Genomic DNA, 57218 nt, shown 5'->3' with positions numbered 1-57218 from the left:
AAGGCTGAACGCGGTGGCAAGGTCTTCCTCGACTGGAGTCAGAACAGCGGGTCGAAGACGACTATCTCGCCGTACTCGCTGCGCGGTCGCACAAGGCCGACCGCGGCGGCGCCACGTACGTGGGAAGAGCTTGAGGAGCCGGGGCTCCGGCAATTGACATTCGATGAGATCACCGCCCGTCTCGACGCGGGGATCGACCCTTACGCTGCCATGTTCCCGTCGCAGCAGAACACCGCACTCGAGCCGTATCTCGCCAAGCGAAGTGCCGAGAAGACGCCGGAGCCCATGCCACAGCAAGCCTCCGCGCTCCAACCGAAAGCGGCTCCCCGTTTCGTCATCCAAGAGCACCACGCCAGGCGCCTGCACTTCGACCTGCGCATCGAGCGCGACGGGGTGCTCGTGAGCTGGGCTGTGCCCAAAGGTGTGCCCGAGCGCAGTGATCGCAACCACCTCGCGGTGATGACCGAGCCGCACCCGCTGGAGTATCTGACGTTCCACGGCGAGATCCCGAAGGGCGAATATGGCGCTGGTGCCATGACGATCTGGGACACCGGCACAGTCGAGATCGAGAAATGGCGCGAGGACGAGGTCATCGGAACCTTCCTCGGCACCGGACCGCTCGGAAGCGCGCGACTCGCGTTGATCCGCACCGGCGGATCCGGCGAGAAGTCATCGTGGCTGCTGCACCGGATGACAGAGAGGTCACACACAGCACCGCGCCCGATGCTCGCCGAATCAGGAACACCGGGCCTCGCGCGATCGCTGCGTGCGCCGTGGAGCGAGATCAAATGGGACGGGATCCGCGCGATCGGTGTGTGGCGAGAAGGGCGCATGCGCCTGTACGCCCGAAGCGGCACAGACATCACGGCTCGCTATCCGGAGATCACCGCTGACGGCGCACCGCATCTCGCCTCACCAGAGGCGATCGTCGACGGCGAGATCGTCGCATTCGACTCCTCCGGACTCCCGAGCTTCAGCAGGCTGCAGAGTCGGATGCACCTGACCAATGCGAGGGAGATCGAACGCGAGGTGGTGCGCACTCCGGTCGCGTACCACCTGTTCGATCTTCTCAGCCTCGACGGTCAGGATCTCGCAGTGCTCCCGCTGCGTGATCGTCGAGAGTTGCTGGAGAGTCTCGCGGAAACAGCGGACGTACCGGTTGTCGTGCCGCCGGTGTTCGACGATCTGGATGCTGCGATGCAGCTCAGCTGCGACTTCGGGCTCGAAGGCGTCGTCGTCAAGGAATCGGGCTCTCGTTATCGGCCGGGTACGCGTTCCGGCTCCTGGTTGAAGATCAAACACACCCGCATGCAAGAGGTCGTGATCGCGGGCATCCGTCTCGGCAAGGGCAGCAGATCCGGTGGCATCGGCTCGCTTCTGCTCGCGATACCCGACGATGATGGCCTGCGCTATATCGGGCGCGTGGGCAGCGGCTTCGACGATCGGATGCTTCACGATCTTGATGAACGCTTGACACCACTGCGCATCCAGAAGAGTTCGATTCACGGTGTCCCTCGCGCGGATGCGAGCGATGCGCTGTGGGTCCAGCCGGTCATCGTCGGCGAGGTGGAGTTTGCGAACTGGACTCCGGACGGCGTCCTGCGCCATGCCCGTTGGCGGGGTCTCAGGCCAGACAAGAAGGTCGAGGAGATCACGCTCGAGCAGTGAGATCAGGCGTGAGCCTCCTCGCAGTCCGCTGCCGCGTCAGACTCGATCTGGAATGTCGAGTGCGCGACGTCGAAGTGGTCGATGAGGCAGCTCTGCAGGTGCTCGAGAAGCTCGTCGGTGCGCCCTTCGGCCAGGAGTTGCTGCGAGACCTTGACGTGTGCGGTAAAGACTGGAGCTCCTCGGGTCAGCTGCCATACGTGCACATCATGCACGCTGGTGACGCCGTCGAGGGCGAGCAGATGATCGCGGATCTCGCTGACGTGCGTATTCGCTGGCGCTGATTCGGCCAGCACCGAGAACACTTCCCGCAGCAGCACGATCGCTCGCGGAATGATCATGACCGCGATGAACAGGGAGGCGATGGCATCGGCTGGCATCCAGCCGGTCGTCACGATGATGATGGCTGCAACGATCACCGCGGCAGAGCCGATCATGTCGCCGAGCACTTCGAGGTAAGCGCCGCGGACGTTGATGCTGGTCTTCTGAGCGGAGCTGAGCAACCACATCGCAATCGCGTTGGCGATCAGGCCGATGACGGCCACGACGAGCATGAGCGGCCCGGCAACCTCGGTCTCGGTGGGCTCCAGCAGCCGTTTGACACCCTCGACCCCGACCGTCGTTGCCAAGACGATGAGGATGATCGCGTTGATCAGCGCGCCGAACACCTCGGCACGCTGATAACCGAACGTGCGGCGATCGTCCGCGGGGCGGGCAGCGACCGTGCTCGCGATCAGCGCGATCACCAGCGCCGAGGCATCGGTGAACATGTGCGCCGCGTCGGCCAGCAGCGCAAGCGAGCCGGTCAGAATTGCGCCGATGACCTGCACGATCATCACCGTGGCAGTCAGGCAGAGCGAGATGGTCAGCAACCGGCGGTTGCTGAAGGCGCGAATCCCTCCTCGCGGTGCGTGATCGTGCATGCCACCAGGCTAGCCCGGGCCAGCACGCGGAGAGGCCCCTTATGACTAGTCGGGAAGGGTAACGATTCTCAGTAGGGCCAGCGCGGTTCAGATGGCCTGCAGCAGCGGAACGAACGCTTCGAAAGCGCGCGCCCGGTGTGACTGCGATTGTTTCTCTTCACTGCTGAAGTCTGCCGTGGTGCGCTCGGCGCCAGCAGGCTGACCGTCAGGGATGAAGATCGGGTCGTATCCGAAGCCGTTCGCGCCGGAGGGTTCGTGCGCGAGACGCCCCGGCCACACTCCTGCCACCGTATGTTCGGTGCCATCGGGCGTCACGAGTGCGATCGTGGAGATGAACTGCGCGGTGCGGTGCGGATCGGCGATGTCGGCGAGTTGGTCGAGCAGCAGCTCGAGGTTCGCCGTGGCATCCTTCTTCTGCCCGGCCCAGTACGCGGAGAATATGCCCGGCGATCCGCCCAGCACATCCACGCAGATACCGGAGTCGTCAGCGAACGCGGTGAGTCCCGTGAGCTCTGCCGCGGCGCGCGCTTTGAGCAGCGCGTTCTCGGCAAACGTCACACCGTCTTCAACCGGTTCCGGACCGTCATAGCCGATGACTTCGAGGTCGGGCCTCGTCATCGCGATGATCTGTTGAAACTCGGCGATCTTATGCGGGTTGTGCGTAGCGAGAACGACTTTGGTCATGCCGTCACTCCCCCGCGAGGGCAGCGAGCTGCCGTTCCTTCAGATCGGCACAGCCGTTGACACCGAGCTCGAGCAGCGCATCGAGTTCGCGCTTGTCGAACGGCGCGCCCTCGGCAGTTCCCTGCACCTCGACGAACAGACCGCGACCGGTGACGACGATGTTCATATCGGTCTCTGCGCGAACATCCTCGACATATGCCAGATCGAGCATGGGCTCACCGTCGATGATGCCGACCGAGACAGCTGCGACCGAGTCCAGCAGCGGAGTGGCGTTCTTGCCGATGAACTTCTTCGTGCGGCCCCACTCGATCGCGTCCGCGAGCGCCACGTACGCGCCGGTGATCGCCGCGGTGCGCGTGCCGCCATCTGCCTGCAGCACATCGCAATCGATGACGATCGTGTTCTCGCCCAGCGCCTTGGTGTCGACGACGGCGCGCAGCGCCCGACCGATCAGGCGCGAGATCTCGTGGGTGCGACCGCCGACCTTGCCCTTGATGCTCTCGCGGTCGTTGCGGCTGTTGGTCGCCCGGGGCAGCATCGCATACTCGGCGGTGACCCAGCCCTTGCCTTTACCGGTAAGCCAGCGCGGAACGCCGTTGGTGAACGACGCCGTGCACAACACCTTGGTGCCGCCGAAGCTGATAAGCGCCGAACCTTCAGCGTGCGAGCTCCAACCCCGTTCGATCGTGATCTCGCGGAGCTGGTCAACGGAGCGGCCGTCCGCACGAACGATGTCAGTCATGAAGTTCCTTTGAATTGGAGATGCCGGCCTCGGCCAGCGCGGAAAGATCGGGAAGAGTGATGACGCCGGTCTGCACATGCTGGACATCGCGCACCTCGGCGCCCATGAGCCGGTTGGCCAGAGCGGTGAACTCCTCAGTGGATTCGCCGGTGGCTTCGTACTTGTACCGTGCCACAGCATCCGGAGGCGCGAGCAGATCACCGCGCATGAGCTGCCGGTACACGTCACCGGCGGTCTCATCGTCGCTGGAAACGAGCGAGACGCCCTCACCCATGACGTAGCTGATCGCGCCGCGCAAGAACGGGTAGTGCGTGCATCCGAGCACGAGGGTGTCGACGTCGGCTTCGCGCAGCGGCGCGAGGTAGTTCTCCGCGGCGGCGATCACCTCAGGGGTGCCGGTGATGCCCGCCTCGACGAACTCGACGAAGCGCGGGCAGGCGGCGGTGAACACGTCGAAACGCTCATCCACCTCGAGCATGTCCTGATAGGCGCGGGAACCGATCGTGCCGACCGTGCCGATGACGCCGATGCGGTTGTTGCGAGTCGTTGAAATGGCCCGGCGCACAGCCGGACCGATGACCTCGACGACGGGGACGTCGTAACGCTCACGCGCATCGCGCAACATCGCTGAGGACGCCGTGTTGCACGCGATCACGAGCATCTTCACGCCCTGGTCGACCAGCGTGTCGAGCACCTCGAGCGCATAGCGGCGGACGTCGGCGATGGGCTTCGGCCCGTAGGGCGAGTTCTGAGTGTCACCGATATAGATGAAGGATTCTCGGGGCAGTTGAGCCCGGATCGCGCGAGCCACCGTGAGCCCGCCGACACCGGAGTCGAAAATTCCGATCGGCGCATCGTTCATGACTCACCAGCCTACCCGCGCACAGAAGTCATGGCGGCGTCGCCACGCTCACTAAACTGGGCGCATGAACTCGTCGACGGCTCTCCTGACGGACCGATACGAACTCACCATGCTCGGTGCCGCACTTCGCGATGGCACCGCAGCGCGCCCCAGCGTGTTCGAGCTGTTCTCCAGACGGCTCTCCGGTGGTCGGCGCTTCGGTGTGGTCGCTGGCACCGGGCGGCTGCTGTCGCTGCTGCGAGAATTCCGGTTCAGTGACGATGAGCTGCGCTTCCTCCGCGATAGCGACGTGGTGGATGCTGAGACGTTGAAGTATCTGGAGAACTACCGCTTCACCGGGTCGATCCACGGATACCGCGAAGGTGAGCTGTACTTCCCTGGTTCGCCCATCCTTACTGTGGAGGGCAGCTTCGCCGACGCCGTTGTGCTCGAAACGCTCGCGCTGAGCGTGCTCAACCATGATTCCGCAGTCGCGACAGCTGCCTCACGCATGAGTATCGCCGCCGGCGAGCGTCCCCTGGCGGAGATGGGCTCGCGCCGTGCGGCCGAGATGTCAGCGGTGGCTGCGGCCCGCGCCGCCTATATCGCCGGTTTCAGTGCGACCAGCAATCTAGAAGCAGGTCGCCAGTGGGGCATCCCCACGATGGGCACGGCAGCACACTCCTGGACGCTGTTGCACGACACCGAAGAAGACGCATTCCGCGCGCAGGTCGAAAGCCTCGGCACCGACACCACGCTGCTGGTCGACACCTACGACATCCGCACCGGCGTCGAGACCGCGATCCGCGTCGCCGGCACCGGCCTCGGCGGTGTTCGCCTCGATTCCGGCGACCTGCCTACAGTCGCCGCCGCGGTGCGCACACAACTGGACGAGCTGGGAGCGGTCAACACGAAGATCACCGTCACCAGCGACCTCGATGAGTACGCGATCGCAGCGCTGGCAGCATCCCCTGTCGACTTCTACGGTGTCGGCACGTCGGTCGTGACCGGATCGGGGTATCCGACCGCGGGTATGGTCTACAAGCTCGTCGCACGGCAGGATCCGAGCGGCGGCTGGGTCGCCGTGGCGAAGGCGTCGACTGACAAAGGGTCCAAGGGCGGACGCAAGGCAGCGTTCCGCACGCTCAGCGGCGGTACGGCCACCGCGGAGACGGTTGTCGTATCCGACGGCTTCGAGGCGCTCGGAAGCGCCGCAGAGTACCCGGATTCGCGGCCGCTGCAGGTCAATCTCGTCGATGGCGGCGAGATCGACAGTTCCTACGAGGGTGCTGCGGGTGCGGCATCCGCTCGTGAGCACCATATGAGCGTTCGCGAGGAGCTGCCCGTGCGGGCACTTGCGCTCAGCAAGTCGGATCCGGCGATCCCGACACGGTTCGTCGACGCCGGGTAATCGGCCTCAGCCGACCATCGACTCGTAGATCTCCTTGCAGGTCGGGCAGATCGGGAACTTCTCCGGATCGCGTCCCGGTGTCCACTTCTTGCCGCACAGCGCGCGCACCGGCCGGCCGGAGATCGCGGATTCGAGGATCTTGTCCTTCTTCACGTAATGGGAGAAGCGCTCATGATCGCCCGGTTCGACGTTCTCTTCCTTGAGAAGTTCTTCCAGTTCGCGATCAAGTGTTGCAATGCCGCCTTGATCGGGGCTGTCCAGCGGAGTACTCATAGCGCCGATTCTAACTGGCATCGCGACGTCGCGGGTCGCGGATGCCGTCTCTCACGCTGTCTCGACGAACTCCATGAGCCGTTCACCGCTGCGGTCGTAGATCCGTCCGCCGATGACCGCTCCGACTCCGAGAATGACGATGCCGGTGCCGATGCCGACCCAGAAGGTGAGCGGGTTGTACACCCCATCGGCTATTACCGTCATGATGAACAGCCACAGGGTGGGTGCGCTGACCACGATTGCGCCCATGAAGGCGGCTGCAGGTCCGAAACCGCCACGGGATGCTGATCGCTGCGGTTGCTCGAACGGGCTGTCCCCGGGACGTGAAACCGCGTACGGCGAGACGACAGAGGAGATGCTGGACAGTCCCAGGCCCGAGAGGAAGAGGCTGGCGGCCAGTCCGATCATCGGCAGCAGCAGGTACCAGCTTTCGACCGTGGCCAGCGTCAGGGGGATGGCGATCGCCAGCACCGGAAGCGCGACCAGAAGGATCGGAGCGAGTCGGCCGAGTCGATCGGACAGTCCGCGCACACCGCTGGCCACATGCGTCCACAGTGCGGTGGAGTCATAGGCGACGTCGTTGTGTGGCAACCAGCCGAAGAACAGCGCCATGAGCGGAACGGGGACGAGCGCTGCCAGGTACAGCGGCACCCCGGCGACCAGCAACGGGAACACCGTCAGTACACCGGCTATCGGCACGATGACGAAGTTGACGATGTAGCGGCGATCGCGCAGCCAGTAGATGAGGCTCCGCGCGGCGACTGCGCCGAGGGCGTTTGCAGGCAGCAGAGCGAACCAGCCGAGGCCGGAGCGCTCACGAGACGTTACCGGGCGGTCGGTGGTGGTCAGCAGGCGTCGAACCAGCCAGGACCACAGCATCCACAACCCGACGAGTGTCACGACGGAGAGGATAGCGGTGATCCAGATTCCGAGGGCGTCGCCGCTTGCGACTGCCAGCGGGAAGGCTACGAGCGCACCGAGCGGGGTGAAGCCGACGACGTCTGCGATAGCGGAGAGTGCTTCAGGTGCCTGCTGGTCCCATTCCAGCGAGGCGAAGAAGACCGCGGCGGGAAAGGCGACGACGACGAGAATCAGAACGAACAGCGCCGTCAGTTCACGCGAGCGGCGTTCAGGAAGAAGCAGTGCGCACACTGCCATTCCGATCCGAGCGGCAACGGTCGGCGCCAACAAGCGCACGACGCCCACTGCGGCTGCCAGCGGCCACGGGATACCGAGCTGAATGGTGACGATGGTGGAGCACACGATGATCGCGAGCAGTGCGAACGAGGGCACGCTGACCAGCGAGGCAAGGGCGAGGATCCACGGCATCTGCCGCTCGCTGACGCCGAAGACACCGAAGCGCCGCGGGTCGAGCTGATCGGTGGCACCGGTCAGGATCGGTCCCAGCAGGAAGCCGAGGAAGATCGCCGCGCCCCCGAGCACGAGCACCGTACGCGCGACGGGCAGCGGGGCATCGCCCAGGCTCAGGATGGCGGTGCAGACGGCAGCCGTCGCCGATACGAGAATGATGAAACCGATGACGGTGCGCACAGTCCGCTCGCCGCGAAGCGCGCCGAGCATCAACGCGACTCTCAGTCGGAGAACGTGTGCAACCATTCCAGGCCCTCCACCTCGCCGATGCCGCCCGAGAGTTCGACGAAACGAGACTCAAGCGTCTGTCCGGCGCGCACTTCGTCGACTGTTCCTTCGGCCAGCACCTCACCGCCGACGATGATCGCGACACGCGAGCAGACCTGCTGCACGAGGTCCATACCGTGGCTGGACAGGATGACCGTGCCGCCGTGGGAGACATAGGCGCGGAGGATGTCGAGGATCACAGCAGAGGACACGGGGTCGACGGCCTCGAACGGCTCGTCGAGTACGAGAACGCGTGGTGAATGGATCATGGCCCCGGCCAGCATGATCTTCTTGGTCATACCGGCGGAGTAGTCCGAGACGACCCGGCCGACGGCGTCGACGAGATCGAAGGCGCGCACCAGGTCGGCGGCGCGCTTCTCGATCACATCGGCGGACAGTCCGCGCAGCAGACCGTAGTAATGCAGCAGCTGACGCCCGGTCAGTCGATCGAAGGTGCGCAGACGATCGGGCAACACACCCATGACGCGCTTGGCGCCCTGGGAGTCAGCGGCCTGGTCGATGCCGCACACCACGACCTCGCCCTCATCAGCACGCAGCAGTCCCGCCAAGATCGACAGCGTGGTCGTCTTACCCGCGCCGTTCGGGCCGACGATGCCGTAGAAGCATCCGGTCGGGATCGTCAGATTGATGTTGTTGACAGCGCGGTGGTCACCGAAGTCCTTGATGAGTCCGCGGATCTTGACCGCGTCAGTGGCGGATGCCGCGCCGACGGCGTCTGCGACGACCGCGGTGAGGGCCTCAACAGCGTCGGATGCTGTGTCTGCTGCGGTTGCGGTGTCTGCGGCCTGTTCCGGGGCTGGCTCGGCCGGCTCGGAGGCTGACTCGGCCGCCGGCTCGGCCGAGGGTTCCGTGGCCGGCTCTGCGGCGGGTTCGGATTCGGCGAGCTCCGCGGCAGATTCGGGTTCGGCCGGTGCTCGGACTGCGTCGGCGACGGGCGCCGCGGCATCGGCGGCCACGGCGGACTTCACACGGGGCTTCCGCTTGGCCGGCGTCTTCTCGGTGGCAACTTCGAGTGCGGCATCCTGCTCGGGAGCTTCGACGACGGCGTCGTTTGCGACGGCATCCGTCTTCTCAGCAGTCTTGGTTGCTTTCGCCTCGTCAGCGGCCTGCTCGGCTGCCTTCGCGTCCGCTGCCCTTTTCGCCGCGGCAGTCTTGGCTGCCGTCGTCTTTGCTGCTGCGCTCTTGGCCGAAGCGGTCTTGGATGCTGCTTTCTTCGCCGCCGTCTTCTTCGCCGCGGATTGCGCTGCCACAGTCTTCGCCGCGGTCGACGTCGCGGGCGAGGACTTCGCAGCGGTCGACTTCGGGGTCGACTTCGGGGTCGGGGACTTCACAGTAGAGGCGTTCGATGACGACTTTTTCGGAGCGGCAGCCTTCGCCGAGGTCGTCGTGGATGCTGGCTTCTTCGCCGCCGTCGTCGAACGCGCTTGCGCCGCCTTCACCTCGGCAGACCTTGGCGCACGGGCGGCGGTCGCCTTTTTCTGCTGATCAGCACGGTCATCGCGGGGAGAAGTCACTGTCTTACGCTATCAATCGGGATGGACTTTCTCCGGATCGAGCGAAATAATTGCCACCTGTGCATCTGGTGTGTACCTGATCACGAAATGGCAACGTCGCCGTCATACCCCGCAGGTTCCCAGGGGTCGTCGCTAGCATAAGGGCGGCACGAAGAAGTGTCTGGTCGATTAACCGACCGTGAACACAGATTCTTTTTAGGAGTATTCGTGACTCTTCAGACCGTCATTCTCGCTGCTGGCATGGGCTCGCGCCTGGGCCGTGCCCTGCCCAAGCCCCTCACTGAGCTCGGCGACGGCCGCACGATCATGCAGCAGCAGCACGAGAACATCCGCGCTGCTTTCGGAAGCGACGCCCGCATCACTGCCGTTGTCGGGTACCGCGCTGAGACCATCATCGAGGCCTTCCCCAACGTCAACTACGTTCACAACGAGCGCTACGACGAGACCAACACGTCCAAGAGCCTGCTGCGCGCTCTCAGCGCGACCGGCAAGGGCGGCGTGCTCTGGATGAACGGCGACGTGGTCTTTGACCCGCGCATCCTGGGACGTGCAATTGAGTTCATCGAGCGCGACCAGTCGTTCGTCACCGTCAACACCTCCAAGGTCAGCGACGAAGAGGTGAAGTACACGGTCACGGCCGAGGGCTTCATCAACGAGCTGTCCAAGACCGTCAAGGGCGGGCTCGGCGAGGCTGTTGGAATCAACTACATCTCCTCGACGCACAAGAAGGCGTTCATGCGTCAGTTGCAGCGCGTCGAGGACCAGGACTACTTCGAGCGCGGTCTTGAGCTCGCGATCGCAGAAGACGGTCTGCTGCTCGAGCCGATGGACGTCTCGGACCTGTACGCCGTCGAGGTCGACTTCGCCGAAGACCTGGAGCGCGCGAACCTCTTCGTTTGATCTTCATACTTCGCTGCACCACGCAGAGCCCGCCCCTTTTCGATGGGGCGGGCTCTCTGCGTTTTCCCGGACGGCGATTCTAAGATCAACATGATGGCTAAGAAGGTGCACACGATCCACTCCCTTCCCACGGATGCCCCGTGGGATACGGGAGTTCCTCCCGTCGGCTCCGACGAGCATCCGTTCACCGTGCGCGGGCTGGATCGCGTGCTGTCGATTCAGCGGCCCCTCGTGATCGCTCATATCCGCAGCATCCGCCTGCGCAATCCGGATGCCACGCCGGCTCAGCTCGTGCGTATTCTCGAACGTCGATATCTCGCCGCGGTCACCACCGGGGGCGCGGCGGTCGGCGCGACAGCGGTCGTCCCGGGAATCGGCACCGGAATCACGCTGGCGCTGTCGGGCGTGGAGACCGTCGGATTCGTGGAGTCGACGGCGCTGTTCGCGCAGTCGGTCGCCGAAGTCCACGGCATCGCCATCGAGAACCCGGATCGCGCGCGTGCGCTCGTGATGACGCTGATGCTCGGCAAAGAGGGCGTCGATCTCGTCGGCCAGCTCACCAAGCAGGCGACCGGACGAGGCGCGAGCCGCTCCGCCTACTGGGGCGAGCTCATCACGAAGTCGCTCCCGCGCGCGGCGGTCGGGCCCGTGGTCGATCAGCTCAAGACGATGTTCATGAAGCATTTTGCAGCGGCGGGTAGTGCGTCCTTCCTCGGAAAGGCACTGCCGTTCGGGCTCGGGGCGGCGGTCGGTGGAGCCGGAAACCATCTTCTTGGTCGTCGTGTGCTCACGACATCGCGGCGTGCGTTCGGCGTTGCCCCGGCCGTGCTGCCGGACGCCCTGGAACCGGTCGCAGGAGCTGAGAAGCTGGAATTACGGATGCTGCGTGGTGCGCGCTACGCCGGAGGCGCCGTTGCGGGCGCTGCCGGAAGCATCGCCCGAGGCGCCGGATGGATCGGGCACCAGGTCGGTTCCGTGGCACGGCGAAAGCCGAAGGCAACGGAGATCGAAAGCCTCGACTCCTCCTCCACGGATAGGGATTCTTAGGACTTATCCCCCGCCCGCGTAGAAGGTCCATCTCCGGGCGAACTGGCGTCGGATGCCACTCCTACCGTGGCGGGCATGCTGAGACCGCTAGATCTGACCGAGCTCCCGCCTCCACCCGCCTACCGTGTTCCGTGGCGTGTGCTGCGCAACGATCCGGAGCATCCGATCATCGTGAACGACGGACGGGATTCCGCGGATCTTGTGCGGGTATTTCACGACGATGGTGGCGCCACCGGCCCGCCCCAGCTGTGGGGGCAGGTACTGCCGGCAGAGCAGATCGAACTGTGCCTGTGCGCAGTCGACACCGACAACGCGACGGTGACTCTCGCGTGGTTCCGCCAGGCTGACGGGCTGGAGTATGTCTGGAGGTTCGTCGTCTGAGGATGCGCGGTCGCGCAGAGACTATTCGCCTTCGCGGCGGCGCAGCTCACGCCGGAAATCTGCCTCGGAGTATGGTTTCAGATCTTCAGGGAGATCTGACGCTGTGAGCCCTTTCAGGAAAACCGTCGGCTCAACCTCGAGTGCGGTCGCGAGCTGAATCAGCACGAAGAGCGTCGGGTTGCCGTTGCCACCCTCGATCCGAGCCAGGTGCGACACATCCATGTCGGCACGCTCGGCGAGCTTCGCCCGACTGATCGTCGCTTTGGAACGCAGTTCCCGAACGAGCAATCCAACATGCTCAGATGCTCGAGACCGGGGCGCTTTCATCCTTTAAGCATCCCGGCGCTAGGCGCTCCTTCCGCAGGGCTATAGGCGTGGGCTTATATGCCATCGTCTGGCGTGCCTGTTTTGATCTGGTTCTTCTCGATCTGTCGCGTCCTTACGCACGGGCATGTCGTGAACCAGGAGTCCGTCTTGTGAGCAGTCTCGGATCATTTCAATTTCTCCACGGTCGATGGACCCCGCGGGCTCCGGCCGGGACAGGGACCACGAAAGACCCACTCCTCGTGCGGCTCGCCGAGATCCTCGTACGGTTGAACGAATTGTGCGCTGACGACGACTTCACCACAGGTCAACTCGCAGAAGCAGTTCCTCGAATCACCCGATCTGACGGATGCCGTCACCGGCGCCGTGCTGAGCAATCAGGACACGAACAACCGCATCGTCGATCGCAGATTAGAACGAATGTCTGAGGTCAATGTCAGTATGAACTATGGCAGTTTTCAGCGACGTACTCGACCTGATCCCCGCGTTGCGGGGACAGTGCGCCGGTGTCGCATGCACGTTGCCCATCGAACTGAACGCCATGGATGACGCGGCGATCGTCGCCACCCTCACCGAAGCCACCGAACTCGTCAACCAGCTAGAGCAGATCCGACTCGCAGCGAGCGGCGTCGTTGCCGTCCGGTCATCACGCGGGACGGGGCATTCCGGACTCGCACAGTCGCGTGGTCATCGCAGCGCGAGCGCGCTGATCCAAGACATCACCGGCTCAACCCGTGCCGAAGCCCACCGCATGGCGCGGGTAGGCCAGACGCTCCTGTCCGACGGCCAAGCAGATGCCAAAGGCTGGGCCACCGGCACTGGCACCGGCCCTGGTGAGCCTGGCTCTTCTAGCTGGCTCGGCGGACCGGGCGAAGCACCGAACTATGGCAACGGCGACGCGGCGGCACCTGGTAACGATGCCGGGACGGGAAGCGGGAGCAGCACTGGGGCTGGCGCTAGAGATGGCGGGGATGACCCCACCATCTCGTGGGGCACCGATGACGGCAGCTCAGGCAGCGAAGACGCTCCGAGCAGCGACGGCGCGTCCCAGCCGACACCTCCCCCGCCCAATTGGCACGCACCATTGAGCCGAGCGCTGCTGAACGGCGCTATCACTGGCGCGCAACACGACGTGATCCGGCGCGGCCTGGGCGAACCACCGACGATTGATCGTGCAACGCTCAACTCACCCGAAGATGCCGCAAGACTCGAAGAGACGTGGCGCGAAGCATGGCAGCTTGCCACCGAACAGCTCATCACCGAAGCGGCGGATCGCACAGTCGAAGAACTCGGTTCCACTGCGCGGATGATCCGCGACCAACTCGACCCCGAAGGCGCAGCCGCTCGCTTCGAAGAGCGCTACGCGAGACGCTCATTCCGGCTCTGGACCGACGCCGACGGCGTGCACCACGGCAGTTTCATCTTCGACGACGAAGCAGCCGCCCTTGTCCGCACGATCCATGATGCAGCCCTTCGCCCACGCCGCGGCGGACCGCGCTTCATCGACTCCGATGAACGAGCCGCAGCAAAAGACCTCGCAGACGACCCGCGCACCAACGATCAACTCGCGCACGACCTCATGATCGACGTGCTGCGCGCTGGCGCGCTGGCCGATGCGAAAACAGTGTTCGGCGTCCGGCAGGCCGGATTGCGGCTGGTGCAGACCCTGAACTCCGACGGCACCCACGGCCCTGCCCACACCGAGGACGGCGTGACACCAATCCCCGCAGCGTTCGCTGCACAACATGCATGCAACATCGGATTCATACCGATCAGCGTAGACAGCGACGGCAATCCACTCGACGTCGGCAGAGAACAGCGCCTGTTCACGACGAAACAGCGCATTGCGCTCGCGATACGCGACGGCGGTTGCCGGTGGAAGGGATGCGATAGACCCGCCTCCTACGGCGAAGCCCACCACATCGATCATTGGTCAACTGGCGGACGCACCGACATCGACCGGGGCATCCTGCTGTGTCGATTCCATCACCTGCAACTGCACAACGGCGGCTGGTCGATCACACGAGATCCGGACGGCCACTTCGTGCTGCACGATCCATCCGGCGGCAGTCGCATACTCCATCGAAGACTCGCCCTCCGCTATGCGTTCAACGACATCGATCCACCGCCACGACGATTCCGGCGAGTCGCATGAACTGTTCGCGTGCGGCTTCCGGTGCAAATGCAGAACACTCGAACTCGACGAATCCGATGCGTACATCGTTTTGCATCGGATGGGTGGAATCCTGCAAAGGATCCGGCAACCCATTGTGCGAGGCATCCAACGCCCGGCGCCATCCCCCTACTAGTGTGGAATCCGTGACGGACACTCCTGACCTCTTTACCACCGCCGGCAAGATCGCCGACCTCCGCGCCCGCTATACCGAGGCCGTGGTCGACGCTGAAGAGGTCGCGAAGGGGAAGCAGCACGCCAAGGGCAAGATGACCGCCCGCGAACGCATCGAATGCCTGGTCGACCCGGGCAGCTTCGTCGAGTTCGACGAATACGTGCGCCACCGCACCACCGCCTTCGGCATGGATCGTTCCCGCCCCTACGGCGACTCCGTCGTCACCGGCGTCGGCACGATCCACGGCCGCACGGTCGCCGTCTACTCGCAGGACTTCTCCACCTTCGGCGGCTCGCTCGGCGAGGTCGCCGGCGACAAGATCATCAAGATCATGGAATACGCCCTCGCCGGTGGCATGCCCTGCATCGGAATCCTCGACTCGGGCGGAGCGCGCATCCAAGAGGGCGTCGTCGCCCTCGGCAAGTACGGCGAGATCTTCCGCCTGAACACTCGCGCATCCGGTGTCATCCCGCAGATCTCAATCATCATGGGGCCGGCCGCGGGCGGCGCCGTGTACTCCCCGGCTCTCACCGACTTCGTCATCATGGTCGACAAAACGAGCCAGATGTTCGTCACCGGCCCCGACGTCATCAAGACCGTCACCGGCGAAGACGTCGGCATGGAAGAGCTCGGCGGCGCATACACGCACAACACCCGCTCCGGCGTCGCGCACTACCTCGCCGAAGACGAGGACGACGCGCTCGACTACGCACGCACCCTCCTCAGCTTCCTGCCCGACAACAACATGGCGGAACTCCCCTCCTACGAGGGCGTTTTCGAGTTCGAAACCACGGATGCTGATCGCACGCTGAACACGATCATCCCGGACTCCGCGAACCAGCCCTACGACATGCACACGGTCATCGAGCACGTCGTCGACGACGGCGACTTCCTCGAAGTTCAGCCCCTGTTCGCGCCGAATATCCTCATCGGCTTCGGTCGCGTCGAAGGACGCACCGTCGGCATCATCGCCAACCAGCCCTCGCAGATGGCGGGAACCCTGAACATCGAAGCCGGCGAGAAGGCCAGCCGCTTCGTCCGCTTCTGCGACGCGTTCTCCGTCCCGATCGTCACCCTCGTCGACGTTCCCGGATATCTTCCCGGCACCGACCAGGAATGGACCGGCGTCATCCGCCGCGGCGCGAAGCTGCTCTACGCCTACTCCGAGGCGACCGTGCCGCTGGTCACCGTGATCCTCCGCAAGGCCTACGGCGGCGCATACATCGTCATGGGCTCCAAGCAGCTCGGTGCCGACGTCAACCTTGCCTGGCCGACCGCCGAGATCGCCGTCATGGGCGGCCAGGGCGCCGTCAACATCCTCTACCGCGGCGAAATCCGCAAGGCGGAGGAAGCCGGCGAAGACGTCGCAGCAGTGCGCACGCGCCTCGCCAACGAGTACACCTACAACGTCGCATCGCCCTTCCTGGCTGCGGAACGCGGAGAGCTGGACGGCATCATCGAGCCGGCCAACACCCGAGTCTCGATCGCCAAGGCGCTGCGCTCGCTGCGCGGCAAGCGCGAGGAGCTGCCTCCCAAAAAGCACGGGAACATCCCGCTGTGACCGATCCCGATCACGCACCCGACGTCCGAATCATCCGCGGCAACGCGAATGAGGAAGAACTTGCCGCCCTCATGGCGGTCGTCACTGACGCGTATGAGCGCGAAGCAGCGGATGCTGTCGCCGAAGAGCCGAGCGTGTCCGCATGGCAACGAACCCAACGCCCACTGCGCAAGCCGCTGCGGCGTGACATTCCGTGGGGACGATTCTCGGGCTGATTCCGCCCCTCGACAGGCTCAGTGATCGGTGACAGACTCAGGAATCGGCGACAAGCTCAGGAATCGGCGACAAGCTCAGGCTGATTCCGACGCACCTGGAGCTGGCCGGTTCAGCCGACGAGGCGCGGCGCGGCGAAACGCAGCGTGACGAGCTGGAACGGGCGCAGCGTGAGATCGTCGCCATCAAGCGCCACAGCATCCACTTCGCGCTCCAGCAGATCCGTCTCGCACACCCGGTCGAACTCGAACGACGTCGACAACTTGGCCGCTGCACGACCGCCGTGCGCCTCGTAGAGTCGAACGATCACATCTCCGCTGCGATCCTCGGCGAGCTTCAGCGCTTCCACCACCACCGCATCCGATGACACCGAAACCAGCGGGGCGAAGCCATCCGCCCCGACGAGCGTGCGCGTCGGCAGATTCAGCCGATACCCCTCGTGCACGGCATCCGCAATTGAAGAATCCGGGCGAATACTGACCCGGAAGGTGTGCTCACCCTGATCGGCGTCCGGATCGGGATACATCGCCGCCCGAACGAGCGAGAGTCGCAAATTCGTCATCGTGCCGCCTCCCGCACGCGGCGCGCGTGTGATGTCGTGACCGTACGTCGCGTCGTTCGCGATTGCAACGCCAAAACCTGACTCGCCGACATGCACCCACCGGTGCGCGACCGTTTCAAAGCGCGCCATGTCCCATGAGGTGTTCGCATGCGTCGGACGCCGCACATGCCCGAACTGGATCTCCGAGCTGGCGTGATCGGCATGCACATCCAGCGGAAAAGTCAGCTTGAGCAGCTTCTGCCGCTCGTGCCAGTCCACCGTCGTCTCAATATCAAGCGCCTGCGCGTCTGCGGCCAGGGTCAGGGTCTGCGTGATTCGCGTGGCCCCCCGGCCGCGAACCACGCAGACGACTGCCGCAGTGGGATGCGCGCTGTGCTCGATCGAGACCACATCGGTCAGGTCGATGACATGACGGCGATAGTGCTCATCGATGTCCCAGGCGTCCCATTGCGTTGGCGTGTCACGGTGCAGTTGCAGGAGGTTGCCCTTCTCCCCCGGTGCGATCGCGTCACGTCCGGTCGCACGGACGATGAGCGAACCGAGCAGCCCCTCCCCGTCGATGTAAACCGTCAGGTGTTCATTCGACAGCTCGAATCCGCCATCTCTGCGCACGACTGTCGCGGGCTCTGCCTCGCGCCGCACGGCGGCGGCGATCCCCATCGCGGACGCGCCGTCCTGCGCGTAGGGCCCGGCGTTCACAACCAACGCGGTCTCACCCTGACCGACGACTTTCTCCAGCGCCGTTGCGATGATCCGCTCTGTCGCCGCCAGCACTTCGGCGTAACGGCGCTCGGCCTCCCGATGCACCCACCCGATCGATGTGCCCGGCAGAATGTCGTGAAACTGCTGCAGCAGCACGGTCTCCCAGATCCCATCCAGCTCGTCATAGGGATACGTCCCACCGCGCAATGCCGCTGCCGTCGCCCACAGCTCCGCCTCGCGCAGCGCATGTTCGCTGCGCCGATTGCCACGCTTCGTGCGCGCTTGCGAGGTGTAGGTGCCGCGGTGGAATTCGAGGTACATCTCCCCCGACCACACCGGCGGATTCGGATACTCCGCCTCCGCCGCGGTGAAGAACTCCGCGGGACTGGACAGCGTAACCGTCGGCGATCCCTCCAGATCACGCAGGCGCGTCGCCGCGGCCAGCATCTCACGGTTGGGGCCGCCACCGCCGTCGCCGTATCCGAACGGCACGAGCGACGTGTTCGCCATGCCCTTCTCGGCATATTGACGCTCGGCCCTGGCAAGCTCCGCCGCTGTCAGCTGCGCGCTGTAAGTGTCGACGGGCGGGAAGTGCGTGAAGATACGTGATCCATCGATGCCCTCCCAGAAGAAAGTGTGGTGCGGCATCGTGTTCGTTTCGTTCCACGACATCTTCTGCGTCAGCATCCACCGCGAACCCGCCGCGCGCGCGATCTGCGGCAGCGCCGCCGAGTAACCGAAGGAATCGGGCAACCAGACATCCAACGGCTCGACACCGAACTCCTCGATGAAGAATCGCTTGCCGCGCACGAATTGACGCGCCAGCGCCTCGCCACCCGGGAGATTCGTGTCGGACTCGACCCACATTCCGCCGGTCGGCACGAAACGGCCGGATGCCACCGCCTCGCGCACCCGCGAGAACAGCTCCGGCTGATACCGCTTCAGCCAGGCGTACTGCTGCGCCGACGAAGCCGCGAACACGAAGTCCGTCTCCCGCTGCAACGACAGCACGTTCGAGAAGGTCCGCGCGATCTTCCGCTGCGTCTCGCGCACCGGCCACAGCCAGGCCGAGTCGATATGCGCGTGCCCGACCGCATGTATGCGATGCGCAGAAGCGGATGCCGGCGATGAGAGCACGCCGACGAGCTCTGCCCGTGCATCCGCAGCCGAACCCGAGACATCGTCGGGGTCAGCGGTGTCGACCATCCGCTCCAGCGCGCGCAGGATCTCAGCGCGCCGCGGCGATCCCGTGGGCAGCTCAGCCATCAGCTGCACCAGCACCCGCGCATCCTGCAACAGCTCCCACACGGCGATGTCGCGCACGGCGATGTCTGCGCAGGCGAAGGTGTACAGCGGGTCGGTGCCGGCCGTCTCCAACTCTCCCAGCGGCGTCGGGAGGAAGTCGCGGAAGCCGTCGGCGACATCCGGGTTGGCGGCCGCCTCGAGATACAGCTCGAAGGACTCCCCCGGAGCCGCGTCCAGCGGTACGTGGGCGTTGCGCGGCTCCACCGCCTTGACGATCGTGCCGTCCAGCCGGTAGACAGTGCCCTCTGCTTGAAATCCGGGCTCGGCCGCGTTGAAGCCGAGGTCGAAGAGCAACTCGGCACCGGGTGCCTCCGGTACCGTTCCTGTCACTCGTAGCCACGTCGTCCCCCACGGACGGCCCCAGCGCATCCCTACGACGAACGGTTCAAAAACCTGACCTACAGCATCAGCGAACGGTACCGGCTCCCCCGGCACATCCCAGCTCGCTAAAGTCAGCGGCATCCGATCCAGGTACACATTCGGTAACAGACGCTCTTTGATGAAACGACGTACACGAGCTTCGATCAACACGGATGTGTCATGCATTCGGCAGCGAACTCCAAAGCGAAGGGATACCTAATAGTAAATCGATTAGATTTACTCCTGTCAAGAGCTTCGCAATACTCTGTCGTGCAGCTCGGCTCAGTGATCGAGAAAAAGAGCGGATGCCCGAGGCGACAGCACCTCGTCAAGCACCACACACCCTGCCCCCACCGCCGCCACATCGTCGCCGACGACAGTGCCGAACACCGGGAGATCACGGACCGCGCTCGTGGCGCTCTGCCGTTCCAACAGCTTCGGCAACTCGTTCAGGTACTGCGCCTCAACGCGCGCCCAGAAAGGTCCGCCCAGCACGACGCGATCGACATCCAGCATGTTCGTCAGGCTCGAGATGAGCACCGACAGGTGCCCGACTGCTTCAAGGAGCACGGCCATGGCATCGGCATCCTTCGCCGCTGCGCGCGCACACAACTCCGTGAATCGGTCATCGACAAAGCCCGCATCGCTGCTGAAACGATCATCGGCGAAGACACCGGCCCGCTCGGCACGTTCGACGATCGCCTGCGGGGTGCAGACGACCTCGACGCATCCTCGCCTGCCGCATCCGCACTCCGGACCATCGGCATCGACCATGATGTGGCCGACCTCGCCGACGTTGCGGGATGCACCGTGAACGACCTCGCCGTCCAGCACGAGTCCGGTGCCGATGCCGGTGCCCAGATATACGAACAGGAACGAGGCGTCAGCGGGACCTGCCCCGGTCCACAGCTCGGCAACCGACGCTGCGGTGGTGTCCTTCTCCAGAGTGACGCGGAATCCCGTCGCCTCGGCCAGGGCATCCCGCAGCGGCACTCGATGCCAGTCTCGAAGCTTCGGCGGGTCAATGACTGTGCCTCGAGCGGCATCCAGCGGTCCCGGCGTCGCAACGCCGATCCCGGAGATCCGCTCCCTCTCCACCCCGGAGCGCTTGATGAGGTCGTCGACCGATGCCGCCATCGTCTTGATGATCTGGCGCGGATCATTGGTCGGAGTGCGCCGCGTACTGCGCTGGATCACTGCGCCGGCAAGGTCCAGTAGCACGAACGTCATGACGGCCGGATCCAGATGCACACCGATCGACATCCGACTCGATGCGTTCAAACGCAACGTCGTGCGCGGCTTGCCCGGCCCCGCGATGACGCGACCGGCCTCTTCGATCAGGCCGTCATCCAGCAGCCGGCGGGTGATGTTCGTCACCGTCTGCGCGGAGAGCCCCGTCGCATCCGCCAGTTCGGTCCGGCTCAACCCCTCGACGGATCGACGGATCACCTCCAAGATCACGGACTGATTGAAGTCGCCCATCTTGGGAAGATTCGTTCCACGGCGCCGCACACTCACCGCTCCATCATGACGCATGACCCGGAATTCTTGTCCCCCAAAATACCTACAGACAATTTGCTTGCGCTTCGACAGACTTGATTCAACGCTTCGCGTTCGGTCGGTCTCTCTGCCCCAGGGTAGGCAGACGCGGATCGACCATCCGCGGTCAGTTTTCGGGTAACTGCACCGCACACGGCGAGGGGCAGGCTGAACAGCCGCCCCTCGCCCATCTTTTTGCCTCAGCCGCGCTGCAGCTCAGTCGCGCTCGCGAGGAATCTCATGCCAAAGCCCGACGGTGTCCTCGTCGGAGGAATCGCCGGCACCCGATCGCCCCACTACGGTGACTGCGGTGCGCGCATCCTGCGCGGCACGAATGATCACGCGTCCGGCGTCGGCGCGCGAAATTACCTCCGCGAGTTCATCGCGGATCTCGGCGCGACGCAGCTCATCGAGTTCGTTCAGCCCGCCCTCGTCGAACACGGTCACTGCCGAACCCCGAAGTCGAGCCTGTTGAATCGCGGTACGAACGGCGTCGTTGAGCAGACTCGCACCGCGAAGCTCGTCGCGCAGACGCCCCTCGGCAAGGCGGGCCGCAAGCTGTTCCTCCGGGGTGAGTCGGCCGTGCGAAGCCACCGTGCGCGCCAGGACCGGACCCGCTGTCGCCAGTGCGTACTGCACCCGAACGCGACGCTCCCGCTGGCGCACCAGCTGAGTTGCATGCCAGGCCGACACCGCCTGCTGAATATCTGCCAGGCGTTCGGTGTCACGCACCGCACGGTCCCAGAACAGCACCAGAAGCTGCGCGACCAGCGTCCACATGATCGAGCCGACCAGACCCAACTCCAGCGCGACGACGAATCCGAGATGCACTGCGGACGCCACCGTCAGCACCAGCAGTACCAGCCAGCCGGCAATCGGACGCCGCCGGACGATGCACACCACGGCCAACAGCCCCAGCGCACCGATGTACCAGGTTGCGAAGGGTTCGGTGCGATGCGTCGGCTGCAGCGAAGCACTCACCATCGTCGGAATCACGCTGCTGGCGACCACGGCGACCACGCCCCACCACAGCGGCATCCGGATCCCGCCCGAAGTCTCCATCAGCACGGTGGCCAGCATCACGATCAGGTAGAGCAGAATTGCTGCGACCATGACCAGCGGGGCCGTCGGCTGCACGATCCACCACACGGCACGAGCAGCGAAATAGACGGCGAATCCGACCGCGAGCGCGGTGGCGATGCTGCGCACAGAGCGATTCATGGGCGCTCCCATCCGAGCGTGACGGTGGTTCCCACCGAGCTTGAGACGATGGTCGCGGTGCCGGCGACACCCGCCATCCGCGCGATGATGGACCCTCGAATGCCGAGGCGGTCCTCGCCGATGTCATCCACATCGAAACCAGGCCCCGTGTCGGACACCGTCACTGAGAGCCCCCGCGCTCCGTAACCATTGACGATCAGATGCAGCCCGCGCCCCCGCGCGTGATCGACGGAGTTTCCGATGGCCTGACGTGCAGCCAGCACGACCGCTCGTGCGACCCGCCCCGGAATGGGACCGGCGGTCCCCTGCTCTTCGACGATCGCGTCGGCGCCGCGCTCGGACAGGGCCCGGCGCAGCTCGATGACGACCTGCGCGGTTCCGACCGGTTCGTCACTGCCTTCCTGGGCGACGCCGGCATCCGTGTTCGCGAGCCTCGTCAGCGCTTCTCTGGCCATCGAGACGGCGAGATCCCGACCCCGATCGGTGGCAGCGCGTTCGGCGGCGATGAGCGCGGCCAGCACGCTGTCGTGCATGAGCGCGGCGATCGCGACCCGCTCTTCTTCTGCCGCGGCAGCGGCCGCCGCCGCAGCGTATGAGGCCACGGCGCGGCCACGAGCATCATCGACGCCGGCTGCGACCGAGCGGAACATCCACCCGAGCGACAGTATGACGATGCCGAGGATGATCGTGAACGATACGTCGAACGCGGTCATCGTCCAGAACCGGCTCGTGAATTCGCCCTCGACCAGCCGCACATAGCCGTAGACCAGTGGCACCCCGAACGCCCAGACCAGCTGCAGCTTCATCGGAAAGGCGAGCATCGCCGCAGCGACCCCGACGTTGACCAGGAAGAAGATCCACGGCTGTCCGTCGCCGGCGCCAGCATCGATCACCAATGGCCACGCGGCAAGTGCGATCACGTAGACGATCGCAAACACCCCGGCCGAGACTCTGACCGCACGCCCCAGCACGCAGGCGGTGAGCATCGCGATCAGCGGCACGTAGACGATCGCGACGAGCGTCGTGTACCCGGGCGTCGCCCCCCGCGAAATACCCGCGGCGGCGGCAACCAGCGCTTGAACGCCGAGCAGAGCCGAACCGATCGCGACGACCGTGGCCAGGATGCGCTCCATCCGCTTACCGGTGAAACGCTCGAACTCCGTCTCGGCCGTGCCCGGTGAAGGGATGCGGCTCCACGCATCGCTGAGGGCGGTGTCAGCCGACACCCGTGAGCCCCTCGCCGGTGACGATGCCGTCTTCCATCGCGCGATGCAGCAGATCGATCTTGGTCCGCGCGGGGCGCCCGACCTCGACGTACTTCACACGCACCCGGTTGATGTTCTCCTTCGCCGTGGAGTATGCGACCCCGAGCCGCTCGGCGACGACCTTCAGCGGCAACCCGGTGGCGTACAGCCGGAGCACCTCGCGCTCACGGGCGGCCAGCTGCGCATCCGCGAACTCGCGGTCACCCTCAACAGCGCTCGCCCACTCGACATTGTTCAGTGCGTCGCCTCGGGCGACCGTGCTGATCGCGTCGAGGACGTCGTCCAGCGACGAAGATTTGCTCACGATACCGGCGGCACCGGCGGCCAGCGCCTCGCGCACAGCTGCCGGTCGATCGGCCACGCTGTGGATCACGACACTCGCCCCGTCCGAGACCAGCGCGGTCACGTTCTCGGTAACCGTCGTGCCATCGCCGAGAGTCAGATCGAGCACGACGACATCGGCCGATGCCGCGCGCGCGGACTTTCGCCATTCGAGATACGACCCGACCGTGCTGCCGGAGAAGACCACGGATTGCGCCCCGCCCCGCTCGCACGCAAGCTCGAGTCCGAGGCGGACGGACTCGTGATCATCGATGAGTGCGACCCTGCTCATGAGTCCAGCCTATCGATCTGCTGAGTATTCATCGGGTGAGCAGTGCGACGACCTCGAAATGATGCGAGTGCGGGAACAGGTCGAAGGCCTCCAGAGAACCGGTCTGCCAGCCGAGTGCACGGAAGGTGCCGAGATCACGAGCGAGCGCGACCGGATCGCAGGCGACATAGACGATCGCTTCGGGACTCAGCGCATGGATGCCCTCGACAACGGCGCGACCGGCACCGGCGCGCGGCGGATCGAGCACCACGGTGCCGATCTGCGCTCCGCCTGCCGCACCGGCGAGGTACTGATCGACCCGTGCCGTGACGGCGCTGACGCCGAAGTCTTCGAGATTTCGGGCAGCATGCTGGGTTGCCCGGCTGCTGGATTCCACGGTGACGATCTCCGTCGCGCCGAGATCGGCGAGCGAGGCGGAGAACAGACCGACACCGCCATACAGGTCAAGATGCGCCGAGCCGGCTTCAACGCGTCCGGTGAGGGCGCGCTTCACGGCGGAATCCAACGTGGCTGCCGCTGCCGGATGCACCTGCCAGAAGCCATCGGCATCCACCTGGAATGTGCGCTCGCCGACCTTCTCCCGAATGACGGGAGCGACCGGCCGCTTGCCCTTCTGCGGGCGGCGAAGCACGTGCACGCTGCCATCGGCCGATTCGACGAGATCGATGCGCCCGGGCTTGGCGTTCTTGATCGACAGCGCTTCGGCGCGCACACGGCGCCGCGCCAGTGGGTAGGAGGAGACCGGAATGACCCGGTGACTGCGAGCGGCGTACGGACCGACCACACCGTCATCGTCGACGTGCAGCGAAATGCGCGTACGCCAGCCGGTGCCGTCGCCATCGTCTACCGGCGTCACGGCCGGTGCCTCAAGGCCGGGGCCGGCGAACTTGTCCAGCGCCTCCTGCAGCACCTGACGCTTCAGCGTGCGCTGGTGATCGAGATCAATATGGCCGAGATCGGCGCCGCCGGCGCGGTCGGCAGGGTCACGAGTCATGTCGGCCTCAGCCCACACGTGCGAACGTCGGTGCGGCGACGCGTCCAGCACCTCGACGGTCTCGCCGCGCCAGAACTTCCGCGTGTCGGCCGCCGATCCACCCGCCGGGTCAGTGATGCGCACGCGCACCCGCTCTCCCGGAATCGCATCGGAGACGAATACCACTCGACCCTCGTGACGGGCTATGAAAGTGCCACCGTGCGCAATGCCGGTGATATCGAGGTCGAGGTCGCGTGCAGAAGAGGGCATCCTACGAGGATACGGTGGTGAACATGCAGGTTTGCCTCGCTTCGACCTCCCCCGCCCGCCTCATGCTGCTGCGCCAGGCAGGCATCGAGCCGATCACCCGCTCTCCGAAGACGGACGAGGATGCCGTGGCCGCCGCTGCGGCGGCCGAACGCGGGCGCGATCTGGCGCCGGACGAGCTCGTGCTGCTGCTGGCTCGAGCGAAGGCTGCTGATGTTGCACACCGGCTCGCAGCCCAGGACGCTTCCTTCGACGGCCTGGTGATCGGCGGCGACTCGATGTTCGCCCTGGACGGGCGGGTCTACGGCAAGCCGTACACCGCGCAGGAGGCGACCCGGCGGTGGAAGCTGATGCGCGGCAGCACCGGCGTGCTGCACTCCGGACATTCGGTATTCCGGGTCCGGCCCGGCGCTGAGCCGCAGGAGGCGACCGCTGTCGCCGAGGCCGCCGTATCGTTCGCGGCCGACATCACTGACGAGGAGATCGCGGCATACGTCGCCACCGGAGAGCCGCTGCACGTCGCAGGCGCTTTCACCGTCGACAGCCTCGGCGGGGCGTTCATCACCCGTGTCGATGGGGACCCATCGACGGTCGTCGGCATGTCGCTATCGACGATCCGTCGGTTGTGCGCAGAACTCGGCATCACGTGGACGGATCTGTGGTCGTAGACATCGCGCTACGTTTTCGACAATTTCTTGTGGGGGGTCGTCAAAAGTATCGGGCGTGATCTCGCTAGGCTGACATTCATGCCCGCTATCGCCAAGGTCCTCATCGCTAACCGCGGCGAGATTGCCGTACGCATCATCCGCGCCGCTCGTGATTCCGGGATCTCCTCGGTAGCCATCTACGCAGACCAGGACCGAGACGCGATGCACTCGCGTCTGGCGGACGAGGCTTACGCCCTCGACGGGGAGACGAGCGCAGACACGTACCTGCAGGTCGACAAGATCCTCTCGATCGCCCGCCGTTCGGGAGCGGATGCTGTGCACCCGGGCTACGGGTTCCTCGCTGAGAACGCCGACTTCGCCCGCGCCGTCATCGGCGCCGGCATGATCTGGATCGGCCCGTCACCGGAAGCCATCGAGTCGCTCGGCGACAAGGTGACCGCACGTCACGTCGCCGAGAGGGTGGGCGCTCCCCTGGCCCCCGGAACCCCTGGCCCGGTCGAAACCGCAGACGAGGTCATCGCCTTCGCGAAAGAGTTCGGACTGCCGATCGCGATCAAAGCCGCTTATGGCGGAGGCGGACGCGGACTCAAGGTTGCCCGTGAACTGGACGAGATCGCCGAGCTGTTCGAGTCCGCGACCCGCGAGGCCGTTGCCGCGTTCGGACGCGGCGAATGCTTCGTGGAGAAGTATCTCGACAAGCCCCGCCACGTCGAGACCCAGTGCCTGGCGGATGCCGCGGGAAACGTCGTCGTCATCTCCACGCGCGATTGCTCACTGCAGCGCCGTCACCAGAAGCTGGTCGAAGAAGCACCCGCTCCCTTCCTCACCGATGAGCAGAACGAGCTGCTGTACTCGGCATCCAAGGCGATCCTCAAAGAGGTCGGCTACGTCGGCGCCGGCACCTGCGAATTCCTCATCGGCGCTGATGGCACGGTGTCGTTCCTCGAGGTGAACACCCGCCTGCAGGTCGAGCACCCGGTCTCCGAAGAGGTCACCGGCATCGACCTGGTACGCGAGCAGTTCCGCATCGCCGCTGGCGGCACAATCGACTACGACGATCCGACGCCGGTGGGCCACTCCTTCGAGTTCCGCATCAACGGCGAAGACCCCGGTCGCGGCTTCCTGCCGCAGCCGGGCCCGATCCACGTCTTCAAGACGTTCGGTGGCCCGGGCATCCGTCTGGACTCGGGCGTGACTGCGGGCGACGCTGTATCGGGCGCCTTCGACTCCCTGCTGGCGAAGATCATCGTCACCGGACGCACCCGCGATGAAGCGCTTGAGCGTGCGCGTCGTGCGCTCGATGAGTTCGAGGTCTCCGGACTCCCCACCGTGCTGCCGTTTCACCGCAAGGTCGTCCGCGACCCAGCATTCACCGCAGAAGGCGGCTCATTCGGCATCTACACCCGCTGGATCGAAACCGAGTTCGACAATGACATCCCGGCCTGGGACGGCGAGCTGGAAGCCCCAGCCGCAGCCCCGGCACGCCACACGGTCGTCGTCGAGGTCGCCGGAAAGCGGCTCGAGGTCAGCCTGCCCGAGCGCGTCACCGTCGCCGCCGGAACCGCAGGGCGCCCCGCTGCTGTGCCGCCGTCGCGCCGCAGCCACGCCACGTCTGTCTCAGCCGGGGCATCCGGAAACGCGGTCAAGTCGCCCATGCAGGCCACCATCGTGAAGATCGCCGTTGAAGAGGGCCAGGAGGTCGTCAAGGGCGACCTGGTCGTCGTGCTCGAAGCGATGAAGATGGAGCAGCCGCTGCAGGCGCACAAGGACGGCGTCATCGCCAACATCAATGCGACCGCCGGCGCCACCGTCTCGGCCGGGCACCAGCTGCTCACAATCGACTGACCCCGAGGCGAGCGCCTCGCCTCGCCTCGCCTCGCCTCGCCTCGCCTCGCCTCGAGGCGATCGTCTCACCTCGAGGCGAGCGAAACGCGCCTAGCTGATATTGACGAGGTGCATCGCGCGCGAAGCATCCGTGATGCTCGAGGACAGCGACGGGTACGCGGCGAAAACGCGCGAAACCTGATCGACCGTCAAACGACGCTCCACAGCCACTGCGATCGGGTAGATCAGCTCCGAGGCCTTCGGCGCCACGATCACTCCGCCGATGACGGTGCCCGAGCCCTTGCGCGCGATGATCTTGACGAAGCCGTCCTTGATCCCCATCATCTTCGCGCGCGGGTTGGCAGCCAGCGGCAGCTTGTAGACGAGGCCGTCGGCCGCGCCATTCTCGACATCTTTCTCGCCGTACCCGACCGTTGCGATCTCGGGGGCGGTGAAGATGTTCGAGGTGACCTTGATCTTGTCGAGCGGGATGACGATGTCACCGAGCGCATGGAACACCGCGGTGCGCCCCTGCATCGATGCGACAGATGCCAGCGGCATGAAGTTCGTGCAGTCGCCGACCGCGTAGACGTTCGGCACCGAAGCGCGCGCGACCCGGTTCACCCGGACATGCCCAGACTCGGTGAGCTCGATGCCGGACTCCTCCAGGCCGATGCCTGCGGTGTTCGGCACCGACCCGACGGCCATCAGACAGTGACTGCCCTCAACCGTGCGTCCGTCGGAAAGAGTGACAAGCACACCGTTCTCGGTGCGCTCGACGCTGTCGGCTCGCGACTTGGAGAGCACCGTCATGCCGCCGCGTTTGAAGACCTTCTCGAGCACGTGCGCGGCATCCGGGTCTTCGCCGGGGAGAACCTGATCGCGGCTCGAAACGAGGGTGACCTGTGCACCGAGGTTCATATATGCCGAGGCGAACTCCGCACCGGTGACACCCGAACCGACCACGATCAGATGCTCCGGGAGCGCCTTCATGTCGTACAGCTGCGTCCAGGTGAGGATGCGCTCACCGTCGGGCTTGGCACTATCGAGCTCACGCGGCGATGCACCGACGGAGACGATGATGGTGTCGGCCTCGACACGATCGAAGTCCGTGCCGCCGGGCCCCGTCGACACGGTGATCGCGTTCGGCCCCTCGAGACGGCCGTGGCCGGAGAGGATCCGCACCCCGGATTCAAGCAGCGTGTTGCGCATGTCTTCGGACTGCTGTCCGGCGAGCGCCAACAGACGCTTGTTGACGGCGGCGAGGTTGATCGCGATCTCGGGCTTCAACGGCTTGCCGTTCCCGCCCTTGGCATAGAACTGCACTCCGAGGTCGCTGGCCTCCGCGATCGCCACGGCGGCATCCGCGGTGGCGATGAGGCTCTTCGAAGGCACCACGTCGGTGAGGACGGCAGATCCGCCCACTCCCACGCGTTCGATGAGGGTGACCTCGGCGCCGAGTTGGGCAGCAGCGAGTGCCGCTTCATAACCGCCGGGGCCGCCGCCGAGAACGGCAACGCGCTGAGTGCGCTCGAAAGGAGTGGAAGACATGCCCTCTATTCTTCCCCACTCCTCCCCCTCTTGCCGTCACCTTGCTTAGAGTGGATCCATGACCGACATTCACGACAATCCTCTCGACGCTCCGAACGCTGATCCGTTCGAGGTCGCAGCCCGCGCCGCCGCTGACATCGCACGGCTGAGCGGCATCGAGAAGCACGACATCGCCCTCACCCTCGGCAGCGGTTGGGGAAAAGCCGCCGAGCTCATCGGCGAGACCGTCGCCACCATCGCCGCCACCGACGTCGCCGGCTTCTCGAAGCCTGCTTTGGAGGGCCACGTCGGCACTCTGCGCAGCGTCCGCACCCCGAACGGCAAGCACGTTCTCGTGATCGGCGCACGCACCCACTACTACGAGGGCCACGGCGTTCGCCGCGTCGTCCACAGCGTCCGCACCGCCGCGGCCGCGGGGGCCAAGATCATGGTGCTCACTAACGGCGCCGGCGGCATCCGTGAGACGTGGAAGCCGGGCCAGCCCGTTCTCATCAGTGACCACATCAACCTCACCGCCGATTCGCCGCTCGAGGGTGCGAACTTCGTCGACCTCACCGACCTGTATTCGTCGCGTCTTCGCGAGATCGCCCACACGGTCGACTCTTCGCTCGATGAAGGCGTCTACACGCAGTTCCGCGGACCCCACTACGAAACTCCGGCCGAGGTGCAGATGGCGAAGGCCATCGGCGGCGACATCGTCGGCATGTCGACGGCGCTGGAGGCGATCGCCGCTCGCGAAGCAGGCATGGAGGTGCTCGGCTTCTCGCTGATCACGAACCTCGCCGCCGGCATCCAGAAGACACCGCTGAGCCATACCGAAGTGATCGAGGCCGGCAAGGAAGCGGAACCGGTGATCTCGGATCTGCTGGCACGTGTGGTGGCGGCGCTGTGAGCGAGTACACCGAGACCGCCGAGCACATCACCGAACGACTGTCCCAGGCGCGCGCCTGGTTGCGCCAGGACCCGGATGCGGAAACCCGCGACGAGCTGGCCGGAATCATCACCCGGGCCGCTGCCGGAGACGTCACGGCCGTCGCCGATCTCGACGACCGTTTCGGAACCCGCCTCGCCTTCGGCACCGCCGGCTTGCGCGGTGCCCTGGGCGCCGGCAGCAATCGGATGAACCGCGTGCTGATCGCGCAGGCTGCCAGCGGCTTCGCCTCGTATCTGCTCGCACGCGCAGGCGGCAGCACCCCCACCGTCGTGATCGGTTATGACGGCCGCCGCAACTCGCGCCGGTTCGCGCTGGATTCTGCTGAACTGTTCGCCGGCGCCGGGCTGCGCACGATTCTGCTGCCGCGTCTGCTACCCACCCCCGTGCTCGCCTTCGCGGTGCGGCACCTCGGTGCAGATGCCGGTGTCATGGTGACGGCCAGCCACAACCCGCCGGCCGACAACGGATACAAGGTGTACCTCGGCGGCGCGGACGACGGGGCACAGATCGTGTCACCCGCTGACGCTGAGATCGCAGCTCACATCCAACGCGTGGCGGACGCCGGAAGCATCACGACGCTGCCGCGCTCGGCCACGTACGAAGTCGCCGGTGAAGATCTGGTTCAGGCGTACATCACCGCCACTGCCGCCGTCGCCCCGGCGCCGGCAGCCGCACAGGAGCTGACCTGGGTGTACACCGCGATGCACGGTGTTGGTTGGGAGACGTTCTCGAAGATCATCCGTGAGGCCGGCTATTCGCACCCGAAGACTGTCGGCGAGCAGCTTCGCCCCGACCCGACCTTCCGTACGGTCGCGTTCCCGAACCCGGAAGAGCCCGGCGCCATGGATCTCGCGTTCGCCGCGGCTCGGCGCACCCGCGCCGACTTCATCATCGCCAACGATCCCGATGCGGATCGCCTGGGAGTTGCGATCCCGGACCCCGACGTCGCCGGCGGCTGGCGTCGCCTCAGCGGCAATGAGATCGGTCTGCTGCTCGGTGCCAGAGCCGCCCGCGCGGCGGAGGGCCAGGCCGGCGCATCCCTGGCATGCTCACTGGTCTCCTCTCCCGGTCTCGGCGTGATCGCCGCGCACCATGGGCTGGACTTCCACGAAACGCTGACCGGCTTCAAGTGGATCTCCCGCGCACCCGGGGCTGTGTTCGGGTTTGAAGAAGCGCTGGGATACCTGGTGAACCCGGAGACGGTACGCGACAAGGACGGCATTTCTGCCGCGATCGCTGTGCTCGGGCTCGCCGCCGAGGCGCACGAGCGCGGCGAGACGATCGGCTCCCTGCTGGCTGACCTCGGTGAGACCTACGGCCACTTCGCCAGCGGCCAGGTGGCGGTGCGCGTCGAGGACCTGTCGATCATCAGCAAGGTCATGCTTTCGCTGCGCACGCTGCCGCCCACGCGCATCGGCAGCACGGTGATCGACTCTGCCGAGGACCTCATGCAGGCAGCCTCCGGCGAGCCTTCCGGTGATGTGCTCCGATACCGGCTCGCCGACGGTTCGCGGGTGATCGTTCGCCCCAGTGGCACCGAACCCAAGCTCAAGGTCTACCTGGATGCTCAGGCGCCCTCGGCAGCGGAGGCGAAAGCCATCGTCGCCGAACTGGAATCCGGCGCGCAGGCACTGTTGGAGGAGCGCTCCTGACACTGGTCCTCGTCGGCAGGACCGTCACGGCCTGAGCACAGCTACCATCGCTGGAAGAGCCAGGTAACACTCGAACAGGAGGCATCCGATGCGGATGAGACAGGTGGTGATCAACTCCGACAACGGCCTGCATGCGCGGCCTGTCGCGGAGTTGGCCCGTCTCGCTCTGGCGTATTCGGAACCGGTGACCCTGACCACGTCTGCGGGCGTCGTGGTCGACGTCTCAAGCGTCCTGGCCGTGATGGACCTGGCACTGGATGATGGCGAGCTGATCACGCTGCGCACCGCCCGGGCACCTGCTGCGGATGCGGTGCTCGACGCGATGGCGGCTGTGCTGGATCCGCAGGCCTGAACTGGGTCGGTGCGAATCAGCCGTCGATGACAGCGACCAGCTCGTCGAGCAGCCCTTCGAAGGTCGTACCGCGCCGCACGATCCGTTGCACGCTATCGCGCTCGCTGAACACCTCGACCAGCTGTTCGAACACCGTCTGGAACGCCGTGCGATCGCTCTCGCTGAAGGCGGCCAGCGCGACGACCTGCACGCGCCCCTCGCCCCAGGCGACAGAACCGTCCGCCACGCCAATCGCGATGGCGGTGCGCTGAGCGGTCATCTGCAGGGCGTGCGGCACCGCCAGCGCATCTGTGAACGCGGTCGACGACATCCGCTCACGCACGATCGTGTTCTCAACGTAGTCATCACCGATGAGGCCGGCATCCACCAGCAGTCCGCCGAGCCGGCGGATGACGGCTTCCTCACCCTCATCGGGCAGTGGGTGCACATAGGCGCCAGCGGAGAAGTATCGCGAGAGCTCCTCCCGCAGGTGCGTGAGTCGTCGCCCGCGCCTGATGCGCGCGGCAGTCTGCGAGACCCGCTCGACATCGGCGTCGGTGAGGAACGGCTGAATCCGCACGAAGCGGTCGCCGCTGGCTCCGGGGTCAATCGTGGTGAGAACGAGATCGGTGTCGATGCTCGCCCAGTCCGGGTCGACGGTGGTCACGACGCTCATGACCTCGACCGAGGAGCCCAGCGAGCGATCGACGCTAGAGCGCAGCAACTCGTGCAGTTCGTAATAGCCCGGGCACACGATTGTGGCTGTGAGGATCGTCTCGGCCTTGCGGCTTCGCTCGAGCCGACCGCCGATGTGCATAGCGATGTAAGCGATCTCGTCGTCGTGAATGGGCGCGCCCAGTCGGTCGTGCAGCCCGCTGGCGATAGAGACGGCGACCTCGAAGATCATCGGATATGACGACTTCAGAGAACGCGTCAGCGGATTGCGCGTCCAGGCCTGCTCCTCGGCGCGGCGCAGGAGATTCTGCACGTGCAGCGCGAGACGCAGGATGAAAGCCTCGTCGACAAGATCGACCTGGTAGTCCGCCGCCGCCTGCACGATCTCGGCGCGCACGGCGGCTTCAACGGCCGGGTCGACCCCGCTGCGCACCGCATCGGATGCCGTGCCCTGCCCCGGCGCGATGGCCCGGGTCAGCACCAGCGTCGCCAGATGGGCGCTGTCGCCGTCACCGAGGGCCACACCGAAGTGCTCGCCCGCGAGCCGGCTGATGACGCCGCCGAGCTTGGGAATCTCTTCCCACGTGCCGGCAAGCGGTGTCTCCAATGCGCGCCCGGCAGAGACGCGATCGGCGGCGATCGCGATGTGCAGGAGCACATCCGAGATCGCCAGTTCGTTGACGAAGTAGCCGAGCTCACCGAGCTCGCGCACCAGTGCCGTCTTGAACGGAGCCACGGCGTGGGCGGCGACCGTCGTGCCGGTCAGTGCGCGACGAATGCTCTCCGGATGGAACGACCCGGTATCCATCTCGTCGTGCGCCAGCCTGCTCAATAGCCGCCGTTGGGCGACTTCAGTTCCGCGCAGACGAACGACTTCGCGGTCGCGCTCCAGCCGGAGCTCGCCGGTTCCCAGCAGGCCCCGCACGCGGGTGAGGTCGGACTCCACCGTCGCCTCGCTCACATGCATCCGCTCAGCGGTCTGATAGATGTCGATGCCGTCAGCCGCGTCCAACAGCATCCGCACCAGTGCGTGCAGGCGGTCGCGTGGCGCTGATTCTCCGGCGACGCGAATGCGCAGTGCGTCGTGCGCACCGATGCCGGCGCGGTACCCGGCGGGCCCGGATTCGACTGCGTCGGCGGCAGGAGTACGCGCGTTGAGGGATGCGACATAGGAGCGGATGCTGCGCGGCGTGACCCCGAGCACATCGGCGAGGCTGGCTGCCGTCGCCCAGTCGTCCTGACGCAGCAATGCCTGCAGGAGCTGGTCCTGACGCTGGCGCGACATCGTCCTCCTCCGCTGAGTGCGTTGGTTTCCCATGATGCCAGTCCGGGGAGCATCCGGGGGCGACGCCCGGTGTTCCGCAGGGGCGGAAAGGAACCTGGTGGCATCCCTCACAGGAATTTCCCAGAATGGAGAACAGGAAGAGGTGGCATCAATGAGGATTCTGGTGGTGTGCGGCGCGGGCGCATCGAGCACGTTCGTCGCACAGCGACTCCGACGAGCGGCATCCGACGCAGGCTTCGACTGGGACACGTCCGCCGGGACGGAAAGCACCGTCGCCACAGCCTTCGCCGATCTCGTCCTCATCGGCCCGCACCTCTCCGGACGCCTCGATGCAATCGGTGCCGCAGCCAGCGGAACCGTCGCCGTACTTCCGGCTGATGTGTTCGCCGATCGTGACGGCTCCCGTACTCTCGCGATCGCTCAGACCGCGATCTCCGCCTCCTCATCCGCTGCGAAAGGAACATCATGACTGCTGTCTCACGAACCGTCCGAATCGGCTCATCCCACGGCTTGCACGCCCGCCCGGCGAAGATCTTCGCCCAGGCAGCTAAAGAGTCCGGCATCCCGGTGACCATCGCCAAGGATTCCGGCAAACCGGTCAACGCCGCCAGCATCCTCGGCATCATCGCCCTCGCCCTCGAGTACGGCGACTATGTGACGCTGTCGGCTGAGGGAGACGGAGCGGACGGTGTGCTCGACGCGCTGACCGAGCTGATCACCACCGATCACGATCAGGAGTCAGCGGGATGACTGAGCTCAGAGGAGTCGGCATCGGCTCAGGCGTCGCTCAAGGGCCGGTCGTCCGCATGGCTGAGGCGTTGCCAGACCCGGAGAGCACTCCCAGCGCTCTCGGCGTGGAAGCGGAGCGCACGCGTGCGCGTGAAGCGGTCGCGGCGGTTGCCGCAGAGCTGCAGAAGCGCGCTGACGCCGCCGGCGGATCCGCTCAGGAAGTGCTCGAAGCCCAGGCAATGATCGCCGAAGATCCGACGCTGCAAGACGAGGTCGACACGCGAATCGACGACGGCAGCACCGCCGAGTGGGCCGTGCACGACGCCTTCGCCGGATTCCGCGCGACGTTGGAAGCCGTCGGAGGCTATCTCGGCGAGCGCGCCGCAGACCTCGACGACATCGCCCAGCGCGTGCTCGCCGAACTGCGCGGCGTCGCCGCTCCCGGTGTGCCCGATCCCGGGCATCCCTTCGTGCTCGTCGCACGCGATCTCGCCCCTGCCGACACAGCCCTACTGAACCTCGACCAGGTGCTCGCCCTCGTCACCAGCGACGGCGGCCCGACCTCCCACACCGCGATCCTCGCTCGGGAGAAGGGCATCGTCGCGATCGTGGGGGCGGCGGATGCTCCGTCGCTGCAGAACGGGACGATGGTGATCGTCGATGCCGGTGCGAACACCGTCACCACCGACCCCAGCGTCGAACAGCTCGGACGCGCAGCGCAGCGGGCAGCCGCACGCAACGCCGCCGAGAGCGCACCGCCGACACCGGGCGCACTCGCCGATGGCACGGCGATCGCTCTGCTGGCGAACCTGGGAAAGCCGGCTGACGCCGAAGACGCGGTGGCCCGTGGCGCTGAGGGCGTCGGACTGTTCCGCACCGAGTTCCTCTTCCTCTCCTCCGCGCAGGCGCCGACCGTCGCCGAACAGCGCCAGTCCTACCAGGAGTTACTGGCCGCATTCAGCGGCAAGAAGGTCGTGGTGCGGATGCTGGATGCCGGCGCCGACAAGCCCCTGGCCTTCCTCAACGACGCCCATGAGGAGAACCCGGCGCTGGGGCTTCGCGGGTTGCGCTCCCTGCGCGCCAGCGAAGACATCCTGCGCGAACAGCTCACCGCGCTCGCCGAGGCGGATGCGGCTACCGATGCTGATCTGTGGGTGATGGCGCCGATGGTGACCACCGTCGAGGAGACGGAGTACTTCACCTCTCTCGCCCGTGAGTACGGTATCAAGACGGCCGGGGTCATGGTCGAGGTTCCCGCCAGCGCGCTGCTCGCCGACCGGGTGCTCGCGCACGCGGATTTCGCTTCGATCGGGACGAACGACCTCACCCAGTACACGATGGCCGCTGACCGCATGCTCGGTTCGGTCGCAGGCTTCCAGGATCCCTGGCATCCGGCCGTGCTGCGTCTGGTCGGTGAGGTCGGCGCCGCCGGCGTCCGCACCGGAAAGCCGGTCGGAATCTGCGGTGAAGCCGCCGCCGACCCGCTGCTGGCCGTCGTGCTGGTGGGCCTGGGCGCCACCAGTTTGTCGATGGCACCCGCCGCGCTCGCAGATGTTCGACTCGCGCTCTCAGAGCGCACCCTCGATGAGGCCAAGCGCCTTGCCGAAGTGGCACTGGCGGCGGATGACGCCACCGGTGCACGCAATGCCGTGGCAGATGCTGCCGCGGTCCTCCCTTCACACCAGAAAGAGACGACATCATGACGACGACGTCAACAGAGGCGCCGAAGAAGGGCGGCCTCAGAGTACGCGTGCAGAAGTTCGGCACGTTCCTGTCCGGCATGGTGATGCCGAACATCGCAGCATTCATCGCCTGGGGCTTCATCACCGCGCTATTCATCCCCGACGGCTGGCTCGGCAGCAACAGCCCGGTCGAGTCCTGGCAGTGGGCCGACTCCGCCATTCTCGGTGGCGGCACGATCGGCGATGTCAACTACCCCGGCCTCGTCGGCCCGATCATCACGTACCTGTTGCCGCTGCTGATCGCGTTCACGGGCGGCCGGATGGTGCACGGGCACCGCGGTGGTGTCGTGGGCGCCGTCGCGGCGATGGGCGTCATCAGCGGTGCCGATGGCACCGTGATGTTCCTCGGTGCCATGATCGTCGGCCCGCTGACCGCGCTCGTACTGAAGTGGGTTGAGAAGCCGTGGGAAGGCAAAGTCAAGCCCGGCTTCGAGATGCTCGTCGATAACTTCTCGGCTGGCTTCGTGGCCTTCTTCATGGCACTGGGATCGTTCTTCTGGCTCGCGCCCGTCATGCGCTGGATCACCGACATCCTCGGTAGCGCTGTGGGCTGGCTCGTGGAGACCGGACTGCTGCCGCTGGCGAGCATCATCGTCGAGCCCGCCAAGGTGCTGTTCCTGAACAACGCCATCAACCACGGTGTGTTCACTCCGCTCGGAACCGAGCAGGTTCAGGAGACCGGACGCAGCCTGTTGTTCCTCATCGAGGCCAACCCCGGGCCCGGCGCGGGCATGCTGCTCGCGCTGACCGTGTTCGGTGTGGGCGTCGCCCGGGCGACAGCGCCTGGCGCGTTCATCATCCAGTTCCTCGGCGGTATCCACGAGGTGTACTTCCCGTACGTGCTCGCAAAGCCCATGCTGATCCTCGGTCTGATCGCCGGTGGTATGACCGGCGTGGCCACCAACATGATTTTCCAGGCGGGTCTCGTCGCTCCGGCGGCCCCGGGATCGATCTTCGCGGTGCTCATCCAGACTGCCCCGGGCAGCCACCTCGGTGTGATCTGCTCGGTGGTGTTCTCCGCAGCGGTAACGTTTGCCATCTGTGCGCCGATCCTGCTCGCCTCCCGCAAGCGCGACATCGCAGCCGAAGCCGCCAGCGGCGACCCGCTGGCCGCAGCGATCGCGAAGACCGAGGCGAACAAGGGCAAGTCCTCCAGCACACTGTCCGGCATGGCCGCAGCAGCATCCGCGACCACGGCATCGGCCACCGCCGTCGCCACCGCTCCGATCCGCAACATCGTGTTCGCCTGCGACGCGGGAATGGGCTCGTCCGCCATGGGCGCAAGTGTGCTCCGCAACAAGCTGAAGAAGGCCGGAGTCGAAGGCGTCACCGTCGTCAACCAGGCCATCGCGAACCTCGACGGCACAGCCGACCTGGTGATCACCCAGCAGCAGCTGACCGATCGCGCGAAGGGGCAGTCCCCGAACTCGCTGCATGTTTCCGTCGACAACTTCATGAATGCCCCGCAGTATGAAGAGGTCGTCGAGATGGTGCGCGAGCAGAAGGAATCCGACGAGTAATCGATCTGGTGGGGGCGGATGCGAGCTGCATCCGCCCCCACCTCACAATGAAGGAGAAATCATGGGCATTCTGACAATCGGCCAGGTTCGTATCCACGCCGGATCCGCCACCCAGGATGACGCGCTGCAGGAGGCGACCGATATCCTCGTCGCGGCTGGCGCCGTCACTCCCGCTTACGTCGATGCGATGCGTCTGCGCGAAGAGACGGTGTCGACCTTCATGGGCAATGGCCTGGCCATCCCGCACGGCACCAACGAGACCAAGTCCGCGATCCTCGATTCTGGACTGTCCGTCGTCCGTTACGACGGCGGCGTGGACTGGGCCGGCGACCAAGCCACCTTCGTGATCGGCATCGCCGGTCGAGGCGACGAGCACCTCGAGATTCTCTCCCAGATCGCGATCCTGTTCTCCGAAGAGGACGACGTCGCGAAACTCAACGCCGCACAGACTCCCGATGAGCTGTTCGCCCTGCTCTCTGCTGTCAATGAATCATGAGCGGTGAACGCGGGATGAAAGCCGTTCACTTCGGCGCCGGCAACATCGGACGCGGGTTCGTCGGTCTGCTGCTGCACGAGGGCGGCTACGAACTCGTCTTCTCCGATGTCGCTGACGCCCTGGTGGATGCCATCAACGCCGCCGACTCGTACACCGTCCACGAGGCGGGCCCCGGCGGCGTCGATCACGTCGTCACCGGCTTTCGCGCGGTGAACAGCAAGACCGATCCGGATGCCGTGGCAGATGAGGTCGCGACCGCAGACGTAGTCACCTGCGCTGTCGGGCCGACCGTGCTGCGCTTCATCGCACCGGCCATCGTTGCAGGACTCAGCCGCCGCTCCGCCGATCGCGCGCCGGTGAAGGTCATGGCCTGCGAGAACGCCATCGGTGCAACCGATCAGCTGCGTGTCGAGATCGAGAAGGCTGCGGGCGTTGACGCGGTCGAGATCCTCGGCCGCGCAGTCTTCGCGAACACCGCGGTCGATCGGATCGTGCCCGCACAGCCGGAAGGCGGCGGCGTCAACGTCACCGTGGAGCCGTACTTCGAATGGGCGATCGAGGCGGGCCCCTTCAACGGTGACCTGCCGAACATTCCCGGCGCACATTTCGTGGACGACCTCGGCCCATACATCGAGCGCAAGCTCTTCACGGTGAACACCGGACATGCGGCGACGGCATACTTCGGCGCGCTGGCAGGGATCGAGCGGATCTCGGACGCCCTCGCCGATCCGAGCATCGCCGCCCGCGTCAGCGCTGCACTGGAGGAGACCTCAGCGATGCTCACCGCCGTGCACGGCCTGGATCCGGCTGAGCTCGCGGAGTACCGCGCCACGATCCTGGATCGGTTCCGCAACCCCGCTCTCGTTGACACCGTGGCGCGCGTGGGGCGCCAGCCCTTGCGTAAGCTCTCCCGCCATGAACGCTTCATCGGCCCGGCTGTCCAGGCCGCTGAACGCGACCTGTCGACGCGGGCACTCGTGGATGCTGTCGCCGCCGCCGTCGCATTCGACGACCTTGCCGATGAGCAATCCGTTGAGCTGAAGCGGATGCTGCTCTCCGAGGACGCCGATGTACTCACCTCGACCGTCACCGGGCTCGAGCCGGAGCATCCGCTCTTCGCCGCCGTGCACGAGGTGTTCGTCGCGCGGCAGCGCGACTTGCGTATGGACTGAACTCCGCGGCTACGATCAAGGGGTATCCGCTCTACCCGAAGGGGCGGATCGTGCACACCGTCGTGCGGGGAGAAGAATGAGCAGTTTTGCCATCATCGGTGCCGGCCCCTCGGGCCTGGCCGCAGCCCGAGCGCTGCAGAAACGTGGCATCAAGGTCGACGGCTACGAGTCCTCGCACCGGGTGGGCGGGCTCTGGGACATCGACAATCCGCGCAGCACGATGTATGCCTCGGCGCACCTGATCTCATCACGAACGACCACCGAGTTCGCCGAGTTCCCGATGCGCAGCAGGGTCGACTATCCCGATCACCGGGTGCTGCGGCAGTACTTCCAGGATTACGCCGATCACTTTGGCCTCGCCGCCCTGTTCCGCTTCGACACCCGGGTGATGCGCCTTCAGCCGCGTGACGGTGGTTGGGATCTCACCTCGACCGGGCCCGACGGCGAGAGCACCCGCTGGTACGCGGGCGTCATCCTCGCCAATGGCACGCTCGCCGAGCCGAGTGTGCCGACGTTTCGCGGGTCGTTCTCCGGTCAGATCATGCACACCAGCGCATACAAGAACGCCAGCGAACTCGATGGCAAGCGGGTGCTGATCATCGGTGCGGGAAACTCCGGATGCGATATCGCCGTCGACGCCGTTCACCATGCGACATCGGTGGATATGAGCGTGCGGCGCGGGTATTACTTCGTGCCGCGCTACCTATTCGGTCGCCCCTCCGACACGCTCAACCAGGGCCGCCCGCTGCCCGCCCGGATCAAGCAGGCTATCGACACCCGTGTACTGAAAGCGTTCACCGGGGATCCGGTGCGATTCGGGTTCCCGAAGCCGAACTACCGCCTCTACGAATCGCACCCGATCGTGAACACGATGGTGCTGAATCATCTGGGGCAGGGCGATCTGCGCATCCGCGCCGACATCGACCGGTTCGACGGCAACACGGTGCACTTCGCCGACGGCACGAGCGGTGACTACGACCTCGTGCTCCTCGCGACCGGCTACTCGCTGAATTATCCGTTCGTCGATCGTGAGCACCTCTCCTGGCACGGCGCGGCTCCTCGGCTGTTCTTGAACATGTTCCCGGCCTCGTTCAACGGGCTGTACATGATGGGGATGATCGAGGCATCCGGCATCGGCTGGCAGGGCCGGTTCGAGCAGGCTGAGCTGCTTGCCGCGTTCCTCGCCGCGGCCGAGCGCGACCCCGCCCGCGCGGAGCGCTTCCGCGCTCGGGTCACCGGTGAGCCCTGGCCGGACGTCACCGGCGGCTATCACTACCTCGGTCTTGACCGCATGGCGTACTACGTGAACAACTATGCGTACCGCGCGGCCGTGCGTGCCGAGCGCACCGCGATGGATGCCGCGTGAACGTCGACGATGTCACCCTGAGTTTCACTCCCGGGTCCCTCACGATCTTGAACGTCGTGCTGGGTCTGATCATGCTCGGCATCGCTCTGGACACCGCCCCGAGCGACTTCCGGGTCGTGGCCAAGCATCCGAAGCCGTTCATCATCGCGATCCTCGCGCAACTGCTGCTGTTACCCCTCGTCACCTTCGCTCTGACGCTGGTGCTGCCGGTGACAGCATCCATGGCGATGGGGATGATCCTGGTGGCATGCTGCCCACCGGGAAACATCTCGCAGGTGCTCACGCACCGCTCCGGCGGCAACGTGGCACTATCGGTGTCGATGACCGCCGTCGGCAACCTGCTCTACATCATCGCGATGCCGCTGAGCATCGCCTTCTGGGGTTCGCTGCACCCCACCGCAAGCACCGTGCTGAAGCAGGTGGCGCTGGAACCGATGAAGATGCTGCTGGAGATCGTACTCATCATCGGTGTGCCCTTCGCCGTCGGGCTTCTGGTGCGCGCGAAGCTGCCTGTCGTTGCCGCGAAGGCGCACCCGTTCGTGAAGTGGTTCAGCCTGATCGCTCTGGTCGGCTTCATCGTCGTGGCTCTCGTGGGCAACTGGTCGGTCTTCATCCAGGTGCTCGGGGTCATCCTGCTCGTGGTGACGGTGCACGATGCGGTCGCGCTCGCTCTCGGATACGGCACAGCCGTCGCCGGAGGCCTGGGCACCCGCGAACGCAAAGCGATCACCTTCGAGGTCGGCATCCGCAATGCCGGGCTCGGCCTGGGACTCGTGTTCGCGTTCTTCGATGGTCTCGGCGGCATGGCGATCGTTGCCGGGTGGTGGGGCATCTGGGACATCATCGCGGGACTCGTGGTCGCCAGCCTCTGGGCACGTCATACGCGCAAGCGCACCGGATCGGCGTCCGGTGACGCGAGCGCCCGCCGCACGGCGGACGGTACATGAGGCGCGTTCTCATCACCGGCGGGAGCGGTTTTCTCGGCACGCATGTCGCCTCGATGCTCGCGGTGCGTGAGGATGTGGAAATCGTGGTCGCGGCGGATCTGCGCGCCAGCGCTGCACAACGTGGCCACGCGCATGCCGACGTCACTCACGTCGTGCTGGATGTGACGGATGCCGCGAGCATCGCTCCCGTGCTGCGGGAACACCGCATCGACACCGTGGTGCACCTCGCCGCCATCGTCAACCCCGGCGCTGATGTCGATCTCGAGTACCGCGTCGATGTGACCGGTTCCGCAAATGTGCTGGCGGCATGCGTGGAGGCGGATGTGTCGCGCATTGTGGTGTCCAGTTCCGGGGCCGCCTACGGCTATCACCCTGACACCCCGGAGTGGATCAACGAGTCCCAGCCGCTGCGCGGCAATGACGCTTTTCCCTATTCGAAGCACAAGCGGATGGTCGAGGAGATGCTCGCGGAGTACCGCGACACGCATCCGGACTTGGAACAGGTGATATTCCGCATCGGCACGATCCTCGGTCCCGACGTGCACAACCAGATCACGGCGCTCTGGGATGGGCGGCGGATCCTGCGCATTGCCGGTTCCGATTCCCCCTTCGTTTTCATCTGGGTCGATGATGTCGCCGCGGCGATGGTGCGTGCCGCAACCGACGGCCCGGCCGGGATCTACAACGTGGCAGGCGACGGACGCCTCACCGTGTCGGAGATCTCAGCACGGCTGGGTAAACCGCTGCTGACGATCCCGGCGTGGGTGCTGGTCGCTGCGCTCGGGATCGGACGGATGCTGCGGCTGACACCCCACGGCCCGGAGAAGGTGCCGTTTCTGCGTTACCGCCCGGTTCTGGCGAATGACCGGCTGAAGGCTGATTTCGGATTCACACCGACCCGAACCAGTCGCGAAGCGTTCGAGGAGTATCTGGCGACGCATCCGCACGTCGTCGCTTCCCGGACCTGACCGCCCGTCCGAGCGGAGCAGCCCAGATACTCTGGACGTTGTGCACGAGAAGCGACGCCGCCGGATCATGGCCAGAGTTGGATGGGGCATCCTCATCCTCATTGTTCTGCTGCTCGGCGGCGTGCTCGCATGGACTCAGATCGGCGTGATGGCAGCGGAGAAGACCCCGCTCACGAGCGCGCTGGACAACCCACACATCACGATCGAGGATGCCCCGGAGGGCATCGTGCTCTCCCCCACAGACGGCGATTCCGAGATCGGGCTGGTGCTCATTCCCGGGGCCAAGGTTGATCCGTGGGCGTACGTCGCCATCCTGCAGGGTGTGGCTGAAGAGGGCACCACGGTCGTGATCACCCGGCCCTGGCTGAATCTGGCGTTCTTCGATCTTCGCGGACTGGATGCCTTCACCTCCGCTGCGCCGGAGATCGATTCCTGGGGCGTCGGCGGACACTCTCTGGGCGGCGTGCGCGCTTGCCAGCTGGCGGCGGATGCCGAAGCTCTCGTGCTGTTCGGATCGTATTGTGCCACCGACCTCTCGGCCACAGATCTCGACGTGCTGAGCCTCGCCGGCAGCGAGGACGGGCTATCGACGCCCGCCAAGATCGCGGATGCGCGGCATCTGCTCCCAGAAAGTGCTGAGCTGATCGAGATTGATGGCGCATCCCACGCGTCCTTCGGTGACTACGGGTCGCAGGCAGGTGACGGCACCCCGACGATCTCTGAAGACGAGATGCACGCGATCGTCACCGACCTGGTCAGCTCATTCCTGAACTGATCACCCGATGCGTGAGATCAGCGAGTCCAACCCCATCCCGTAGTCGATCCGCACCACCGGCAGGGCGTATTTATCGGTGCCGATGACGACCTTCCCCGGTTCAATGGTGCGCGCCATCTCGTAACCAGCATCTGCGACGCCCTGCTTCGCGGTGTCGTTGAAGTGCCCATAGGGATAGGCGATCACCTCTCGCGCGCCGAGGATGTCTCCCGAGGTGTTGAGATCGGCGGCGATCTCCGCGGCCGTCCAATTCACCATCAGGCCATCGCCGTTGGCGCCAGCCTGGTGCATGTCGTGCGTGTGCGAGCGGCGCAGCACATACGGCGACGGCGCCGGGTCGGAGCGGTAGGCGGTCACCATGAACGACGTGGCGAGAACCTGCTGCTGCGCCACGATTGGTACAGCCAGATCGAACCAGGTCTGATCGGCGTCGTCATCGGTCACGATCACCGAACGCTGAGGCAGGTGGAGCCGTCCGTCGATGAAGGCGCTCAGCTCATCCCAGGTCGGCAGGTAGAACCCGGTCGAGGCGATATGCGTCATGTGTGCTTCGAAATCACCGATGTAGGCGTAGTTGCCGCGCAGCCAACCATCCTCGCCCTCCGGGCGGGTGGTGAACTGGTGATACATCAGGATCGGCACCTCGGTACCGGCCGCCGCGTTCTGCTCGGCGGGCATCCATGATCCGAACAGCTCGATCTGCTGATCCTCGCACACGACAGCATCCGAACCGTTGATGCGCGCTTCCGGTTGGAACGCGGCCGCAGCCTCCGCAGTGGTGTACCAGCCTCCGAAGGCCATCCCGTCGCGGGCCGGAATCGGAAGCGCCGCGTACAGAGCGTCCTGCCGCTGGAGCAGAGGATCGTCGGCGATGCCGTCACCGGTGAAGCTCACCACGCACGCCAGCGGATCATCGGCATCGGCCAGCAGCTTTTCCACGGGCGTCAGCACGGTCTGCTCTGGCGTGGGCGCCGGCGACGTGGTCGCAGGCGACACCTCGGCCTCAGCGGGGGCGCGCAGGCTCGACAGCACGACGGTCAGGCTCACGCCCAGCACGACGACCACAGCAATCGCACTGATCAGCCAGATCCGCCGATTGCGCCGAATCCGCGCTCGTCGCTCGGTGCGCTGACTTCGACTGCTCTCGGTGCCCATAGTGAGAATCCTATGGGCTGAGCGTCATACGCCCCGGAATCCCTCAGCAATCATCTCGACGAGTTCTTCGCGCTCTTCCACCGGCAGGAACGCTGCCGAAGCGGCATTGAACTGAAAAGTCTCGAGGTCGTCGAGATCGTAGCCGAACGCTTCGACGAGAAGAGCCAGCTCACGGGTAAGCGATGTTCCGCTCATCGTGCGGTTGTCGACGTTCACCGTGACGGAGAATCCGAGCTGGTAGAGCAGATCGAAGGGGTGATCGGCAATGTCACTCCCCCACGCTTCGATGGCGCCGGTGTGCACGTTCGACGACGGCGACAACTCGAGCGGGATCTCCCGGTCGCGCACCCAGCGCGCCAGGTCGCCGAACTTCACCTGCACCTCATCGCCCTCGCGGGTGATGACATCCAGGTCAGAGACCAGACGCACACCGTGGCCCAGACGCAGCGCGCGTCCATCCAACAGAGCGCTGCGAATGGATGCGAGCCCTGCCGCTTCCCCGGCGTGCACCGTGACCGGCATGAAGTTCTCGGCCAGCAGATCGAAAGCCGCACGGTGATCGGATGCCGGGAATCCATCTTCGGGACCAGCGATATCGAAACCGACCACACCGCTATCGCGGTGGTTGAGGGCTAGTTCGGCAATCTTCAGCGAGCGATCGCCGTGACGCATCGCGCTGAGAATCTGACCGATCCGGATGCTGTGCCCGTCGCGGTCAGCGAGATCCTCGCCCTGTTCAAGCCCCTGCTGCACCGCCTCGACAGCCTCATCGAGCGACAGCCCGCCTGCCAGATGCTGCTCGGGAGCCCAGCGGACTTCGCCGTAGATCACGCCGTCGGCGACCAGGTCCTGGACGAACTCACGCGCGACGCGAGTCAGGGCGGGAGCGGTCTGCATGACGCCGACGGTGTACTCGAACGCCGTGAGGTACGCCTCCAGCGAGTCGGTGTCACTCTGCTTCGCGAACCAGTTGCGGAGTCCTTGTTCGTCACTGGCGGGCAGTTCAAGACCGGCCTCGGCGGCGAGTTCGATGATCGTAGCCGGGCGCACGGCGCCGTCGAGATGATCGTGCAACGAGATCTTCGGCAGGGCGCGCAGCGAGACGCCGTCGATCTTGATGTCACCGTCGGAGGCGATCGCCATGGGTTTTCCTCTCAGAGACCGGCGCCTGATCCCGGATCCTGTCCCAGGTGAACGCGCGGCGGATATTCCAGCCTACGCGGTGATGCGCTCGCGAACGAGCGGTCCGACAGTCGGGGCCGCATCGCCGATCGCCCAGGCACCCTCGAGCGCGTCCAGTGCACGCGGGAAGCGGGACTCATCTTCGGCAGACAGCGTGAACAGCGGCTGCCCAGCAGTGACCCGATCGCCCGGTTTAGCGTGCAGATCGATGCCGGCAGCATGCACGACCTGGTCTTCAGCGCGTGCGCGGCCGGCGCCGAGACGCCATGCCGAGATACCGAATGGCAGCGCATCGAGTTGTGTGACGATGCCATCGGCAGGAGCCGTAACGACATGGGTCTCGCGTGCCACTGGCAGCGCAGCATCCGGGTCACCGTCCTGCGCGCGGATCATCGCCTTCCAGGTGTCCATCGCCCGCCCATCGTCCAACGCCGCTTCGACGTCAGCATCCGGGAGTCCGGCCAGTGCGAGCATCTCGCGGGCCAGGGCGATGGTGAGCTCGCGCACGTCGGCGGGTCCGGCGCCGGCGAGAATCTCAACGGATTCGCGCACCTCATTGGCGTTGCCGATAGCCAAGCCCAGCGGCACGTTCATGTCAGTCAGCAGCGCGGTGGTCGCCACTCCCGAGTCGGTACCGAGGGCGACCATCGTGCGCGCGAGCTCGCGGGCACGGTCGATATCCTGCATGAATGCGCCGGAGCCGAACTTCACGTCCAGCACCAGGGCGTCGGTGCCCTCGGCGATCTTCTTCGACATGATGCTCGAGGCGATCAGCGGGATCGCCTCGACGGTTCCGGTGACATCGCGCAGGGCGTACAACTTCTTGTCGGCCGGGGCCAGGCCCGAGCCGGCAGCGCAGATCACGCTGCCGACGTCGCCCTGCATCTGGGCGAACATCTCCTCATTGCTGAGCGCCGCACGCCAGCCGGGAATCGATTCGAGCTTGTCGAGCGTTCCGCCAGTGTGGCCGAGGCCTCGGCCACTCAGCTGCGGCACGGCGACGCCGAAAGATGCCACCAGCGGAGCCAGCGGCAGGGTGATCTTGTCGCCGACGCCACCTGTGGAGTGCTTGTCGACGGTCTTCTTGCCGAGGCCCTCGAAGTTCATCCGCTCACCGGAAGCGATCATCGCGTCCGTGAGCACGCGGATCTCATCGCGCTGCATGCCGCGCTGGTAGATCGCCATCGCGAATGAGGCCATCTGAGCGTCTGAGACGTATCCGCGGGTATAGGCGTCGATCATCCAGCGCAGCTCGGATTCAGGAACGATGCCGCCGTCACGCTTCGCGCGAATGACGTCAATGGCGTCGTAGGGTTCGGGGGTGCTCATCGGATCGTCTCCAGATCTCGCGGGCCGAATGCATCCGGCAGGACTTCGTCAATGGTGCGGATGCCGGACACTGTCTCCAGCAGCATCTCCGGCATCGCGTGTTCATAGAGCAGCTGACGGCAGCGTCCGCACGGCATGATCGTCTGCCCGTCGCCGTTCACGCAGACGAACGCGACCAGCTGCCCACCGCCGGACATATGCAGGTCACCGACCAGTGCGCATTCCGCGCACAGTCCGACACCGTAGGAGGCGTTCTCGACGTTGCATCCCGAGACGATCCGCCCATCGGCGACGAGGGCGGCCGCCCCCACCTTGTAGCGCGAATATGGCGCGTATGCCCGGTGCATGGCTTCGGTTGCGACGTGACGCAACTCGTCCCAGTCGATGTCAGTCATATTTCCTCTAGCTCTTGATGTACGGTTCGCCGGATGCCGCTGGCGGACGAGAGCGTCCAACCAGACCCGCCACGGCGAAGATCGTCACGACATACGGCAGCATCAGCATGAATTGGCTGGGCACCGGAGACCCGATGACGCTGAGCACACCCTGCAGGTTCGTGGCGAAGCCGAACAGCAACGCTGCCAGGGTCGCTCGGATCGGATCCCACTTACCGAAGATCACCGCGGCCAGCGCGATATACCCCGCGCCCGCGGTCATCTCGCGACCGAACTGCGGGTTCGTGACCAGCGTGTAGAACGCGCCGCCCATACCGGCAATGGCTCCGGCGAGCATCACGTTCCAATACCGGGTCGGAATCACCTTGATACCGACCGTGTCCGCGGCCTGCGGGTGCTCGCCGACCGCACGCAGGCGCAGTCCCCAGCGCGTGCGGTACAGCCCGAACCAGACGAGGAACACCGTGATGTACATCAGGTACACGATGATCGTCTGACGAAACAGCACCGGCCCCAACACCGGGATCTCACTCAGTAGCGGTATCGGAATCACCGGGAACAGCGTGGGCGAGTTCAACGTGGCGTCATTGGGGTTCAGCACCTGGCGGTAGAGGAACGTCGTGAGGCCGGCGACCAGCACGTTGAGCACGACACCCACGATGACCTGGTTGACGTAGTACGTGATCGTGAAGACGGCCAGCACCAGAGCCACCAGCACTCCGGCAAACATCGCAGCGACCAGGCCGGCCCACGGACTTCCCGTTGCGGATCCGACGACCGCGGCCATGAAGGCACCGGCAAGCAGCTGCGCCTCGATGGCGATGTTGACAACGCCGACGCGTTCGCCGATCACACCGCCCAGCGCACCGAAGATCAGCGGCGTCGCCAGCGCGAGCGCTCCGCCCAGCAGACCGATCATCGGCAGCGTTCCACCGGCAGCAGCCCAGGCCAGGAAGCCGATCATCAGGATGACGACGTAGATGACGGTGAGCCACAGCGGCAATTTCCGCTTCGCACGCGTCCAGACCACAGCCAGCACGGTCACGGCGGCAAGCAGCACCACGGCGATCCAGGCGGTGAGGTTCGCCGGCAGGACGATCTCAGGGAGTTGAATGGCCGCTTCGGCTGAGCGGACAAGTCGGAAGGTGCTGGCGCCCTCACGCGGAACGAGCAGCGGCAGCAGCGCGAACAGCACAGTGAACAGTCCGAAGATGATCGGCGTCTTCCATGAGGTGACAGTGACGTGGCGCTGCTCGTCGCTGACGACCGTTTCGACGGTGGCGGTCATGCGGACACCTCCTCGGCGATCTGCGCGGCATTCTTCCGCTTCTTCTTTGGCTTCTTTCTTCGTGCGCCGGGCTGCGGCAGACCGAAGATCGCACGCACCAGCGGCGGGGCGGCGATGAACAGCACGATCAGCGACTGCACCACGAGCACGATCTCAATCGGCACGTTCTCCGACGCCTGCATAGCGAAGCCACCGGCCTTGAACGCGCCGAACAGGATGCCGGCGGCAAGAATGCCCAGCGGCGTGGAGCGGCCCAGCAGCGCGACGGTGATTGCGTCGAAGCCGATACCGGCGTCGATGTCGCCGCCGAATCCGCTGGTGACGGTTCCGAGCATCTGGCTGACACCGGCGATGCCGACCAGACCACCGGCGATCATCATCACGAGGAAGTACATCTTTCCGACGCTGATGCCAGCAACACGCGCGGCTGCCGGGTTCTCCCCCACCGCACGGAATCGGAATCCGAGGCTGGAGCGCTCAAGCAGCCACCAGGTGAACGCCACCGCGATCAGCGCCAGGATGAAGCCAGCGTGCAGCTTGTACTGCGGCCCGAGGATGCCGGGTAGGATGGCCGATTCGGCCATCGCCGCGGTCTTCGGGTTCTTGGACCCCGGAGCTTGCAGGATGCCCTGCGTTGCCAGCATCCAGGCGAGCAGATAGACCGCGATGTGGTTGAGCATGATCGTGACGATCACCTCGTGCGCGCCTGTGCGCGCCTTCAGGATGCCGGCGATACCAGCCCACAGCGCACCAGCGACGATGCCGGCGATGATCGCGACCAGCATGTGCATCGGCCACGGCAGGTTCATGCTTGTGCCCACCCAGCCAGCGGCGGCTGCAGCCATCAGCATCTGGCCCTGACCGCCGATATTGAACAGGCCGGCGCGGAACGCGAGACCGACACCCAGACCAGCCGCAATCAGTGGAGTCGCGAACTTCAGGGTCTCGGTGAACGGCTTGATGCCCGCCGCGAAGCCGTCGACGCGGAAGTTGTAGATCGCGCCTTGAAAGAGCGCCGTGTATGCACCGGAGATGGACGCCCAAACCGCGGCGAGCATGTCCTGCGGGCGAGAGAAGAAGTAGCCGGCTGTCCGCTGCACGTCAGGGTCCGTGAACGCGATCATGATCGCCCCGGCGATCAGGGCCAGGATCACGGAGAGCACCGAGATCATGCCGTTGCCTGTGGTGATCCGGCGGAAAGCACCCTGCCAGCGGGAGGGTTCAGTTCCGAAGTCTCCCGGCGGGGAGACGATCGGCTTCATGTCGGTGCTGCTCATGCGCCAGCCTCCTCGGTCGATTCGCTCACTGAGCCTGTCGAAGTGCTGGCCATGCCGGCCATCATCAGACCGATCTTCGCGCGGCTGATGTCGCCGGGGACGATGCCGACGACCTTGCCGCGATACATCACCATGATGCGGTCGGCGAGGGCTGCGGCCTCATCGAGTTCGGTAGAGATGACGACCACGGGGATTCCCGAGTCACGCGTTTCGATGATGCGTTTGTGGATGAACTCGATCGAGCCGACGTCCACTCCGCGGGTGGGCTGCGCGGCCACGAACAGAGAAAGTTCTCGGCTCAGCTCACGCGCAAGTACGACCTTCTGCTGGTTGCCGCCCGACAGGTTGCCGGCCTGCTGCCAGGGCCCCTGCGTGCGGATGTCGAACTCTTCGATCTTCTCGTGGGCGAAGGTGTCAAGAGCTTTCAGCTGCAGGGTGCCGGCGGTGACGAAGGGGGCGCCCACTGAGCGGTCCAGCATCAGGTTCTCGGCGATCGAGAACTCCTTCACGAGTCCGTCAACGCTGCGATCCTCCGGAACGAACCCGACCCCGTCATCGAGAATCTGGCGCACCGACTGGCCGAGCATTTCCTTGCCATTGAGCTTGATGCTTCCTTCAACCCGCGGCTGCAATCCGACGATCGCCTCGGTGAGTTCGGTCTGTCCGTTGCCCTGTACACCGGCGATGACGAGCACCTCACCGGCGCGCACCGAGAACGAGACGTCATCGACAAGCACGGTGCCGAACGGATCGGTGACGGTCAGCCCCTGCACGACGAGGGATTCCTCCCCCAGCTTCGGAGCTTCCTTGTGCACGGTCAGTTCAACCGCGCGCCCCACCATGAGCGAGGCAAGCTCTTCATTGCTGGCAGTCGGAACAGCTTCGCCGACGACCTTGCCGAGGCGGATCACCGTGATGCGGTCAGCGACCTCGCGCACCTCGCGCAGCTTGTGCGTGATGAAGACGATGGATGTGCCGGATTCCTTGAGCTGGCGCATCGTCGCCATCAGCTCATCGGTTTCCTGCGGTGTCAGCACGGCGGTGGGCTCATCGAACACGAGCACCTTCGCGTCGCGCGACAGCGCCTTGATGATCTCTACCCGTTGCTGCACGCCGACAGGCAACTCCTCGACGATCGCATCCGGGTCGACATGAAACCCAAACCGGTCGGAGATCTCGCGCACCATCGCGCGAGCCGCTGCAAGATCAAGTCGCCCGCCGAAGCGGGTCTTCTCGTGCCCGAGCATGACGTTCTCGGCCACCGTGAATACCGGGATCAGCATGAAGTGCTGGTGCACCATTCCGATGCCGGCTTCCATCGCATCGCCAGGGCCGGCGAAGTGCTGTTCGACGTCGTCGAGCAGGATTTCACCGTCGTCGGCCTGATACAGGCCGTAAAGAACGTTCATCAGCGTTGACTTGCCCGCACCGTTCTCACCGAGGAGACAGTGGATTTCTCCCGGTTCGATCGTGAGATCGATGTGATCGTTGGCAGTCAGCGCGCCGAACCTCTTCGTTATGCCGCGCAGTTCAAGCTTCATGTGTCAGATCCTAACCAGCAAAGGTGCTTCATCCCAGGCGCCTGTAAACACCCGAACATCGGCAAGGGGAGACCGGCTGGTGGCCGGCCTCCCCTTGGTGATCGTCTCGATCAGTCGAGGTACGAGGTGACGGTGACGTCACCGTCGATGATCTGCTGCTGCAGGTCCTGGACAGCGGTCCACAGCGCAGGGTCTACCTTGTCTTCGAAGTTGTGCAGTTCGGCGATGCCGACGCCGTCGTTCTCGAGGGTTCCGATGTAAGCCTCGGAGTCGAACTCGTCGTTCGCGCTGCTCATGGTTGCCTCATACACCGAGAGCTTCATGTCCTTGAGGATGGAGGTCAGGACGAAGTCCTCAGTGCTCGGGTCCGTGACGAACAGGTCAGCGTCAGCGCCGATCAGGGCGATGTCGCGGTTCGACTCCTTGATCGCCTGCAGACCCGACTGGTAGATCGGTCCGCCGACGGGCAGCAGCACATCGACGCCCTGGTCGATGATGTTCTGCGCGACGGTCTTCGCCTCGGGGCCAGCTTCGAAGCCACCGGTGAAGGAACCGGTCGATCCGTCCCAGCCGACGACCTCGACGGCGGTGCCGTTCTGCTCGTTGTAGTAGTTGACGCCCTGGTAGAAGCCGTCCATGAAGATCGTCACGGTCGGGAATTCCATGCCGCCGTAAGTGCCGACCTTGCCGGCCTCCGAGTAACCAGCCGACAGGTAACCGGCGAGGAATGCGGCCTCAGCCGTGTTGTACAGCAGCGGCTTGACGTTGTCGGCATCCTTCTCGCCGTCGAAGTCGTTGTCGGCAGCGTCGTCGACGAGGATGTAATCGATGCCCTCGTTGGCCAGTGCGCTCTCGACGGTGGCTGCCGAGAGGGCGAAGCCGACCGAGATGACCGCGTTGCAGCCCTGGGAGACCAGGCTCTCCAGGTTCGGGGCGAAGTCGGTCTCGCTGTTGGATTCGACGTTCTTGTACTCGACGTCGAGCTCGGCGGCCGCCTGCACCATGCCCTCGTAGGAGAGCTGGTTGAACGACTTGTCATCGAAGCCACCGGCGTCCGAGACGATGCAGGGCAGGAAATCGATGGCCTCGCCGCCGCCGGCGGTCCCGCCGTCGGTCTCTTCCGGAGCTGCTCCACAGCCGGCCAATGCGACGGCCACGCCGGTCGCCACGAGCGCTGCGAGTGCGCGCTTCTTGGTGGTAATAGTCACGTTAGCCTCCACGAGTACTGGCCTGCGCCAATCGCAAGGCCCCACTGTACAAGTTACCCAGTGTTACGCATCCATTGAGAACACTTGCGGTTAATGGTTATAAACCCGAAACAGACCGCGAGCTTCTTTAGAGAACATCTCCACGACCGGTCAGTTTGAGCGACTCGACGACGCCCTTCACCCGCTGAGCGTGCTCGGTCGTGGTGACCAGCAGTGCGTCTGGAGTGTCGACGACCACGATGTCCTTCACCCCGACGAGGCTGATAACGCGTTCGGTCTGGCTGACGAGGATCCCGGTGGCGGCATCCGACAGCACCCGGGCCTTCGGACCCAGGACGGCAAGATCGTTCTTGCGGCCATTGCTGATGAGCTTCGTAAGCGAGGCGAAGTCTCCCACGTCATCCCAGTCGAAGTGCCCCGGGATCACGGCGAGGCGCCCCTTATCTGCCGCGGGCTCTGCGACCGCATAGTCGATGGCGATCTTCTTGATGTTCGGCCAGATGCGGTCAACGGCGGGCCCGCGCCGTTCGCGGTCGTCCCAGGCCTCGGCGAGCTCGAGCAGGCCGGCATGCAGTTCCGGTTCGTTCGCTGCGAGCTCATCCAGCAACACGCTCGCCTGGGAGATGAACATGCCCGCGTTCCACAGGAACGAGCGGTCGGCGAAATAGGTCTTGGCCGTCTCCAGGTCGGGCTTCTCCACGAAGCGCACCACCGTCGCGGCCTCCGGCGCACCGTCGACGACGAGCTCGTCACCCTTCTCGATGTAACCGAATCCGACGGAGGGCTCCGAAGGCTGGATGCCGATCGTGCAGATGTAACCGGCGCGTGCGACCGCGACTGCCTGCTGCACGGCGAACTCGAAAGTGCGGGTTCCGCGGATGACGTGGTCTGCCGCGAACGCCCCGATGATCACATCGGGATCGCGGCGGTGCAGGATCGCGGCGGCGAGGCCGATCGCTGCTGCCGAGTCGCGGGGTTCGGACTCCAGGAACACGTTCATGTCGGCGATGCCGGGAAGCTCCGCTTCGACCGCTGCCCGATGCGCGCGTCCGGTGACGACCGCGATGCGGTCGGGTCCGGTCATCGGCTCCAGACGATCCCAGGTGTCGCGCAGCAGCGAATTGCCTGACCCGGTGAGGTCGTGCAGGAATTTGGGCGCATCTGCTCTCGAGAGCGGCCACAGCCTGCTGCCGATGCCACCGGCGGGGATCACTGCATAGAAGTCGTCGAACGGCTCGGTCATGACACCAGCGTATCCCTCCAAAACAATCTTGATATCGAGATACTTAGGTGAGCCTTCCTCGTCCCGACACAGGAACCGGAATAGGATAGGACTCGATCGGGCACCCCTGCGCTCAGTTCGGACTCAGGATGCGGTGCCGACAACGCATCGACCAGGGAGGACGACCGTGTCCGCAGGCACTCGCTTGACACCGTCGATTTCGGAAACCACGTCCAAAGCCCCACGCGGAACCCTCTATCGAGGACGCGAAGGCATGTGGTCGTGGGTGCTTCATCGCATCACCGGAGTCGCAATCTTCTTCTTCCTGTTAGTGCATGTGCTCGACACGGCGCTGATCCGGGTCTCCCCTGAGGCGTACAACGCCGTGATCGGCACCTACAAGAACGAGATCATGGCACTGGGTGAAGTCGTCCTGGTCGCTGCGATCATCTTCCACGCGATGAATGGCCTGCGCATCATCCTGATCGACTTCTGGTCGCAGGGCGCACGTTTCCAGCGGCAGATGTTCTGGGGCGTCATCGCCGTCTGGCTGATCCTCCTCGGTGGGTTCGCCGGCCGTCACCTCGCGCTCGCATTCGCCGGATTCGGAGGAGGCCACTGATGTCTGCACAGACCACTGTCGCACCGGCGCGCCGCAGCCGCGGAATCAACCTCGAGAAGTGGGGCTGGGTGTTCATGCGAGCATCCGGTGTCGTACTGATCGTGCTGATCTTCGGCCACCTGTTCGTCAACCTGATGACCGGTGACGGCATCCACGCCCTGGACTTCGCGTTCATCGCCGGCAAGTTCGCCACGCCGTTCTGGCAGTGGTGGGATGTGCTGATGCTGTGGCTGGCTCTCATCCACGGTGGCAACGGCATGCGCACCATCGTCAATGACTATGTGATCAACCCGAAGATCCGTAAAGCCCTGGTCTGGGCGATCGGCCTCGCGGCTGCACTGCTGATCGTGCTGGGCACCCTGGTCGTCTTCACCTTCGACCCATGCCTCGGCCTCACCGAGGGCAGCGCACTCGTGGCCGAATGCGCCGCTATGGGCGTATTCCCCGCCAACTGAGCTGAGAAGAGAGCAACGAGAAGTGACTACTGAGACTCAGGATTCCGTCATCCGCGACGGCATTCACTACCACCAGTTCGACGTCGTCATCGTCGGTGCCGGTGGAGCCGGAATGCGGGCGGCCATCGAAGCTGGCCCCGGCGCGAACACCGCGGTGATCTCCAAGCTGTACCCGACCCGCTCGCACACCGGTGCGGCGCAGGGCGGCATGGCTGCCGCCCTCGCGAACGTCGAGGAAGACAGCTGGGAGTGGCACACTTTCGACACCGTCAAGGGCGGCGACTACCTCGTCGATCAGGATGCTGCCGAAATCCTGGCCAAGGAAGCCATCGACGCGGTCATCGACCTCGAGAACATGGGCCTGCCCTTCAACCGCACCCCCGAAGGCAAGATCGACCAGCGCCGCTTCGGTGGTCACACCGCTGAGCATGGCAAGACCCCCGTGCGCCGCGCCTGCTACGCCGCTGACCGTACCGGTCACATGATTCTGCAGACGTTGTTCCAGAACTGTGTCCGCCTCGGCATCAACTTCTTCAACGAGTTCTACGTGCTCGATCTGGTCACGGTCCAGGATGCCGACGGCAACACGCAGGTCGCGGGCGTCGTCGCGTACGACCTGGCCACGGGCGAGTTGCACGTGTTCCAGGCCAAGGCCGTGATCTTCGCAACCGGCGGCTTCGGCAAGATCTACAAGACGACCTCCAACGCGCACACCCTCACCGGTGACGGCGTCGGAATCATCTGGCGCAAGAACCTGCCGTTGGAGGACATGGAGTTCTTCCAGTTCCATCCCACCGGCCTCGCCGGTCTCGGCATCCTTCTCACCGAAGGTGCACGAGGCGAAGGTGCCATTCTGCGCAACGCATCCGGTGAACGATTCATGGAGCGCTACGCCCCCACCATCAAGGACCTCGCACCCCGGGACATCGTTGCGCGCTCCATGGTGCAAGAAGTCCTCGACGGTCGCGGTGCCGGCCCCAACAAGGACTACGTCTACCTCGACTGCACGCACTTGGGTGCCGAGGTTCTCGAGACCAAGCTCCCCGACATCACCGAGTTCGCCCGCACGTACCTGGGCGTGGATCCGGTCACCGATCCCGTGCCCGTGATGCCGACGGCTCACTACGCCATGGGTGGCATCCCGACGAACAACGACGCCGAGGTGCTCTCCGACAACAACACCGTCGTGCCGGGGCTGTACGCCGCCGGTGAGTGCGCGTGCGTGTCGGTGCACGGCTCAAACCGTCTGGGCACGAACTCGCTGCTCGACATCAACGTTTTCGGAAAGCGCGCCGGCCGCAACGCCGTCGCGTACTCGAAGACGGCGGAGTTCGTCCCGCTGCCGGAAAACCCGGCCGCCTTCGTGTCCGGCATGATCGAACACCTCCGAAACAGCAACGGCACCGAGCGTGTCGCCGTACTGCGTAAGAAGCTGCAGGACGAGATGGACCGCGGCGCCCAGGTGTTCCGCACCCACGAGTCGCTTGAGCACGTGCTCGGCGTCATCGCGGAACTGCGCGAACGATACAAGAACGTCTACGTCGATGACAAGGGCCACCGGTTCAACACCGACCTGCTCGAGGCCGTCGAGCTGGGCTTCCTGCTCGACATCGCCG

General features: G+C 65.3%; 51 protein-coding genes (2 of these 51 running past the window's edge). 26 read left to right on the top strand and 25 right to left on the bottom strand.

Translation table 11 applies throughout. From position 1 onward, the window contains the following. A protein-coding gene (locus tag ACSS7Z_RS12460) for an ATP-dependent DNA ligase (protein ID WP_438255150.1) crosses the window boundary here: on the top strand, positions 1-1668 show its 3' portion. The gene continues 666 nt to the left of window position 1, outside the view; only the last 1668 of its 2334 coding nucleotides appear in the window; its start codon lies off the left edge, out of view; the stop codon is at positions 1666-1668. Between the two features lie 2 nt (positions 1669-1670). Here the strand turns inward: ACSS7Z_RS12460 and ACSS7Z_RS12455 are convergent, their stop codons facing one another. The 4 genes from ACSS7Z_RS12455 to murI form a co-directional block, all read right to left on the bottom strand. Then, on the bottom strand, positions 1671-2588 hold the full coding sequence (locus tag ACSS7Z_RS12455; protein WP_438255149.1) for a cation diffusion facilitator family transporter: 918 nt from the start codon (positions 2586-2588) through the stop codon (positions 1671-1673). Between the two features lie 87 nt (positions 2589-2675). Beyond that, complete coding sequence (rdgB, locus tag ACSS7Z_RS12450; RefSeq protein WP_438255147.1) at positions 2676-3272, bottom strand: RdgB/HAM1 family non-canonical purine NTP pyrophosphatase; 597 nt, start codon at positions 3270-3272, stop codon at positions 2676-2678. Positions 3273-3276: 4 nt separating this feature from the next. Beyond that, positions 3277-4014 (bottom strand): ribonuclease PH, encoded by a 738-nt coding sequence (rph, locus tag ACSS7Z_RS12445; protein WP_438255146.1) that lies wholly within the window; start codon positions 4012-4014, stop codon positions 3277-3279. After that, positions 4007-4876, bottom strand: coding sequence for a glutamate racemase (gene murI / locus ACSS7Z_RS12440; protein ID WP_438255145.1), 870 nt, complete (start codon positions 4874-4876; stop codon positions 4007-4009). Before murI ends, rph begins: the two co-directional genes overlap by 8 nt. Positions 4877-4940: 64 nt before the next feature. Between murI and ACSS7Z_RS12435 the strand changes: the two genes are divergently transcribed. Beyond that, positions 4941-6266, top strand: a complete 1326-nt coding sequence (locus ACSS7Z_RS12435) for a nicotinate phosphoribosyltransferase (RefSeq protein ID WP_438255144.1) — start codon at positions 4941-4943, stop codon at positions 6264-6266. A 6-nt stretch (positions 6267-6272) separates the two neighbouring features. Here ACSS7Z_RS12435 and ACSS7Z_RS12430 read toward each other — a convergent pair whose 3' ends face one another. From ACSS7Z_RS12430 to ACSS7Z_RS12420, 3 genes are read right to left on the bottom strand one after another with little or no spacing between them, the layout of a single operon-like run. Then, a complete protein-coding gene (locus ACSS7Z_RS12430) occupies positions 6273-6539 on the bottom strand; it encodes a DUF3039 domain-containing protein (RefSeq protein ID WP_438255143.1) in 267 nt (88 codons plus the stop codon). Positions 6540-6590: 51 nt separating this feature from the next. Beyond that, positions 6591-8156, bottom strand: coding sequence for a hypothetical protein (locus ACSS7Z_RS12425; protein ID WP_438255142.1), 1566 nt, complete (start codon positions 8154-8156; stop codon positions 6591-6593). Beyond that, positions 8132-9712, bottom strand: coding sequence for an ABC transporter ATP-binding protein (locus ACSS7Z_RS12420; RefSeq protein WP_438255141.1), 1581 nt, complete (start codon positions 9710-9712; stop codon positions 8132-8134). The genes ACSS7Z_RS12425 and ACSS7Z_RS12420 overlap by 25 nt, the downstream gene beginning before the upstream one ends. 207 nt (positions 9713-9919) lie before the next feature. Between ACSS7Z_RS12420 and ACSS7Z_RS12415 the strand changes: the two genes are divergently transcribed. The 3 genes from ACSS7Z_RS12415 to ACSS7Z_RS12405 all read left to right on the top strand — a co-directional run bounded on the left by ACSS7Z_RS12415 (position 9920) and on the right by ACSS7Z_RS12405 (position 12040). Continuing rightward, positions 9920-10612, top strand: a complete 693-nt coding sequence (locus ACSS7Z_RS12415) for a phosphocholine cytidylyltransferase family protein (RefSeq protein WP_438255140.1) — start codon at positions 9920-9922, stop codon at positions 10610-10612. A 93-nt stretch (positions 10613-10705) separates the two neighbouring features. Next, a complete protein-coding gene (locus tag ACSS7Z_RS12410) occupies positions 10706-11659 on the top strand; it encodes a hypothetical protein (protein WP_438255139.1) in 954 nt (317 codons plus the stop codon). 75 nt (positions 11660-11734) lie between these two features. Next, a complete protein-coding gene (locus ACSS7Z_RS12405; protein WP_438255137.1) occupies positions 11735-12040 on the top strand; it encodes a hypothetical protein in 306 nt (101 codons plus the stop codon). A 21-nt stretch (positions 12041-12061) separates the two neighbouring features. On the opposite strand, the gene ACSS7Z_RS12400 is transcribed toward ACSS7Z_RS12405, so the two are convergent. Continuing rightward, positions 12062-12328 (bottom strand): helix-turn-helix domain-containing protein, encoded by a 267-nt coding sequence (locus tag ACSS7Z_RS12400; protein WP_438255135.1) that lies wholly within the window; start codon positions 12326-12328, stop codon positions 12062-12064. Positions 12329-12812: 484 nt separating this feature from the next. Here ACSS7Z_RS12400 and ACSS7Z_RS12395 point away from each other — a divergent pair, with 484 nt between their 5' ends. The 3 genes from ACSS7Z_RS12395 to ACSS7Z_RS12385 all read left to right on the top strand — a co-directional run bounded on the left by ACSS7Z_RS12395 (position 12813) and on the right by ACSS7Z_RS12385 (position 16488). Next, positions 12813-14519: an HNH endonuclease signature motif containing protein gene (locus ACSS7Z_RS12395; RefSeq protein ID WP_438255134.1), complete on the top strand. Its 1707-nt coding sequence runs from the start codon at positions 12813-12815 to the stop codon at positions 14517-14519. Between the two features lie 155 nt (positions 14520-14674). Further along, entirely contained in the window at positions 14675-16273 is a 1599-nt protein-coding gene (locus ACSS7Z_RS12390; protein WP_438255132.1) for an acyl-CoA carboxylase subunit beta, read from the top strand. After that, positions 16270-16488, top strand: a complete 219-nt coding sequence (locus ACSS7Z_RS12385; RefSeq protein WP_438255130.1) for an acyl-CoA carboxylase subunit epsilon — start codon at positions 16270-16272, stop codon at positions 16486-16488. Before ACSS7Z_RS12390 ends, ACSS7Z_RS12385 begins: the two co-directional genes overlap by 4 nt. A 110-nt stretch (positions 16489-16598) precedes the next feature. Here ACSS7Z_RS12385 and ACSS7Z_RS12380 read toward each other — a convergent pair whose 3' ends face one another. The 6 genes from ACSS7Z_RS12380 to ACSS7Z_RS12355 all read right to left on the bottom strand — a co-directional run bounded on the left by ACSS7Z_RS12380 (position 16599) and on the right by ACSS7Z_RS12355 (position 25296). After that, complete coding sequence (locus ACSS7Z_RS12380; protein WP_438255129.1) at positions 16599-19601, bottom strand: alpha-mannosidase; 3003 nt, start codon at positions 19599-19601, stop codon at positions 16599-16601. Between the two features lie 96 nt (positions 19602-19697). After that, a complete protein-coding gene (locus ACSS7Z_RS12375) occupies positions 19698-20897 on the bottom strand; it encodes an ROK family transcriptional regulator (protein WP_438255128.1) in 1200 nt (399 codons plus the stop codon). Between the two features lie 273 nt (positions 20898-21170). After that, the gene (locus ACSS7Z_RS12370) at positions 21171-22175 is read right to left on the bottom strand and encodes a hypothetical protein (protein WP_438255127.1); all 1005 of its coding nucleotides are present in this window, start codon (positions 22173-22175) and stop codon (positions 21171-21173) included. Further along, the gene (locus ACSS7Z_RS12365; protein WP_438255126.1) at positions 22172-23401 is read right to left on the bottom strand and encodes a sensor histidine kinase; all 1230 of its coding nucleotides are present in this window, start codon (positions 23399-23401) and stop codon (positions 22172-22174) included. The genes ACSS7Z_RS12370 and ACSS7Z_RS12365 overlap by 4 nt, the downstream gene beginning before the upstream one ends. Continuing rightward, positions 23391-24053: a response regulator transcription factor gene (locus ACSS7Z_RS12360; protein WP_438255125.1), complete on the bottom strand. Its 663-nt coding sequence runs from the start codon at positions 24051-24053 to the stop codon at positions 23391-23393. The genes ACSS7Z_RS12365 and ACSS7Z_RS12360 overlap by 11 nt, the downstream gene beginning before the upstream one ends. Before the next feature lie 28 nt (positions 24054-24081). Then, positions 24082-25296, bottom strand: a complete 1215-nt coding sequence (locus ACSS7Z_RS12355; protein ID WP_438255124.1) for a class I SAM-dependent RNA methyltransferase — start codon at positions 25294-25296, stop codon at positions 24082-24084. 23 nt (positions 25297-25319) lie between these two features. On the opposite strand from ACSS7Z_RS12355, the gene ACSS7Z_RS12350 reads away from it, so the two are divergent. Next, positions 25320-25961 (top strand): Maf family protein, encoded by a 642-nt coding sequence (locus tag ACSS7Z_RS12350; protein WP_438255236.1) that lies wholly within the window; start codon positions 25320-25322, stop codon positions 25959-25961. 78 nt (positions 25962-26039) lie between these two features. Next, positions 26040-27806 (top strand): acetyl/propionyl/methylcrotonyl-CoA carboxylase subunit alpha, encoded by a 1767-nt coding sequence (locus ACSS7Z_RS12345; protein ID WP_438255123.1) that lies wholly within the window; start codon positions 26040-26042, stop codon positions 27804-27806. 90 nt (positions 27807-27896) lie between these two features. On the opposite strand, the gene ACSS7Z_RS12340 is transcribed toward ACSS7Z_RS12345, so the two are convergent. Continuing rightward, positions 27897-29336, bottom strand: coding sequence for an NAD(P)H-quinone dehydrogenase (locus ACSS7Z_RS12340; RefSeq protein ID WP_438255122.1), 1440 nt, complete (start codon positions 29334-29336; stop codon positions 27897-27899). Positions 29337-29394: 58 nt separating this feature from the next. Here ACSS7Z_RS12340 and ACSS7Z_RS12335 point away from each other — a divergent pair, with 58 nt between their 5' ends. The 3 genes from ACSS7Z_RS12335 to ACSS7Z_RS12325 all read left to right on the top strand — a co-directional run bounded on the left by ACSS7Z_RS12335 (position 29395) and on the right by ACSS7Z_RS12325 (position 32274). After that, the gene (locus tag ACSS7Z_RS12335) at positions 29395-30228 is read left to right on the top strand and encodes a purine-nucleoside phosphorylase (protein ID WP_438255120.1); all 834 of its coding nucleotides are present in this window, start codon (positions 29395-29397) and stop codon (positions 30226-30228) included. Then, entirely contained in the window at positions 30225-31922 is a 1698-nt protein-coding gene (locus ACSS7Z_RS12330; protein WP_438255119.1) for a phospho-sugar mutase, read from the top strand. Before ACSS7Z_RS12335 ends, ACSS7Z_RS12330 begins: the two co-directional genes overlap by 4 nt. 88 nt (positions 31923-32010) lie before the next feature. After that, positions 32011-32274, top strand: a complete 264-nt coding sequence (locus ACSS7Z_RS12325; RefSeq protein ID WP_438255118.1) for an HPr family phosphocarrier protein — start codon at positions 32011-32013, stop codon at positions 32272-32274. Between the two features lie 16 nt (positions 32275-32290). Here ACSS7Z_RS12325 and ACSS7Z_RS12320 read toward each other — a convergent pair whose 3' ends face one another. Further along, a complete protein-coding gene (locus ACSS7Z_RS12320; RefSeq protein ID WP_438255117.1) occupies positions 32291-34213 on the bottom strand; it encodes a BglG family transcription antiterminator in 1923 nt (640 codons plus the stop codon). A gap of 151 nt (positions 34214-34364) precedes the next feature. Between ACSS7Z_RS12320 and ACSS7Z_RS12315 the strand changes: the two genes are divergently transcribed. The 10 genes from ACSS7Z_RS12315 to ACSS7Z_RS12270 all read left to right on the top strand — a co-directional run bounded on the left by ACSS7Z_RS12315 (position 34365) and on the right by ACSS7Z_RS12270 (position 43928). Beyond that, positions 34365-34682: a PTS sugar transporter subunit IIB gene (locus ACSS7Z_RS12315; RefSeq protein ID WP_438255115.1), complete on the top strand. Its 318-nt coding sequence runs from the start codon at positions 34365-34367 to the stop codon at positions 34680-34682. After that, complete coding sequence (locus ACSS7Z_RS12310; RefSeq protein WP_438255114.1) at positions 34679-34963, top strand: HPr family phosphocarrier protein; 285 nt, start codon at positions 34679-34681, stop codon at positions 34961-34963. Before ACSS7Z_RS12315 ends, ACSS7Z_RS12310 begins: the two co-directional genes overlap by 4 nt. After that, positions 34960-36645, top strand: a complete 1686-nt coding sequence (gene ptsP, locus ACSS7Z_RS12305; protein ID WP_438255113.1) for a phosphoenolpyruvate--protein phosphotransferase — start codon at positions 34960-34962, stop codon at positions 36643-36645. Before ACSS7Z_RS12310 ends, ptsP begins: the two co-directional genes overlap by 4 nt. After that, positions 36642-38204 (top strand): PTS mannitol transporter subunit IIBC, encoded by a 1563-nt coding sequence (locus ACSS7Z_RS12300; protein WP_438255112.1) that lies wholly within the window; start codon positions 36642-36644, stop codon positions 38202-38204. The genes ptsP and ACSS7Z_RS12300 overlap by 4 nt, the downstream gene beginning before the upstream one ends. Positions 38205-38265: 61 nt before the next feature. Beyond that, on the top strand, positions 38266-38700 hold the full coding sequence (locus ACSS7Z_RS12295; RefSeq protein ID WP_438255111.1) for a PTS mannitol transporter subunit IIA: 435 nt from the start codon (positions 38266-38268) through the stop codon (positions 38698-38700). Between the two features lie 14 nt (positions 38701-38714). Next, entirely contained in the window at positions 38715-39872 is a 1158-nt protein-coding gene (locus tag ACSS7Z_RS12290; RefSeq protein WP_438255235.1) for a mannitol-1-phosphate 5-dehydrogenase, read from the top strand. A gap of 76 nt (positions 39873-39948) precedes the next feature. Further along, on the top strand, positions 39949-41238 hold the full coding sequence (locus tag ACSS7Z_RS12285; protein ID WP_438255110.1) for a flavin-containing monooxygenase: 1290 nt from the start codon (positions 39949-39951) through the stop codon (positions 41236-41238). Then, positions 41235-42185 carry a bile acid:sodium symporter family protein gene (locus tag ACSS7Z_RS12280; RefSeq protein ID WP_438255108.1) on the top strand — a complete coding sequence of 317 codons (951 nt, stop codon included), beginning with the start codon at positions 41235-41237 and terminating at the stop codon, positions 42183-42185. The genes ACSS7Z_RS12285 and ACSS7Z_RS12280 overlap by 4 nt, the downstream gene beginning before the upstream one ends. After that, complete coding sequence (locus ACSS7Z_RS12275) at positions 42182-43153, top strand: SDR family oxidoreductase (protein WP_438255107.1); 972 nt, start codon at positions 42182-42184, stop codon at positions 43151-43153. Before ACSS7Z_RS12280 ends, ACSS7Z_RS12275 begins: the two co-directional genes overlap by 4 nt. Before the next feature lie 40 nt (positions 43154-43193). Then, a complete protein-coding gene (locus tag ACSS7Z_RS12270) occupies positions 43194-43928 on the top strand; it encodes an alpha/beta hydrolase (RefSeq protein ID WP_438255105.1) in 735 nt (244 codons plus the stop codon). Here ACSS7Z_RS12270 and ACSS7Z_RS12265 read toward each other — a convergent pair whose 3' ends face one another. From ACSS7Z_RS12265 to ACSS7Z_RS12225, 9 genes are all read right to left on the bottom strand, one after another. After that, the gene (locus ACSS7Z_RS12265) at positions 43929-45083 is read right to left on the bottom strand and encodes a polysaccharide deacetylase family protein (RefSeq protein ID WP_438255104.1); all 1155 of its coding nucleotides are present in this window, start codon (positions 45081-45083) and stop codon (positions 43929-43931) included. 24 nt (positions 45084-45107) lie between these two features. Then, a complete protein-coding gene (locus ACSS7Z_RS12260; protein ID WP_438255102.1) occupies positions 45108-46226 on the bottom strand; it encodes an adenosine deaminase in 1119 nt (372 codons plus the stop codon). A 72-nt stretch (positions 46227-46298) separates the two neighbouring features. Further along, positions 46299-47594, bottom strand: a complete 1296-nt coding sequence (locus ACSS7Z_RS12255; RefSeq protein ID WP_438255101.1) for a thymidine phosphorylase — start codon at positions 47592-47594, stop codon at positions 46299-46301. Further along, entirely contained in the window at positions 47591-47989 is a 399-nt protein-coding gene (locus ACSS7Z_RS12250) for a cytidine deaminase (protein ID WP_438255100.1), read from the bottom strand. Before ACSS7Z_RS12250 ends, ACSS7Z_RS12255 begins: the two co-directional genes overlap by 4 nt. A 7-nt stretch (positions 47990-47996) precedes the next feature. Beyond that, the gene (locus ACSS7Z_RS12245; RefSeq protein ID WP_438255099.1) at positions 47997-49277 is read right to left on the bottom strand and encodes an ABC transporter permease; all 1281 of its coding nucleotides are present in this window, start codon (positions 49275-49277) and stop codon (positions 47997-47999) included. Continuing rightward, positions 49274-50554 (bottom strand): ABC transporter permease, encoded by a 1281-nt coding sequence (locus ACSS7Z_RS12240; protein ID WP_438255098.1) that lies wholly within the window; start codon positions 50552-50554, stop codon positions 49274-49276. The genes ACSS7Z_RS12245 and ACSS7Z_RS12240 overlap by 4 nt, the downstream gene beginning before the upstream one ends. After that, positions 50551-52095, bottom strand: a complete 1545-nt coding sequence (locus ACSS7Z_RS12235) for an ABC transporter ATP-binding protein (protein WP_438255096.1) — start codon at positions 52093-52095, stop codon at positions 50551-50553. Before ACSS7Z_RS12235 ends, ACSS7Z_RS12240 begins: the two co-directional genes overlap by 4 nt. Positions 52096-52205: 110 nt before the next feature. Then, positions 52206-53303: a BMP family lipoprotein gene (locus ACSS7Z_RS12230; RefSeq protein ID WP_438255095.1), complete on the bottom strand. Its 1098-nt coding sequence runs from the start codon at positions 53301-53303 to the stop codon at positions 52206-52208. A gap of 127 nt (positions 53304-53430) precedes the next feature. Continuing rightward, complete coding sequence (locus ACSS7Z_RS12225) at positions 53431-54546, bottom strand: mannose-1-phosphate guanylyltransferase (RefSeq protein WP_438255093.1); 1116 nt, start codon at positions 54544-54546, stop codon at positions 53431-53433. 166 nt (positions 54547-54712) lie between these two features. Between ACSS7Z_RS12225 and sdhC the strand changes: the two genes are divergently transcribed. The 3 genes in view from sdhC to sdhA are tightly spaced (at most 22 nt apart) and all read left to right on the top strand, a layout consistent with a single transcriptional unit that may run on beyond the window. Further along, positions 54713-55147, top strand: coding sequence for a succinate dehydrogenase, cytochrome b556 subunit (gene sdhC / locus ACSS7Z_RS12220; RefSeq protein WP_438255091.1), 435 nt, complete (start codon positions 54713-54715; stop codon positions 55145-55147). Further along, on the top strand, positions 55147-55602 hold the full coding sequence (locus ACSS7Z_RS12215) for a succinate dehydrogenase hydrophobic membrane anchor subunit (RefSeq protein ID WP_438255090.1): 456 nt from the start codon (positions 55147-55149) through the stop codon (positions 55600-55602). Before sdhC ends, ACSS7Z_RS12215 begins: the two co-directional genes overlap by 1 nt. A gap of 22 nt (positions 55603-55624) precedes the next feature. Beyond that, positions 55625-57218: the 5' portion of a succinate dehydrogenase flavoprotein subunit gene (gene sdhA, locus ACSS7Z_RS12210; RefSeq protein ID WP_438255089.1), read on the top strand. The gene runs 212 nt beyond the window's last position; 1594 of the gene's 1806 nt are visible here — the first part of the coding sequence; the start codon lies at positions 55625-55627; its stop codon lies off the right edge, out of view.

The sequence above is a fragment of the Microbacterium wangyouchuni genome (genome assembly GCF_051546305.1).
Taxonomy (GTDB): Bacteria; Actinomycetota; Actinomycetes; order Actinomycetales; family Microbacteriaceae; genus Microbacterium.
This window is presented reverse-complemented; position numbering and strand designations above follow the sequence as displayed.

Bases quoted from the DNA above. Each gene is read 5' to 3' on its own strand.
- rdgB (WP_438255147.1), bottom strand. From the start codon at position 3,272: ATGACCAAAGTCGTTCTCGCTACGCACAACCCGCATAAGATCGCCGAG.
- ACSS7Z_RS12265 (WP_438255104.1), bottom strand. From the start codon at position 45,083: ATGGGCACCGAGAGCAGTCGAAGTCAGCGCACCGAGCGACGAGCGCGG.
- ACSS7Z_RS12455 (WP_438255149.1), bottom strand. From the start codon at position 2,588: ATGCACGATCACGCACCGCGAGGAGGGATTCGCGCCTTCAGCAACCGC.
- ACSS7Z_RS12350 (WP_438255236.1), top strand. From the start codon at position 25,320: ATGCAGGTTTGCCTCGCTTCGACCTCCCCCGCCCGCCTCATGCTGCTG.
- ACSS7Z_RS12340 (WP_438255122.1), bottom strand. From the start codon at position 29,336: ATGTCTTCCACTCCTTTCGAGCGCACTCAGCGCGTTGCCGTTCTCGGC.
- ACSS7Z_RS12240 (WP_438255098.1), bottom strand. From the start codon at position 50,554: ATGAGCAGCACCGACATGAAGCCGATCGTCTCCCCGCCGGGAGACTTC.
- ACSS7Z_RS12430 (WP_438255143.1), bottom strand. From the start codon at position 6,539: ATGAGTACTCCGCTGGACAGCCCCGATCAAGGCGGCATTGCAACACTT.
- ptsP (WP_438255113.1), top strand. From the start codon at position 34,960: ATGACTGAGCTCAGAGGAGTCGGCATCGGCTCAGGCGTCGCTCAAGGG.
- ACSS7Z_RS12315 (WP_438255115.1), top strand. From the start codon at position 34,365: ATGAGGATTCTGGTGGTGTGCGGCGCGGGCGCATCGAGCACGTTCGTC.
- ACSS7Z_RS12355 (WP_438255124.1), bottom strand. From the start codon at position 25,296: ATGCCCTCTTCTGCACGCGACCTCGACCTCGATATCACCGGCATTGCG.
- ACSS7Z_RS12215 (WP_438255090.1), top strand. From the start codon at position 55,147: ATGTCTGCACAGACCACTGTCGCACCGGCGCGCCGCAGCCGCGGAATC.
- ACSS7Z_RS12245 (WP_438255099.1), bottom strand. From the start codon at position 49,277: ATGACCGCCACCGTCGAAACGGTCGTCAGCGACGAGCAGCGCCACGTC.
- ACSS7Z_RS12235 (WP_438255096.1), bottom strand. From the start codon at position 52,095: ATGAAGCTTGAACTGCGCGGCATAACGAAGAGGTTCGGCGCGCTGACT.
- ACSS7Z_RS12345 (WP_438255123.1), top strand. From the start codon at position 26,040: ATGCCCGCTATCGCCAAGGTCCTCATCGCTAACCGCGGCGAGATTGCC.
- ACSS7Z_RS12290 (WP_438255235.1), top strand. From the start codon at position 38,715: ATGAAAGCCGTTCACTTCGGCGCCGGCAACATCGGACGCGGGTTCGTC.
- ACSS7Z_RS12260 (WP_438255102.1), bottom strand. From the start codon at position 46,226: ATGGCGATCGCCTCCGACGGTGACATCAAGATCGACGGCGTCTCGCTG.
- ACSS7Z_RS12435 (WP_438255144.1), top strand. From the start codon at position 4,941: ATGAACTCGTCGACGGCTCTCCTGACGGACCGATACGAACTCACCATG.
- ACSS7Z_RS12380 (WP_438255129.1), bottom strand. From the start codon at position 19,601: ATGCATGACACATCCGTGTTGATCGAAGCTCGTGTACGTCGTTTCATC.
- ACSS7Z_RS12275 (WP_438255107.1), top strand. From the start codon at position 42,182: ATGAGGCGCGTTCTCATCACCGGCGGGAGCGGTTTTCTCGGCACGCAT.
- ACSS7Z_RS12285 (WP_438255110.1), top strand. From the start codon at position 39,949: ATGAGCAGTTTTGCCATCATCGGTGCCGGCCCCTCGGGCCTGGCCGCA.
- ACSS7Z_RS12250 (WP_438255100.1), bottom strand. From the start codon at position 47,989: ATGACTGACATCGACTGGGACGAGTTGCGTCACGTCGCAACCGAAGCC.
- ACSS7Z_RS12225 (WP_438255093.1), bottom strand. From the start codon at position 54,546: ATGACCGAGCCGTTCGACGACTTCTATGCAGTGATCCCCGCCGGTGGC.
- ACSS7Z_RS12320 (WP_438255117.1), bottom strand. From the start codon at position 34,213: ATGTCGCGCCAGCGTCAGGACCAGCTCCTGCAGGCATTGCTGCGTCAG.
- ACSS7Z_RS12300 (WP_438255112.1), top strand. From the start codon at position 36,642: ATGACGACGACGTCAACAGAGGCGCCGAAGAAGGGCGGCCTCAGAGTA.
- ACSS7Z_RS12295 (WP_438255111.1), top strand. From the start codon at position 38,266: ATGGGCATTCTGACAATCGGCCAGGTTCGTATCCACGCCGGATCCGCC.
- ACSS7Z_RS12425 (WP_438255142.1), bottom strand. From the start codon at position 8,156: ATGGTTGCACACGTTCTCCGACTGAGAGTCGCGTTGATGCTCGGCGCG.
- ACSS7Z_RS12360 (WP_438255125.1), bottom strand. From the start codon at position 24,053: ATGAGCAGGGTCGCACTCATCGATGATCACGAGTCCGTCCGCCTCGGA.
- rph (WP_438255146.1), bottom strand. From the start codon at position 4,014: ATGACTGACATCGTTCGTGCGGACGGCCGCTCCGTTGACCAGCTCCGC.
- murI (WP_438255145.1), bottom strand. From the start codon at position 4,876: ATGAACGATGCGCCGATCGGAATTTTCGACTCCGGTGTCGGCGGGCTC.
- ACSS7Z_RS12405 (WP_438255137.1), top strand. From the start codon at position 11,735: ATGCTGAGACCGCTAGATCTGACCGAGCTCCCGCCTCCACCCGCCTAC.
- ACSS7Z_RS12410 (WP_438255139.1), top strand. From the start codon at position 10,706: ATGGCTAAGAAGGTGCACACGATCCACTCCCTTCCCACGGATGCCCCG.
- ACSS7Z_RS12370 (WP_438255127.1), bottom strand. From the start codon at position 22,175: ATGAATCGCTCTGTGCGCAGCATCGCCACCGCGCTCGCGGTCGGATTC.
- ACSS7Z_RS12395 (WP_438255134.1), top strand. From the start codon at position 12,813: ATGGCAGTTTTCAGCGACGTACTCGACCTGATCCCCGCGTTGCGGGGA.
- ACSS7Z_RS12325 (WP_438255118.1), top strand. From the start codon at position 32,011: ATGCGGATGAGACAGGTGGTGATCAACTCCGACAACGGCCTGCATGCG.
- ACSS7Z_RS12335 (WP_438255120.1), top strand. From the start codon at position 29,395: ATGACCGACATTCACGACAATCCTCTCGACGCTCCGAACGCTGATCCG.
- ACSS7Z_RS12255 (WP_438255101.1), bottom strand. From the start codon at position 47,594: ATGAGCACCCCCGAACCCTACGACGCCATTGACGTCATTCGCGCGAAG.
- ACSS7Z_RS12375 (WP_438255128.1), bottom strand. From the start codon at position 20,897: ATGGGCGACTTCAATCAGTCCGTGATCTTGGAGGTGATCCGTCGATCC.
- ACSS7Z_RS12310 (WP_438255114.1), top strand. From the start codon at position 34,679: ATGACTGCTGTCTCACGAACCGTCCGAATCGGCTCATCCCACGGCTTG.